Here is a 57,671-nt window from a genome sequence, read left to right on the forward strand (position 1 = left end):
TTATCAGTTGCCGTCAATAATTGACCATCAACAATTGTTTATTGATTATATATTAGCGGTTCATACGAGAATCGAACTCGTATCTCCCGAGAGACAGTCGGGAAGGATAACCATTACCCCAATGAACCTTTTTCAGTTTTACAATGATCAATTATCAGTGTTCATTATTTATTGACCATTGTTCACTAATAATTGAATAATGATCATTGAGACAAGGATGAGGATCGAACTCATAAAAAACGGAGTTGCAGTCCGCCGCCTTAACCATTCAGCCACCTTGTCCTTTTTGTACGTAAAAGAATCATCTCTTACAATGACGATTTAAATCAAGTGAGTTAGCAATCTTCCCAATATTTCCATAACTCATAGCATAAAAAAAAGCATCTCTTGTAAGGAGATGCTTTGTATCTTTCATAAGAATATATATTAATTTATATTCTCATAATCTATCTCCTTTTTATTAATGAATTGCGTACAATCTCCACAGAAAAGCAGCTCCTCTTTCGGCGAACTAAATTCTAAATAATATGCTATACTATGTTGTTTATACGATTTCATTATTTTACTATTTTAATAATTCTTTGTTTCTTTTTGACGATGCAAATATGAAATGTATTTTTTAATTACGCAAGAAAAATTTTAATTTATTTTACTGATTAACAGGTGTTTAATTTAAATACTAGACAATAAAATTCCTATCCGTTATCTCACGGATTTAGTTCCTATTTACAAAAGTCTGTCTCTCAATTGCTTTCAGTTTTTATTGTTTTATTTCTAATTAACCTCTACTAACATTTTTCTATTTTATTTAACTATCTCGATGTACGTATACCAACGAGTTATATCTTTTGAAACAATCGCCGAGATTCATTATCTGGCCATGATTTTGCGATAAAAAAAGCGTCCTAAACAATTAGGACGATCGTATTACTATCATTCATTTGATTATTTTACATACGTTAAGCTTCCTTTTTATTTTTGAGGCTCCAATCTAAAATTTTCGCAATATTCCTTGCATCATCTATCCCACGGTGGTGAGTTCCTTCTAATTCAAAATTTAGAATATGCAATGCTCCATTCATTCCTACTTTCTTAGAAAGTCCTTTTACTTCGGAAAAGAGTACTTTAACATTGATATGTTCTTGAGACATGGGATACTCAACATTCCTGATTTTACATTGCTTCTTTAGCATATTCAAGTCATAATACCCATAACTAGCCCATACATATTCCTTTGGATTGTATTCATTTCTCAATTGATTACATGCTTCTAAAAAAGAAACTCCTTCTTTATCTAAAAGCTCCTGTGTTATTGTAGTAAGTTCTGTACAAAACGGACTTACTTCAGATCGTTCTGGTTTGATTAATATTCCTTTATTTTTAGATATTTCACCAGACTCCGTATTTAACACACAAATACCAATTTCTATGATTTCATTTACTTGTCCGGATGGAATTTTCCCATCCCAACAAGTAGCTTCTAAGTCTATAATTATTATTTTATTCTTATTCATTTTTTTCTATTCAAAAAGTTTAATAAAACTATCTTTTTCAAGTACATCTAAAGAAAAATCATGAGTAGCTTCTTCTTTATTTGTTACTATTTCTGCTCCCAACATTTCAACAATCATTTTAAATGATAATGGATTTTTCCATTGTTGATATAATGCTTTTGTAGCCAAATTTGACACCTCTGAATTTCCTGAAACTCGCGCATGTCCAGCTCCAAAATTCAACAATACAAACGATTGTTTTTCTTCTCCTTTCATTGGAATACCCAAAACCTTTTGTTTCTTGCTTTCTGGTAATAACATTCCCAAAACAGTTTGATGCTGTACAGAACTACATTTTATTTCAGCAAATAACTCATTAGGATCCATCATGTAATTTTTATTGATGTTACTTCCTTTACCAATTACAATTTTATATTCACAATCTACCTTTCCTGAATATACATTGCTATTCACAAATGTTGGAGCGTTTAAACCATTCGCTGCATATAAATACTCCACTGCTCCTTTTGGTGCAGATGTGATATCACCAGAATATAATAGGCTTCCATTATTTTGCTTGTAGCTTGCATCCCAACCAACTTTTCCTCCAATGTTTAAACCAGATAAATCCAAATCGCTCGCTCCCCATTCGTTTTTCCAATAAATACCTACGGCTAATTTCTCTCCGAAAAACTTTGTTCCCGTTGGAATGTTTCCAACATTCATTTTCTCAGAAGTAGGTAACGCGTACTCAACATCCGCTGGTATGTAAATTTTAGTATCTTCCAAATTGAATTTTGTTTTCATATAGCTCAAGATAAAATCGTAATTCATCTCACTTGCATACGAAATAGCACCTGGCTTAACCCACGATTTTCCGTTTCTTACTCTATACAAAAAGGTATCTTGTCCATTTTTTCTGATATAGCAAGCACTCAACGCTTTGAATAAAGCAAAAGGAGTTGCGTTATCTAACCAATGAATATCATTTTCAGTTAATAAAGAAAATGTTACTTCATTTAATGGATTTGAAACCATTGGCTTATGAAACTTTTTCGACAGCTTACTTATTTTATTGATTGTTTTTGGTGCTCTATTTTTATAGGCTAAAAACAAAGGCTTAAATCGATTGAAAATTTCAGCTAGCTTTTCTAATCCATATTTATTGAATGCCATTGAAGGATTATACGAGCTATTTTTTATCGCTTCAATTAACTCTTCATTTTTAATAAGCAATGTTGAATCGGTTGTTCTATAAATAATGTATCGGAAAAACTCCACAACATTTTCTGGATATACATGATACAAATCTGCTATTTTAACAACAGCTTCTTTATTTCTGATGTTTTCTTTCCCCGTAAACTCATACTCCAATTCATCTACCAATATTGATAATAAATCATTTATTGTTTCTTCTTTTAAAGCAATTCCCGATTGAAGTAATGACATACATTTTTGAGTCATTTCTTCTTTGGTATATGCTTTAATAACTTTGTATATTAACTTTACTTCTGGAATATCAACAACTTCTGAAGGAATGTAAATTTCGCTTGTAAAATTACTTCCGTAAGTTGATATATAATGTTGAATTTGATCAACATACAATTCAACTCTAGAACTAGACTTAATTTTGTTCCATGATTTATGGAAGGTTTTGTTTAAGTCGTTTCCAGTTAATCGTTCTTTTTCGTAGTATGTTGTAATAGTATCTTTAGCCCATAAAGCATTCTTTTCGATAATAAATCCACCTGTTGACACATAAGGATTTTCATTTGATACCGTTTTTTTTGCTATTACCGCGTTAAACAATTTTAATGTTCTCATTTTTCATATTTTTTAATAAGTGAGGCGTATTTTTCAAATTGTATAGGAACACCTTTTACCTATTTGTTTTAAAAAAGACGAAGAGTAAAAATGACCAAACATGCCCCGGAGTCGAACCGGATTAATAGGAACTCTTTTTGTCTTTTCCTGACGGAAAGTAATTTCTGTGAATGAATTATAGGAACTTTCTTTGTCAGTATTTTTCGTGACTCAGACAGGACTCGAACCTGCAACCTCCGGACCCCGAAGTCTTTTTATAGGAACTATTGTTGCCTTTTCATAGCGAATAGTAGATATCGGCGCTCTATCCATTTGAGCTACTGAGTCTGTTTAAACCAATGGAAAGTATTTTAGTTAAAAAAAATCTTTATTGGTTTAGAAGTTCGGGCAGGAATCGAACCTGCGACACACAGTTTTTATTTTCATAGGAACTATTGTTGCTTTTTCATAGCGAATAGTGTTGTCTGTTGCTCTAACCACTGAGCTACCGAACTTTTACATTTCAATGAACTTTTTTAAGTGCCTCACCACAATCTTTGTTATGATGAGGCCTTTTTTTTCAATTACAATGCAAATATTTCACACTATTACGCAATGTTTTTGCGTAACTAAAAATATTTACTTCTTTTTTTTCTTTTTACACTTTTTTGACTTTTCTTTTTTCTTTTTCGGAATCTTCCCCTTTATACGTTCTTCCTCTTTTTCAACACAATACAAATAATCACTATTATATGTTTGTATTCTAGCCTTTTTCAGTATTGCCAGAGCTTTCTTGTACTTTTTCTTTTGCTCAAATAGATTTGCTTTAGCTACATATAAAACAGCCTTATCAGATCCTTTTACTGTTAATGCAAAATCAATTAAGCGTTTCGCTTCTTCCAAATCTTCATTACATAATAACGTATGTATGTAATGTGGATAAATTTCAATGGCATTCACATTTTCAGCCAATGCCTCTTGATAAATACTTTTCGCTTTTTCATAGTCTTTAAGTATTTCTGCTTGAATTCGTCCTGATAGTAATAAAGCCGTGCTATTCTTATCGTCATAAGACAATGCATAGTTTAATGCTTCAACTGTTTCTTCTAAATCATATGGATATGCATCCAATGCCTTGAAAATATAATTGTTTACTAATGTTGCCATTGTTCTTTTCTTTTGTTATTGAACTTACTTTTTTGGAGACCTCACAGGTTTTAAAAACCTGTGAGGTTTGGAAAAGACTGTTCTTATTTTTTAGACAGTTCTCGATACAATTTTTCTTCGTTTCTCTGTGAAAAATCACTCGAACTGACAATTCTTTTACTGTAGTCCTCTTCGTAAATCATTTTTTAATTGATTTCGTTTCGAACTATACTTTTTTGATTCTTTTTGTTTTTTAAAATCCGTTCCAATAAAAACCTTTACGGGATTCCCTCTTTCTAAAGTCAAATGATTTCCCCATTGCTGTTTATCACTTTCCTTTAGTTTTTCAGAATAACATTCATTCACTTTGGCTTTTAATCGCTCAACAGCTATTTTTCTGTTTTGATGCTGCGAACGACTATCCGACACCAGTACCTGAACTCCTGTAGGTTTATGCTTTGCTCGTATTGCAGAGCTTACTTTATTTACATGTTGCCCTCCAGGTCCAGAACTTCGAATGGCTTGGAATTCAATATCCATATAAGCAAAGGATTCACTTTGTATTCCAGATAATTCAAAACAACCAATAAACCAATTCTTTCGTTTATGATGTTTTCGGAATTGAGAAACTCCTATCCATTGGATGGTGCCTAACCAATTATTTAAATATTGATTGAGATCTTTACTTTTTAGTTGTATAAGAACCGACTGCACTGTTCCATTTTCGATACCATTCTCTTTTTGAATGATTTCATATGTTATGTTTTTACTTTGTATTTCTTTTAAAAATATCTTTAACACTTTCGCGACTACCCAAGCGCATTCGGCAGGACCTTTCGCTGCTGTTATTTGTATAATTTTTGTTTGCATGTTATCTATAAGGAATATCCTTATGGGATTTTAGACAACAATGGATTTCCGATTAAATTTTTACCATTTACTAGTAACTCAAACGCTTTTTTTACTGCCCAGCAATTACCACTGGCGTGAATATTACTCACTAAGTGAGATTTAAAATACTCAACATTATAGCTTAACCCTTTTAATGGCTTTATTAAAGAGTTTTCACTGATGCTAAAGGTCAATTATAAAAACCTAAGAGTGTTTTTGGAGCTACTAAAGTCCAATTATTGACCTCAATAGTTTCTATATTCTTCGCTTCAAAAAAATCTATAGTTACTTTATATTGTTTTCCATTGGGTAACCAATCTATTTTTTCATAACGTCTGAAATTCTCGTTGCTCGGTAAATGGTCATATCTTGTCCATACTTTCTCAAAATCATTTTCTTGTAATAATAGCATTACTTGAGCTACATTTTCAGGATGAACGAAAATATCAATGTCTTTATGATCATGAGCATGTTTGTATTCTATGTGGTTTTCTTCTGACATAAAATGCCATGCCCAACCTCCTGAGACAATAATCCATTGTTGTACTATTTTTAATATTTCTAGGCCTTTGTCTATTTTATATTGCGGCCATATTTCTCCGTATCTTTTTGTGTTGTGTTCTCTTTTCATTTTTTATGTTTTTATGTTTTTATAATGAACTTGTTTAAACTTTTTCTATTTGCTAAAAAATTGCTGTTTTCAGCCCTGTAATTGTCTTTTCTTCTTTCCGTAGCCCTGCTATGCAATTCAAAAAAGCCTTCAACAATACTTAAAACTTCTAATTTTCGCTTAAACACAAAAAACTTAAACAAGTTCAATTTCTTTTTTATTATTCTTTGTTGAGGTACTAGCTTAATTCCATTCGGTTTCTTGGTATGTAACCTGGTCCGCTACAACCACAAGAATGGTATGATATTCCTAATTCTATCAAGTCTTTAAGAAACTTCCATTTTTTCACATCAGTTTTTCTTGGTATCTCACAATCTTTGCCCACATTTGTCATAATGGATCTACAGTTTGGACAATGAGAAACTGTTTCTTTTTGGTCCTTTTCCCCACTAAAGTCAACTAACAACCTTCTCTTAAATCCCTTTTGACACTTAAAACAGACAAAGTGTGATTTGTACACATGTTCGGCATATCTACACATAACTTCACTTTTTAATTAATGGTTACTTCAATAACAGTTCTCGATACAATTTTTATACGTTTCTCTAAGAAAAATCACTCGAACTGACAACTTAGTAATCCTTTTTACCCAGTCATTTCGAAGAAGCCACGGCGACTGAGAAATCCATCTTACTCAAGGTATATTTCTCTACATCTACTATTGGTTTATAATCGTATACTGTTAAGGGGTTTAAACCCCTTGATGAACTAACGATCCATTCGAACAATTTTCGGAGTAAAGGTTCCTAATACTTCTACTAACTCTTGTTGGTTGCCCATTACTTTTTTAATGTTTTTATAAGCCATTGGTGCTTCATCTACCCCTCCACCAATAAGTGTTACTCCGTTCATTTTCAACTGATGTTTGATATCACTTTTGGTAAACTTCTCTTTACACTTTCTTCGAGAATGCTTTCTTCCTGCTCCATGCGATGCCGAAAACAAACTATCTTCATTTCCCAGTCCTCTAACAATAAAACCTGGAGCTACCATAGATCCTGGAATAATTCCTAAGGCTCCTTTTCCTGCTGGAGTTGCTCCCTTGCGATGAACAATATGTTCTTCGCCATTAATGGTTTCTTTCCAAGCGAAATTGTGATGATTCTCAATAGTCGCAATTGATTTACTTCCCAATAGTTTACCTATTCTTTTATGAATATTATCGTGACATGCCTTTGCATAATCTCCAGCCAAATTCATAGCTAACCAATATTCTTGTCCGTCGTGCGTATTTAAATCTAACCAAGCCAAATGCTGTACGTTCTTTGGAAGTGGACACTGCTTGCTAGCCAAATAACTATAGTGTTTTGCAATGTTAGCCCCCAAGCCTCTGCTCCCACTATGGGTTAATAAGCCAACATATTGTCCAACGGGCACCTTAAATTCGTTATTCTCTTCTGTTATATCAACAGTTCCAAATTCAACAAAATGATTACCTCCTCCTGAGGTTCCTAATTGATTATATGCCTTTATCTTTAATTTTTTCAACAAAGGGATGTCCTGAAATGCCGCATTTTCAAATATTTCATGATCATGTTTTTGGCGGTGTGTTTCATACATTCCAAATTTTGTATGTTCTTTTAGTATATTCTCCAGTTGATGTTGTTTACCTTTTAGATAACTCGCCTTCATTGGATAAATACTTAAACTCATCCGACAACCAATATCCAAACCTACTCCATAAGGAATTACCGCATTATCTGTGGCTAAAACACCACCAATAGGTAATCCGTATCCTGAATGTGCATCTGGCATTAAAGCCCCTGCTTTCGCTATTGGTAATTTTAATGCGTCATATAATTGAAACTTCGCTTGCTCATCAATTTCATTTTCACCATAAATACTAAATGGAGCACGAGTGTTCCTTAATTTGTGCATTTGAACCTCAACGGGTTTTATCAATCCTTCAACAACCTTTCCCCAGATAGCATTGCCTTCAAATTTTTCTGGATTCAACAATACCTCCTTTGCTTCTTCTAAAATGCGATCTTTCTTTTCTTTTTTTCTATATCTATGTATTTGCCCTAAAGCAATATTTATACTATTGTTTTGTGGAAACCCTAATTTGATTAGATCTTTTCCTTTTAACTTCTTTCCCATGATATTTCTTCTTTTATCAGTTTCTCAATTGAATAATGTTTGATTCTCTTCATTTGAGATTTTACTTTTCTTCGTGTTCTTTTTAATTCAGTTTTGTCGTAATACTTCCAATTGTAGATTTTCCTAGTAATTTCATAATATCCACTTCTTAAAAGTTTACTTTCCAAAAAGCTATCTTCACTTAATAAGTCAGGATCAATCCTTTTTGAATGTGTTACATAAGCCCTTGTAAATTTTATTCGATAAGCTCCTTTCGGAATTCTTACGTAAAATCTTAGCTTTAGTTTTTTAGCTTCATTCCTATAATAGAATGAAGTACACATAGCTTTAGCTGGCTCGCTTAGTTTATTAAATTGCTTTTTACTTATTGTTGGAAAATCTTTGTAAATCAAATACTTTGACACCCTATTTATCCATTTTCTCTCGGCTAATTCTTTTGTTCTTCCCCAATATGCTCTTTCAACTTGATTAAAAAGCTCTTCAATAGCCACACGATTTTTATAGCGTTCTATGTTTTGGGTAATTACAATTTCTTTAAACCATCCATGACGAATAGGTCTTTCCAGTTTTCGATATCCAAGATTTCTTAACTCTTTGTAAATTTCATATTGTCTTTTTAGAATACGACGCACTTCTTTAAGCCTAAAAGACTTTAAGTTTTGTGGTTTCAAAAAATACTTGTTTTACGATTTATTCCTGCTTCGGAATTTTAATCGATAACTTTTTGGAGTTACAGCAAAAAAAACCCGAAACTTTTAGGGCTTCGGATTACTTTGCATATATAATAAGTTACTATTTATAAGAAAAGTAATCACGAAGCGTCTGCTTTTTTGATCCTAGATCAGTATAACAGCTCTGTTGTTCTATATTAATTACAAACATTGGACTTCGTTATTAAAATTATTTTGTTGCGTTATTGCGATGCAAATATGTATACTTTTTTCTTAACCTGCAAATAAAAATAAATCTCAACTTACTGAAAATCAAACAAATAACTCTTTATTTATGCGATAGATTTCTACTCCGCTTTTTGCAGATCTTATAACACCTTGATTCTTCGATATGTATACTTTTCAATTACACTTGTCAATGTGGTTTTCAGGTTTTATTTTTTTTCATAAAAAAAGCGTCCAAAATTAATTTTGGACGCTTTTTGCTTTTTTATATTGTGAATTATTACCTAAAACCTACCCCACAAAAGCGCATTTGAGCGTCCTGATATGTTTGTTTTAGTATTGTCATAGGTATAATTTTACGTTGTTTTTTACTTTAATGAACGGCAAATATGGTTAATTTTCTTAAAAATTCCCAAATATTTTATAGAATATTATGGTTTGTTAGGTTCATAAAATGAATTATACAACTATAATAAATAGGAAGTAATTATATTTGCACCAAAAAAATAGCTGCATTAGTATGACAAAAGAAAATTTGTTAGAGTCGAAATTAAAAAGACTAAAAATTTCCTATTCCAGAGAGAACAATAAAATTGTAATTGGCAAACCTAAAATGGATTACCCCATATTTTTTGGGTTAATTGTGTTTCCTGCAATTTTAGGTATAGCTTTACTAGTCTTCTTGTTATCCGATTCTTCCTCTCCTTATGGAATTACCAATGGAAAAGTAATTGGTGCTTTAATTTTACTTTTTGGAACTGCTTTCTTCAATATTTCTAGAATGCGAGCAAAATCGCAATCCAATCAAAATTTAAAAATATTATTGAACAATTCAATACAAATAAAAAGCAGTACTAAAGAAGTGAGGTTAGATAGTACCAATTCGAAACGTTTTGAACCCAGAATTAAGGAAGTTCAAGATGATGTTTTAGAGGGAACTCTAGTGTTAATCGATAAATCTAATAACGAGTATCAAATTTTAGGTTTTGATTCTGAAAATGAACACTATTTAAAGGATGATCTAAAATGGTTCTTAGATTATTTCACTGATTACTTAGAACTAAATAAAAACAATTAAATCAATTTAAATTACTATGAAAACATTTTACACACTTTGTCTTCTACTACTTTCTCTTCAGGTAGTCGGACAATCGACGTCACTCAAAGCTACAGAAACAAAGCCATTTAAGGATAAAGTAAAAGCCTATGAAATTACCTCTATTTTTACTTCGGAATCAGGTGAAACCATTATTGCTAGAAATGGAAGAAAAAAATTCTTGTTTGATGTCTTTAATAATAATTCTGACAAGATATTTTCAGAAGTTATTAAAAGTAGTAGAAAGGAAAAACACGTTGGAGAATTATTCTATAATAACAAACTTAACTTTTTTACAGTTTATGCTCCTAAAAAAGATGAACGAATTCTATTTTGTCATACTATAGATTTGAACAAAAAATCTTATTCTAAAAAAACGATATTCGAAACAACTGTTGAGAAAAAACAGAGCTTATTTGGTTCAAGAAAAAATCATAATACGAGTTTTGCTTTATCTCCAAATGGTAATTTCTTTGCGATTGCTACAGATAATATTAGAAAGAATAAGAATTCCTATACTATAAGGGTTTTCAATGTAACATCTAATAACTTAGTTTATAAAACTGCTTATCAAGAAAGTAGCGACAGATCATTTACTCACAATGATCTATATATTGATGATAACGCAAATGTTTATTCTTTGGGAAAGCTTTATGTTAAGAATCATAAATCAAAAAAACATCAAAAGAAAACCAATTACCAATTCGTACTAAATAAAATTACGAAAGAAGGAAACACTGAATTATTAATTGATTTAGATACAGAACATATTAGGTCTCTAAGAATTATTCCTAATGAGAATAGCATACAACTGACTGGGTTTTATTCTGAAATAAATGAAAGCAGAATTAAAGGAGCCTGCAATTTTATGGTGAATACTACCGAGTTTAAATTAGACAATAAGAAAGCTCAAGTTTTACCAAAACAAGTTTATGACGATTTATATAATTACAGGGCAGCGAAAAGAAAAAAGAAGAAAAACAAAGAACTAAGTAATTTCGAAATAGACCATGTTTTAACTGACAGTAAAGGAAATACTTATTTAATCGCTGAAGAGTTTTACATAACGCAAGCCTATGTTCATAATGGTACTATGGGCGGTTATTGGGTAACTACTTATCATTATGATGACATTTTAATTCTAAAAAACACAAAAGATGGTAATTTAGAATGGGGAAGAAGTATTTTTAAAAGAGCTACAGCTCCTTCTTATAATGCTTTTATAAAAAATGACAAGCTTCATGTTATCCTTAATTCAGGGAAACATTTATTAAAGAAAAAAGACGGGAGAACCAAAGTATCGAGAGGTTGGTTCGAATCTACCTCACTGTACGATATTGAATATTCAGAAAATGGAGATGTTTCCTACAATAAAATACAAGATAACAGATCCAATACTTACTATTCGCCATACTTCGGGACTTACGACATCGAAAGATTCATTATGATAAGCACGAACGGTACTAAGAAAAGGTTTATGATCTTGGAGTAAATACCATTTAAGGTATTATCTATTTCCTGCGAAATTTACCTTGGTCCTACTGCGATAAAAGAAAACCAAGAATCTTCTCTAACATTCTCGCCTTCGTTGTCATGTGTTACTACAACTACTCTTGAATTAGAAAGAAATATAATGTTTACAACATTATCTTCATAGTTATTAAGAGCATTGAGATCGCCTGGCGTGAATGTTACTGATGGTACACCTGTAAAAGGATTCGAAAAATCAATTTGATATCTTGAACTCGTTAATTTTGTAACTGTAAAACCTGTTCCTTGAGCAATTGTACCGTTTGCATTTACATTGCCTCGTATCAATTTCAGATCTTCATTAATAAAACTTCCTAAACCGATGGGAAGCCATTCCGTTCCGGTGTATTTATAAAGTTTATTGTCAGTAGAATTGTAAATAAAACTTCCTTGATTGGGAGTTACAACACTATTCATCTCAGTATTGCTTAAAACGGGGATGGCCATAATTGAATTTGCTTCAATTTGAGCTATACTCAGCCATGTATAACAAAGGAAAAAACACAGGAGGAATTTTCTAATCATATAATTATTTATGTTTAGATTATCTATTAATTAAACTATGTAGTAGCTGTGTTTTGTTTGGGTGCGGCAAATATATAATAAAAAACAGTTTAATTAAAGTGCTTTTTTTATCAATTTCTTGTTAATTCTGTCTTTTTTTCAACAAATACACAAAAACTAATCATTGATCTCAAGTGGTTCTACAAAACCAATAAATTCGAGATTGGAAAGTTTCCAACGAGCACCATGTCCACTAGAAATGCGCACCTCATAAACCAATTCATGTTTATAATGATAGTAAACATTCCACCAAGTTTTATTGAAAAGTAAGTTCTTTACTACTTCTCTTGCCCTTTCTTCTTTTTGATTCGGATTTCCTTCGATTTTTCCCCAGAAAGAGTTTTCTACTCTTTCCGAATGCTTCTCACATGCTCTCAATCCTTTTGACAATTGTTTATTATAAGGCTTAAACGTCTTCTTAAAAACTTCGTCATCAATTGGAGGAATTCCTTGTTCATTTTTAACAGAAGCTGGTGTAATTCGCTGTCCAAGAACTACAAGAACGTCATTAATTGGAATGAGCTTTAGTTTCTCAAGAATTAAATCGATATCCTTTTCTTCATTGAAAAAATGAAATTTCTCAAAAATCTCCTTACGATCAACTTTTAGTTCTTCAGAAAATCTTGGTTCCCTAAATTTCTCGATTGATAAATAGTCTCGTTGATATGACTGAACATTTTGTGCTAAAATTGTTACGTGTTCTTCTTTCAACTGAAGAAAATAGTGATTCATTTCCAACGCCAAAAGTTGTTTTTGAACTTCAATCAGTTTATTAAAAATATGATTCTCTCGCATAGTTATTTCTTTTTATTAGCAAGAAACTAAGTATGAATAAGTCTTTGGAATTAAATCTTCTATTAAATTATACCATGAATTTACTCTATCCAGTATCCAAGCGTCACTGGTAAGCACTACATCCTTGCTCTCAGCAATAACTTTGTCTGGATTGTTTTCAAGTAGTATCTCCCAATTCAAACCGTTTTCTTCAGCATAGGTATTTAATAAGGTTTTCATTCTACCACTATTCGAAACAGGTTTATCAAAAACCCATACTACTTTATTAATACTATTTTCAGAACAAAAGTCTTTCACTAAGTCAATTGCCTCTAACGTTTGATTTACTTTTTTATAAGTACCATGTAATCTAGATAAATCTCTATAGGCTCCGTCCTTTCCTTGAAATAAATACGCTTCAGACAACATGCTTTCCAATAAAATCAATTGATTAAAACCGTCAATAATAAGTGCTTGATTCTTTATTTCCTGTATTGATCTTTGTCTCGATTTTCTATTTTGAATGGCAGATTCACCAGCCGACATTCCTTTGATTGCCTGTTGTTGACGTTTGTTTAATTTGTAACGATTCCCAACCAATTCACAAGATGAAGCTTCTCCGTAACCTCTTTCTAGTAAGAAAGACATGTCATAAACAGCTTCTTTAATTTTTCGCTTCATAAACGACTCTCCAAACAAGTAATCGTCTCGACCTTCTTTTCCTCTATTTTTTGGCATAAATATTAAAATCTTAAAAAATCAATCCTACTGTACAAAGCCCCCAAATTGGGATAAGACAAAAAAACAAACCCTTGGTTAAATACCCCTGTTATTGGTTTTACTACTAAGCGAGAATACCTATAATATTCTTTTATAGATCCTCCGAAATCTAATTTATAAATTATACATGCTCCTTCTTCCTTAGAATCCCAGCTGTCAGTATTTTGATCAAAAAAATACCATTCTCGATTTTTCAGAGTGAAGCCTGTAAAATAAATTTCTTTTCCTTCGATCTCTTTATTGTCAATAAAAAATAATCTTTGGGATGAAAAATCAATCAAGTTCAATTGAATAACCGAGAAGCCTTCACCTAATTCTTTATCATAATAGGCCATAAATAGAATTGTATTCTCATCCTGCTTTACAAAGGCTTTATTTTCTAAGAAGTTTACAATACTTTTATTTTCTTGTGAATTATATTTAAAAACTACCTTTCCATTATAATCAAAAACAACGATCTGTGCATCACCAAATTCTGATCCGTTGTCAAACATTGAATCCCCGTAGGACGCAATAACATATTCATTAGTAACGACAATTTCTAGGATACAATCAATAAAAAAAGAGCTTTCAATTGTTCCTCTATTATTAATAATCCAACAATTATCCATTCCAGAACCTCCATCCTTATCAATTAGTAAAAAGCGTTCTTCTGAAGTAATTTTAATAACCGGGGTTGTTATTTGATTTAAACCTTTTATTTTGATTTTTTTATTATTTCTAAATACTTTGGCTTCTTCATCAATATAAATGACATCTCCATTAGAGTTGTAATCCACACCGAGTATTTTTGAATCATGAATTATTATATCCAAATTCATCTTTTATACCAAATTATAAAATTTACTCCTTAACGCAACCAAAAGTCTATTTATGAAAACGACATCTGGTTTTTCAGGAAGTTCCGAATCCTGATATAAAACTTCAAGTTTATTTTTAATACTTTCGGCTTTATCTACCAAAAAGTCATAATCAAATTTCCCTTGTTTTATTGCCAACAGATAATCTCGATCATTTCTTCGAACCTTTATTTCACCATCTCGACCTATTTCTTCTGCCATATGTAACAACCTGATCGTATGCATCATGTTCTTAGAATCATAATTTTTTGCATGCGATATGTTATTCTGATAACGATCTTGATTTCTATTTTTAACCCATAACCAATATTCTTTATACTTTTTACAGTAAGAAGAATATCCTTCCAAATTAAAATATAGAAGTCCTATCGGTTGTTCTTCTCTAGGAATATTGCTTACAGAAACCTCATTTGCTTGTTCTCTTGCAATTCCTCTATAGCCAAGCCTTTCATTGTAAAATAAATTATAACAGTTTTTCATATTTGGAATCTTTGCTAAACCACAATACTCATTATTTAAATCATGATTTTGCAGGAAGTCTTTTAAATGAATAGACTCTTTTTCATCTCGAACCACACAAAAATCCAATACTGTCTTCCTTTCCTTTTCCATTGGATTCACAATCTTTTTATTCAATCCTCTTGCTTTTTTTATTTGTGTAAAAGCATAATTCGCAAATGTATTTTTACAGAGTTTAGATAAAAAACACCTTTGTTCTATTTCATCATACAAAGGGTGCTTATACAAAATACAATCCTCAGGAGTATTTAACATTTCTAATATGTTTGGATTATTTTTTGCACACAATTCGATAAACTTTTTGAGTTCATAGTAAACAATATCGTTCGTTTCATTATTTACCTGACCAACATATTCTAAAGAATAAAATTGATCTTTAGGTAAAATAAAGACTCCTTTTATATCAGTATCGGAAGTAGGTGTTTGTAATCCATACGCCCTACTTCCGCTAATACATTCGAAAATTATACTCCCCGATTCTTTAAGTTCCTTTATTGTCATCTTTTACAATTTTTAAAAATAATTGATTAAACAACTCTTTATTAGGTTTGATATTTTCTAAGCCCTCTTTTAATGAATTGTTCTCGATTGTAATATCCTTTACCAATTCCAATAAATCCTCATCAACGCTCACATTGCTCTTCTCCTCGCTGGAACTCTTCAGTAAAATTAGTTCGTCTAATTTTTTCTGATATTTGACTTCAATTAATGGATAAAGCTCCTTGAATTCAACTGGAGGAATTGTTCTTTTTTTAGCAATCCAGTTTGCGCACAGCGCAGTACGAATGGCATAGAAATAACTCTTGATGGTCATTTCATTTGTTCCAAGCTTTTCTTCAAAGCCCCTATTCATACTATGATAATGATAAAATCCAGAAACTGGATTAAAACTGGCATGAGCAAGTGTTTGAATTTCCTTTAAAAACTTTTCATTTGCATAATAGACCATTGGAGAAAACAACCACCCTAAAAAAGAAGCGTTTGATTTAGCTAATAATTGCAATGCTTTTTTTACATCCTAACCAGAACCATCCAAATCATCTTCTGTCATAAATTCAATGGTATCTTTTTGTTCCCACAGGTTGAGATACCAATCTTTTTTATGCTTGTAAACAAAACGTATGTCGTAATCGGAATCAGGAGAAGCAAAGCCCCAAGCTCTACTTCCTGATTCTACTGCAAATAGTATTTCAATATTTTTTTCTTTTTCTAATTGCCTTAATTTTTCTAAGATTCTATTTTTCATAATATCAATTTAAGTTACCATAATCGCTTTAACGAAACTTTACTCATATTAACTCCTATAAATTTAGAAGTCCAACAATCTGCAATTAGAACCCCTATCTCGTTATTACAATTTACACATACTTGATTCAATTTATCAAATTCACTCGGACCACAACATCCTTGAAGTCTGATTGATTCCGAATGATTTTTAAGTATTATGCTTTTTGAATTAATTAGATACTCGATTGGAATACCAAAATTATATTCAACTTTAGAAGCTTCTATAAACTTACCTTCTTGTAACAACTCTTCCTCATCAATGTAACTAAGTTCATCTATTTCCGATTTCAACAGTACTTTAGGTGTCAATAAATCATTACAATTTTTACAACATAATTTCATTTTAATTTCTATTTTTTCTTCTTTTATTTCTCCAAGGAGCATTCTTTTGCCAATCTCCCGCCATAATACATCCATAAGGCATTACCTCATCAATTACCTTTCCTAAACCAAACTCTTCCATTTGATTTCTAACAGTTTCGGCATTTTTATATGCTGAAGGTAGTTCCGTAATATCAATCTCTTTTGAAAAGAATCTTACATCTAAACCTTGTGTTTCTTCTTCGAAAATTTCTTCAAAGGTTCCTGTTTTACTTTTTCTATGTTGCGTTCTACTTACATTTCTTCCAGCTCCATGAGGAGCAAAACCTAAATTTGATGCCGTTGATTCTCCTTCAACAATCAATACTGGTTCACTCATATTCAAAGGAATTAATCTAGGTCCAGTAATATCAGGCATAAATTTAGGATTCAAAGGAGTTGCTCCTTTTGCATGATAGAATAAATCACCATCTTTAAAGACAAAATTATGTTCATTCCAGAATCTATTTTCTTTTTCAATTCCTAGCTTTTCCAAAGTTGCATCATGTAAAACCTCATGATTCAATTTTGTCCATTTCCTTATAATTTGTAATGCTTCCCAATAATTTTTTCCTTCTTCAGTATCAAATGGAATCCATGCATTTTGTTTCAATGTTTGTGGAGACAACTCTTTTCTAAATTGTTCTGCAATATGCATTCCTCTCGAATACAAATTTGCCCCAAAACCTCTACTCCCATGATGTGTAACCATCATTGTATTTCCTGTTTTCTTTGATTTCCCCACAAATAAAAAATGATTTCCATCTCCTTGGGTTCCTAAATGACTTCTCGCAGCAGAAATACATTTTTGAGTATTCAAAAAAGGATTCGCCTCAATTTCTTCCAATAAATCCATAGGAAATCTAAATTGATTCTCTCTTGAACGTCCTCCAGGTCCAAAATGTGTAATACTATGTGCTGCGTTTAAAACATCTTCAGGATTGGTATTTCCAAAGTCCGTTAACATCACCGAACAACAGATATCAGCACTATGCATTCCTGGGTGAATTGCATTTTTAGCAACTACTACCCCTCCAACTGGAATTGTACCTTCTGACCCCGTAGGACAAGAATCCGGCATAATTGCCCCTCCAACTAGTGTAGGGGTTTTCATAAGGGTTTTCATTGTTTTAACAACTTTACTCACATTATCTTCCTCCAACCCATTCTCTGCCTTTATATTTATTGAAAAATTAGCAGGGTTTTCAAGTAACTCTATTTCAGGAGTTGGACGAAATTGTTCTAGATATTGTAAAATTTGTTCTTCATTGAACTCATTTGAATTCACATACTCAATAGCTTCAGGAATCCATTTTCCTGGCTTAAATCCCATTTCGATTAGCATTTTCCCATTAATTTTCATTTTTCTAAATTTTAAATTTAAACTCTATTTTACTTTTCTTTTTATAGCATTTTTCCCACTTGGACGACATGATTTTTAACAATCACATTGCAAATGTTAGATGTAATTACGCAATGATTTTGCGTATTAAATATATTTTTTATTAATTTTATTTTTTCAGGAAAGTTTATCGCATAAAAAAAGTGCTTGACAGCACTACTTACAAGGTAAAATTTCAATTACTTTACCATATACATTTTTTGTCCATCCGTTTAGATGTCCACGATTATTGCCTATAAGCAATCCCCGTTTTTCATTTTTGCCTTTTACTAAATGAGTAAAACAATTTCCTCTAACCTTACAAAAAACAATATCACCTGTTTCACAATCTTGCCAAGTTACTGGTTTCAACTTTACAGGTTGTTTGGATTTTAATATAGGTAACATTGAGTTACCTGGTTCTTTAGAGACAATAGTTTCTCCATTTAATAGCTTTTGAATTTTCCAATTCATAATCATAGTATTTAAATTAAACATAAATTCAAAGACTATTCAATATGTATTGAGTAAAAGGTCTTATTAATGAAGCAAATATATACTTAAAATTAATATTGACCTAATCACATAAAAAAAGAGCATAATGCTCTTTTTTTACTTGGTTAGTTGAAATTTCCTCTCTCTCAAAGCTTCCTCTCGAAAAGACTCCGCTAATTTACCTCCATCAATATGATTCCATCCTGGAGGTTTAAAAATGTATTTTAATTTATCAAGAAAGGTTGGAGCCTTTACAATATCTCTCCAAAGTTCTCGCCATAAAATAGTTTGAATTTGCCAAAAGTTTTCGCCATCAATAGTATCATCCATAATGCCGTACTCCATTTTCTTGTCTGTAAATTCAGATTGAAAAGTTCCAAAGAGATGATCCCAAATAGAAAATGTTTCCCCATAGTTTCGATCGAGATATTCATGATCACTTGAATGATGAGCTCTATGCACCGAAGGAGTTATTAAAAGCCATTCGAGCCAACGCTGTTTTCCAACAAAGCTTTCATTAACATGCTCGTATACTCCATAAAATCTCCCAATGGTATGTACAATAAATACCATAAACGGATCAAATCCCAAAAGCGGTAGCCATATAAAATTAAGTGGAGTCCAAAGAATACCTAAAAAAGAACCTCTTACGGCAACGGTAAGTTTCATTTCTTTAGCCGTATGATGTACGCCATGAATGCACCAAAATAGCCGTACTCGATGTCCGAGGTAATGAAATACATAAAACATCAAATCATATAGTAAGAAACATGCTATCCATATATACCATTCATACCCTACAGTAAATAGTTTATATTCATAACACCACACCATAGTTCCGAAAATGAAGATTCTTCCTAAAAAGAAATATGGTATAGAGTCAATAATAAAGGAAAGGAGATTCACAAAACCTTCTTTATTACTTTCAAGTTTTTGGATTACTATCAAAGAAATCCATTCAATAGCAACCATGATTAGCAAAAGTATTCCCAAAGAACCTTCAAGATCTTGGTATACTTTAAGTAGTAATTCGTTCATTTTATTTTAATTAAGATTGGTTAAAAACAAAGCTAATTGTATTATTTTATTTTTCTACCCAATTTTATTATTTTCGATGTTAAAATTTGTTTAGTTTGAAACTACAGGAACGTTATCAATCATTAATGGCAAGCTATGATGCCTCAGAAAATATTATCGAAGATCTATGGAGTCCAATACATCAGTTTTACAGTAAAAAAGACAGAGCCTATCATAACTTAAATCATCTTCAGGAGCTCTTTAAATATCATGAGTTATACAAAGCACAACTAAGTTCACCTGACATAGTTTCCTTTTCTATATTTTATCATGATATCATCTATGATATTTGGAAAAAGGATAACGAAGAAAAGAGTGCTGAATTCGCTTTAAAAGAATTGCAAAAAATTCATTTACCCGATCATTTTTATAAGGAAATTAAAAATCAAATTTTAGCTACAAAAACGCATCAGGCAGAATCTTCGGATGCCAAATTTATGATTGACTTTGATCTTTCTATACTAGGTCAATCAAAAGAAATTTACGCTGGTTACACCAAAAAAATAAGAAAGGAGTATGGACTTATTCCTTCTATACTTTATAAAAAAGGAAGAAAAAAAGTTTTGGAGCATTTCTTAGCTAAAGAAAACATTTACAGCACAGTTCTTTTTAAAGATCTCTATGAAAAACAGGCTAGAGAAAATCTTGCTAATGAATTAAAAACCTTTTAACATGGCCTCAAATAAAAATGCTTTAATTCGCTATAAAACCATCGATCAATGTATACGAAATACTATGCGACGATGGACTCTTGATGATCTAATTGATGCTTGTTCTGATGCTTTGTACGAATACGAAGGAAAAGATGTATATGTAAGTAAAAGAACCGTTCAACTTGACATTCAACACATGCGAAGTGATAAACTAGGGTACAACGCTCCTATTGAAGTTTATGAACGTAAATTTTATCGCTATTCTGAGGAAAATTATAGTATTAAAAACATTCCTGTTACCGAAACTGATGTAAAAGTAATGAATGAAGCTATTGCTGTTTTAAGGCAGTTCAAAGACTTTTCACTATTCAAGGAAATGGATGGTGTTTTACAACGTTTGGAAGATTCAGTATACGCATCTCAGGATACAAAACGAGCTATTATTCATTTAGATAAAAATGAAAATTTAAAAGGTTTAGAGTTTATCGATCCTATTTATGAGGCTATCCAACAAAAAAAAGTAATTACAATTATTTACAAGTCTTTTAAAGCAAGAGAAGCTTCTGAAATGATTATTCATCCTCAACTTTTAAAAGAGTTTAACAATAGATGGTTTGTTCTTGGCTTTATAAAAGATAAAGCAATCACACTCGCTCTAGACAGAATTCAAAATATAGTTACCAAGGATGAAATTATATATAAAGATTATAATATTAATGGTGATGAATACTACAAAAACATTGTTGGAGTAAGTGTTACCAATTCAAGGCCTCAACGTATTCAGTTTTTTGTGGATAGAGAAAATACACCTTACATTATCACTAAACCCTTTCATAATTCTCAAAGATTAATTAAAAGAACAGAGAACGGTGCTATTTTTAATATTTTGGTACAACCTAACTATGAATTAGAACGTTTAATTCTTGGTTTTGGCGATTCTATAGAAGTTCAAAAACCAGAAAGATTGAGAACCAGAATTCAGCAGAAACTTAATAGAGCAATAAGACGTTACCAAACAAAAAATGATGAAATCGACGATTCTTCAGAATAATTAAGGCAACACAGTTAATTGAACATCTCCTGAAACAATATTGTTATTAATATCTACTCCTGTAAAACGACCAATCACTTCACTTGTTTGAAATAAATTATAAACTTTCATATAGATAGATACCTTTTGAATATAAAAGATTCCAACTAAGGAAAAATGAAGTTCTAAAATCTGTCCTTTATTTTCAAGTGACAAACGATCATTCTCTACAACTACATTTTCAGTTCTGCTACGGATGTTATAATGAAACTCTTCTACAAGAAAACTCAATTCATGTTTTTCATTATCGATACTGAATATTGCTTTATAGTTGTTCGGAATCTTTCCGAATATGCTTGCATATGGGCTTTTTGACGACAATCTTGAAAGTTGTTTTGGAACATGACTCAAAGCCACATAACGTTCCTTAACCAACTCCTGCGAAAACACTGGGTCAAAATAAAATGAATTAGCCTCCTCTTCCATCGCCTCTCTACTATCCTTTCGAACCATAATCATATTTCCGGCCACACTATGATCATATTTATCAAATGAAGAATAGGTTCCTATCAAAATAGGTCGCTCATTTACGTTTGACTTTCCAACATAAAAAATAAAATTAGCTCCCTCAATTTTTCCTCGCTTAGTGAAAAACTTGGCATCAAAATGTACAAAACTACTTTCTTGTTTAATATTTCCGAACAAATTATAATAAATAGGAAGTCCATTTCTATTTTGATACACAAAAATCAGTTCAAAAGTTTTCCAGTTATTGTAGATAATAATTTGACCTTTCGTCATTCTTTTATCCTCACCATAATAATAACATACATAGTAATAATCTTCATTCGAAACAGAGCTATGAAGCAATTGTAACTGTTTTTCTCTTTCGTCATGTAGCTTAATTCTTTTTTCTAGAAACTCAAATACATCCTTACAATCTAAATAATTAAAAAACAAAAACTTATACTCTCTACTTATTTTAACCACAGGTTTGCCTGTTGATACCTCTCTGGATTTATTATACAAATACTTCCCATTTACATAGCCTTTTAATAATAGTTCCAATTCACTTTTAATGCTTGGCAAATTCGAATTGTAATTCCCGAATCCATAAAGCTGAGAATCTTTATAAGTCTCCTGAACCTTATGATCTTCCTTAAACTTGTCAATAACCTGATTTAGTAATTCAGTAAATACATACTTCGTCAGTACTAAAGTTTCATTTGAGTCAGTGTTTGAGTATTTTTCCATTTGTTTCCAAAATTTAAAACTGGAATTACTAATATAACAATAAATATTCGGAATAAATTATTAGGAAAACAAAATCGTATACTTTTAGAATCGAAATCACTAAAACAAATAACGATGAAAAGATTCCTAATCCTATTAGCGTTCTTCATTCCTTTAACCATTGTTGCTCAAAATATTACCATTGCAGGAAATGTAAGCTCAGATATTGAGTCTTTACCTAGTGTTAATATTATTGAGAAAGGCACCACCAACGGAGTTGTTTCCGATTTTAATGGAAATTATACCATTACAGTGAAACAAAATGCTACCTTGGTTTTTTCCTTTTTAGGATATGAAACGAAAGAAATTGCCATTCAAGGAAAGAAAAAAATTAATGTCATACTAAAAGAAGATACTTCCTTCTTAAACGAAATAGTCGTTGAAGGATTTGCAGGCGTTGTTGGACAAGCTCGACGTAGAGCTGAATCCATTCAAAGCATTCCTGAATCTGTAGTTACCATGACTGCTACGGAAATTGAAAATGCGGGTATTACAAATCTACAATCATTCTCAGCTCAGGTTCCGAATGTTAATTTCAATACTTCTCAAAATGTAGGAGTCAACTTTGTTACTGTAAGGGGTATTCCACAAATAAGAAATGGAGAAGCTCCTATTTCATTTGTCATTGACGGAGTAACTGTACCCGATTCAAACTTACTAAATCAAGAGTTATTCGACTTAGCCATGGTGGAAGTTGTAAAAGGACCTCAAGGAGCCTTATACGGAAAAAACGCCATTGCTGGAGCAATTAACATTGTAACAAAAAAGCCTACGAATTCTTTTAGAAACAAAGTAAATATTGGATACGCTTCTGGAAACACCATTAAAGGTCAGGGTGCTTTTTCTGGTCCTATTGTAAAAGATAAAGTATACTATAGAGTATCCGGAAGCTATAAAAAATCTGACGGACTTTTCTACAACATTACCAACGAAACTGTTCCTGATTACTTTGATGATTACAGCGCCAGAGGACAACTGTATTTTAATGTAACCGACGATTTTAAAATTACACTAAGTGGACAATATAACAATATAAACGGAGGGGGATTATACTATCATATTCCAGCTAATGGAGCATCAACTGTCGATCCTAACGAAATCGACGATGTAGTTGCCACATCTGATGTTTTAGGTAAGGCTTTCCTAAAGAATTTATTCGCCTTTGCCAAGCTGGAATATGATTTTGAAAATATGAAACTTCAGTCTGTAACTTCTTACAACAAAGCAGAAAGAAACGGATCTGGTGACTTAGATCATTCAGCTGCTCCAATCTTATTACAAGATCAAGACAGCAATTCCGAAGTATTTAATCAAGAATTTAGATTAAGTTCAAAAGATACTAGTTCTAAAATCTCATGGGACTTAGGAGCATTTTATCAAAGAAATGAGCGTTATTTAAGAACTCTTGCTCAAGCAGATTTCGGGTTCTTTGCTCCACCATTTGCTCCAACAGGAACATTCAGTGATTTAGGAGTTTCCGATTTTACCAATACCTATAACACAATTGCATTATTTGGATTCTTAGACTACAAGCTTTCAGATAAAGTAACACTTTCATTCGGTCTTCGTTACGACAACGATCAAATAGAACAGGTAAATCCTGCTTTAGGTTCAGAAGATTCGAAAAACGATAGTGAAGTACAACCTAAATTCTCTATTTCATACGCTCCTTATAAAGATGTATTATTATTTGCCAATTACGGAAGAGGATATCGTGTTGGAGGGTTCAATGCTCAAAAAACAACTATTTTCGACAGAGAATATCAAGCTGAAACAAGTGATAACTATGAACTTGGTTTTAAAAGTAGCTGGTGGAATAATCGTTTTATCTTAAACATAGCAGCTTTCTATACTAGCTTGAACAATCAACAACAATACGGTTTACAGTTGGCTCCGCCAAACATTATACTAGGGAACTATAACTACAATCGTAGTAATATTAAAGGGTTTGAGGTTGACATGAAGTTAAGAGCGTCAAAATATTTAGATATTATTGCAAGTTACGGAGCTGTAGACGCTAGTATTAAGGAAGCTGGTAGCGCAGGTGATACCGATAGAACTCCTTTCAATGGTGTTAGAACACCATTTGTTCCACAAGATAGTTTTAATATTTCATTACAATCAAATGTACCTGTTTCAGAATCAGTTAGCCTAAGAGGTATTCTTAATTTAAAGGGAACAGGAGAAATTCTTTGGCACGAGGAATTACCAGATTTAAAGAGTCCTCGCTACAATTTATTAGACCTAAGATTTGGAGCTAGCTTCAATAAAAATTTAGACATTACTCTATGGGGAGCTAATATCCTCGATGAAAAATATGCTCAAGAATTCTACTCTAGTCAATCTATTGGAGGGCCAGGACAAGATCTTATATGGTTGGGAAATCCAGCTACTTATGGGGTAGAACTATCCTATAAATTTTAGATTTCCATTCAAACAAATCAAGAGTATTTATAACATTAAAACCAGGTTGAACTATTATGTGCACTACATTTTATTGAGACATGACACTGGGTTACAAAACCCCTCTACGAGGGTTTCATTTCTAATCATTTGAATTAAACATTAGTTTAGTTAGAAGGCCAAGCCACTAAACATGCTTTAGTGGCTTTTTTATCAATCACATAAAAAAAACACAATGAGAGTTGCAACAGATATTGGAGGGACTTTTACAGATCTTGTATGTCTTGAATTCGACGAAAAAACAGGAAAACCTAAGGGGGTAAAAGTGGCGAAATCAGACACTACACCATCAAATTTCGAACAAGGAATACTGGACACGATACGCAAAGGAAATATTAACCTTACCGCTGTAAATTTCTTTGCCCATGGAACGACTGTAGTTATTAACGCACTTACGGAAAAAAAAGGTGTAAAAACCGCGTTAATAACTACAAAAGGATTTAGAGATGTATTAGAAATAGCTCGATGTAACCGTCCCGATTTATTCAATTTCAACTTCGTTAAACAACCTCCGTTCGTTCCTAGGTATTTGCGATTTGAAGTGGAGGAAAGAATGACTTATAAAGGAGAAGTTGACATAAAGTTAAACACTCAAAACCTAAAAGAAATTATTCGGTTTTGTGAAAAAGAAAATGTAAAAGCTATTGCAATATGCTTGCTTCATGCTTACAAAAATCCAGCTCATGAAATACAAATATTGCAAGAGCTTAAAACTCTCAATTCGTCTATTGAACTTATAAGCTCTCATCAGGTTACAAGAGAATGGAGAGAATATGAGAGAACTAGCACTACTGTTTTGTCGGGATATGTACTACCTATTGCAAAAAGATATTTAAATAATTTAGAAGAAAAACTACATGATAAAGGATTAAAAGATGCGCCATACATAATGCAATCTAATGGTGGAATTACAACCATTAACGATGTAAAATCGAATCCTATTACAATGGTTGAATCTGGTCCTGCCAGCGGTATTTTTGGAGCTATTGCTTTAGGTAAAGTTATCAACAAAAAAGACCTCATCGTTTTAGATATTGGCGGAACAACAGCAAAATGCGCTTTAGTAGAAAATGGTCAAGTAAAAATTACCACTAACTATAAAATAGAGCATTCTCGAACGGAAGCAGGATATCCAATTCAAACTCCCGTTATTGATATTGTAGAAATTGGAAACGGAGGTGGAAGTATAGCTTGGGTTGATCAAGGTGGTAAAATGCATGTTGGTCCTAAAAGTGCTGGTGCAATGCCCGGCCCAGCTGCTTACGGAAGAGGTGGATCTAAATTAACAACTACCGATGCCAATATTATCACTGGAAGAATTCATCCAAACTACTTTCTTGGAGGAGACATGAATCCTGATTATGAAAGTATAGAAAAAGCGGCTGAAGAATTGTCACAATCATTGAACGCAACTACCTCTGAAATAGCAAAAGGAATTCTTCGAATTGCCAATGCCAATATGGTCAATGCTTTAAAACTTATTTCAGTAAATAAAGGCTATGATCCAAGAGATTTTTCTTTAATGGTAATTGGTGGTGGTGGTGCTATGCACGGTGCTGATTTGGCTAGAGAACTTCAAATTTCAGAAGTCATCGTTCCAAATAATGCTGGGGTTTTCTCTGCCTTCGGAATGTTAATGTCTGATATTAGAAGAGATTATATTCGAACCAATGTATTGACCATATCTGAAATGCAAAAGCCTCTTATTATGAACATTTTTTCGGAAATGAAAAATGAGGCTATTGAGAATTTTAAGAACGACAATTACAAATCTGAAGAAACAAAATTTACATACTATGTAGATTTAAGATATGCTGGTCAAGAACACTATGTAAAAGTATTATTAAATAACTTTAATAATGAAACTCCTTTAGAGTCCATCATTAATAATTTTCATAAAGAACATAAAAAACATTACTCATTTGAGTTAGATACCACGGTAGAATTGGTAAACTTTCATTTGGTAGCAGAAGTTGAAGTTGAAAAACCAGATTTCCCAAAGAAACAGATTTTAGGAAAAAGTATTGAAGAGGCCATATTTGATACTCGTGAGGTAGATTTTGATGATCTTGGTAAACATCAAACTTCTTTTTACCATAGAGATTCACTGGAACCCGAAATGTTAATAGAAGGTCCTGCTATCATCGCTGAAAAAGCAACTACCACCGTAGTATCTCCTTTATACAATGTATCAATTGATATTTATGGAAACATCCTATTAACCTTAAAAACAAAAATCTAATGGAAAAATTCACGTTAGAGATTATACAAGACACACTGGTTGCAGCTGGAGATGAAATGTTTCAAACATTGCAAAGAACCAGTATGAGTCCCATAATTTATGAATCTTTAGATTATGCAGTTGGAATTACTGATGCTAAAGGAGAGCTTTTAGCCCAAGGAAATGGAGTCACTGCATTTTTAGCAGCACTTGATTCTGTAGTAAAAGCAACCCTAGAAAAATTCAAGGATTCTAATAGTTTGGAAGAAGGAGATGTTATTATTGCCAATACTCCTTACGCTGGTGGAGGAACGCATTTATCAGATGTATCTGTAGTATACCCTGTTTTTTATAATAACGAGCTCGTAGCATTTACTGTAAATAAAGCGCATTGGACCGAGTTAGGAGGAACTTTCCCTGGCTCCGTATCAACGGTAGCAACAGAAATTTATCAGGAAGGATTGCATTTTCCTTTTATAAAAATAAAATCGAAAGGAATTCTTAATAAAGCAATTCTCGACGTAATCAGAGCAAACGTTCGACTTCCAGATAGCACTTTAGGTGACTTATTTGCTGGTATTGCTGCTGCCGAGGTAGGAGCTAAAAGAGTTCTTTCAATTATTGAAAAATATGGTTTTGGAACTTTCATAAAAGCCAAAGAAGACTTTTTAGATTATGGTGAACGTATGTGCATTGAAGCACTGAAAGAAATTCCAAATGGAGTTTATGAAGGTATCACAGAAATTGAAGACAATGGTTTTGGAGAGGGACCTTTTCCTATAAAAGCAAAAATAACCGTAACCGACACCGAGTTTATAGCTGATTTTAATGGTTCACACCCTCAAGTTAAGGGAGCTACAAATTTAGCGTATAGCGGTTTAGTTACGGGGTGTCGAAGCCTATTTAAAGCCATTACCACTCCAAGAATGGATGCTAATGGTGGTGCGTTTCGACCAATGAAAGTTCTATGTGATTCTGGCACCATAGTTAGTGCCGAAGCACCATCTGCCGTTTCTGTTTATTATGAAGTTTTAATTACGGCCATTGATTTGGTATGGAAAATACTAGCTCCTTTAATTCCTAACAAATTACCTGCGGGCCATTTACGATCGGTATGCGCAACGTTTATTTCAGGAATTCACCCCGACACCAATGAATTTTTCATACAAGCGGAGCCACTTGCTGGGGGTTGGGGAGCTTCTGCTACTCATGACGGTAATCGTGGTCAATTATCCTGCGGAAGCGGTGAATCGTACAACATTCCTATTGAAATCAGAGAAATGCGTTACGGTATTCAAGTAGAACAATATGCTTTTCATAACGAAGGTGGCGGGTATGGAGAATTTCAGGGAGGTAATGGTCAATACATCGATTATAAAATTACTGCTGAAGAAGCTCATGTTACTGGGGCTTTCCATGGAGAAAAAACCAAAACATGGGGAATGAATTCAGGTGAAGATGGCTCTTATAATTATTTCATGATTATTCGTAAAGATGGCACTAAAGAACGTTATAGCCTTGGAACAAACATAAAACTAGAAAAGGGTGATATTGTTAGATGCGCCACCGCAACTGGCGGAGGATATGGAGATCCGAAAAAACGATCTGTTGATCAGGTTTTATTAGACATCAAAAACGGATATATCAAAGAGGAGCAAGCTAACGAGTACTACAATATCGGTCTCGTTTAAATAAAACACTCTTACTAACAAAATCATGAATAAAATCACTCAAAAAATCATGTATTTAAATCCTATTGGATTTGATGCCTATGATTCTTTTTTCGCCAGCATGGTAAAAGAAAACAAAAATGAAAATACGGAAGTTCATATTTGCTCTTTGCCTTCCTCTGCAGGAAAAATGGATAACCTTGAATACAGAACTTATAATGCGCTTATAGCTCCTGATATTATTAGAGCGACACGAAAAGCATCACAAGAAGGATTTGACGCTTTGATTATTGGGTGCTTTTATGACACATTTCTTTTAGAAGCAAGAGAAATTTCAGGTGATATGATTGTTATAGGCCCTTGTCATTCTTCTATTGAAATAGCTTTAAAAGTTGCCAATAAATTCTCTGTGATTATTGGGCAAAAAAAATGGGAACATGAAATGCATCATACTGTGAAATCATATGGTTATGAAAATCAATTAGCTTCTTTTAGAGATGTTGATATGAATGTTAGAGAGTTTCAACAAGACCATAACATTACCGCTTCTAAATTAATGGAAGCTTCGGAAAAAGCAGTTTATGAAGATTATGCTGAATCTATAATTCTAGGATGTACACTTGAGTTTGGTTTCTATAAAAAAATTCAATCAAAACTAAATGTTCCTGTGATTGATCCATCCATTGCTGCTTTAAAACAAGCTGAGCAAATGGCTTATTTAAAAAATACTTATCAATGGAAACCGTCAAGAAAGTGGAGTTCTCAAGCTCCTCCAGAAGATGATATACTTCGATTCGAGCTATTTGATAATAAATATGAGTTTGGTAATAGAATTATAGTAAACTAATGCAGATAAAGAAAATAACATACCCTAGTCCAAGTGAACCGTATAGTAAAGAATTACTATCTGAAATAAGTAAAGGGGTTAAAACTACTTTAGGGACTGTTTTTTTAAAAAAAGGGACACGAATTCCTGATAAGGGTTTTTCAAAGCACCCTTTTAATGAAGTTTCAATAATTACTAAAGGTTGTATTGAAATGCTAAATGAAGATGAAAGTATAAAAGGTTGTTTAAGAACGGGAAGTGCTGTGTATATCAATGCACTTGAAGCACAAGCCGGGAATGTATTGGAAGACACTACATTGATATATATACTTAACGAAAACACGAATCATAAAATATGAGACATATAAATGAAAATGATATTGATGCCATTGCTTTAGGGTCTACTGTTCTAGGAACTGGCGGCGGAGGCGATCCTTACATAGGGAAATTACTGGCAAAAGAGGCGATTAAGAAAAATGGAAATGTTACTCTTATTGCTCCAAACGAATTGGCCGATGATGCTCTCGTACTTCCTATTGCTGCTTTTGGTGCTCCTATGATTTTAGTTGAAAAACTATTCTCTGGAAAAGAATTCTTAGAAGCTTTTAAAATGATGGAAAGTTACTTAGGCAAAAAAATTGATGCAGTAATGCCTGCGGAAGCAGGTGGGTTAAATGGAGTTATCCCTTTCTCTATTGCTGCTGAACACCAAATACCTTTAGTAGATGCTGATGGAATGGGACGCGCTTTTCCTAGATTGGAAATGACCACTTTTACTTTACACAATATCCCTGTGTCTCCAATTACACAAGCCGATGAAAAAGGTAACAAAAATGTATACCATACCATCAACAATACTTGGGGAGAAACTCTGGTTGGTGCAACAACTATTCAAATGGGAGGAAGCTGTGCTATTGGCTGCTATCCAATGACGGGAAAGCAAGTAAAACAAGCATCGGTACATGGTATTGTTTCTTATGCTCAAAAACTTGGAAGTACCATTATCAATGCTAAAAATGAAAGAAAAAATCCTTTAGAAGCTCTGATAAAAGAAGCGGATGCCATTCAACTTTTTTCAGGAAAAATCAGCAATGTTTCTATTAAAACAGAAGGTCGATGGAATAAAGGTATTTGCGAAATTACGGGAATAGAGAAAGACCATGGCTCTATGATGTCTTTAGAGTTTCAAAACGAGTTTTTGATCGCAAAAAAAGACAACAAACCTGTGGCTATTACCCCCGATCTTATTGTTCTTATTGATGCCGAAAATGCTCATCCAATTACGGCAGAAACCATTCAATATGGAACCAGAGTTATTGTTATTGGAATGAAAGCAGATGCTCAATGGAGAACGCCTGAAGGAATTGTTTTAGGAGGACCCCAGAAATTCGGATATGAAGAAAAGTTCGTTCCTATTGAAATTTTAAATAAAATAGATTAAGATGTATTATAAAATAGGTGTAGATGTAGGTGGAACAAATACCGATGCTGTTTTAGTTTCACATGAAAATGAAATTATCGCGAAAACGAAACAAACGACCTCGTTAGATATAAGTTCGGGAATTGAAAATGCAATTAAAAAGGTACTTTCTGAAGTAACTATTTCTAAAAAAGACATTAAATACATAATGCTTGGTACTACTCACTGCACCAATGCTTTAGTAGAAAGGAAAGAATTGAATAATATTGGAGTTATTCGACTGGCTTTGCCTGCAAGTGGTGCCATACCAACTATGGCAGATTTTCCTAATGATTTAAAGATCTTGCTGGATAAACATGTATATATGGTTCACGGAGGGTATGAATTTGATGGCCATTTAATTAGCCCATTAATTGAAAATGAAGTAAAATCATGTCTTGAAAAAATGAAAGGTGAGGTAGATTCCGTTGCTATTACCGGTATTTTCTCGAAAACAATTCCTGATCAAGAACTTCAGGTTGCGCAGTGGTCAAAAGAAATTCTTGGGAATCATGTAAAAGTTACCTGCTCTCATGAAATTGGAGGGTTAGGTTTATTAGAACGTGAAAATGCAGCCATTTTAAATGCTTCTTTACAAGGGGTTGCTTTAAAAATGGTAAATGCTTTTAAGGAAACAGTGTCAAGTTTAGGTTTAATCTCTCAATTATTCATTGGTCAAAATGATGGAACGTTATTGTCTTTAGAAGAAGTTCAAGATTATCCAGTTCTTACTATTTCTTCTGGCCCTACCAATAGTATTAGAGGAGCTGGAGCCTTATCAAAAGTAGAAAACGGAATTGTTATTGATGTTGGTGGAACAACTTCTGATGGAGGTGTATTAATTAATCATTTTCCAAGAGAAAGTACACAAGCCGCACAAATTGGAGGTGTATTGACTAATTTCCGTATGCCCGATGTTGTCGCGGTTGGTGTTGGGGGTGGAACAATAGTAAGGTTTATAAAAGACAAATGCGTTTTAGGACCTGATTCTGTTGGCTACAGGTTAAAAGAAAAAGCCATTGCCTTTAAAGGGGATACCTTAACATTATCTGATTTTTTCATTGCGCAGGAAAGATTAGCCATTGAAGGTTCGATAAGAGTCGGTGAGTTAAAGAATAAAATGGAAGAACTAACAAAGTACTCCTATCCTATTTTACTTAATAAAGTAATTGAAGCAATTCAGAATCAAATAGAAAACTTGGTAGATAAATTAAAAACGGATTCAAAAGATATTCCAGTTATAGCATGCGGGGGTGGAGCCTTTTTACTACCAAATAATATTAAAGGAGCGTCAGAAGTTATATTCCCAAAACATATGGAAGTCGCTAATGCTTTCGGAGCTTGTATTTCACAAATTAGTAGTGAGAAAGAAATTGTAATAAACAGTATCCAGAAAAACGAAAAGGAAGAGCTAGCATCTCTATTATTAGAAAGTAAAAATGACTTGATCCATAAAGGCGCTTCTAAAAACAGTATTCATATTATTGCTAAAGAATCTACTCCTTTGGCATATTTGCCAGGAGCTACTAAATTAAAGGTAAAATTATGTGGTGATTTAATTCAGTAAAAACCATTTGTGTGTTATTAGGTTATAGTGTTTACAAAAATTCAATTTACTACAAATACATAAAGCTGCAAAAAATTGCAGCTTTATTAGTAGTATAAATCTAAGTTCGGGGAGATTATTATTAATCTCCAAGTTCCAATTGATTCTTAATAAGGTTATAATAGTACCCCTTATTTGAAACCAATTTTTCATGTTTTCCTTGTTCTACAATTTCCCCCTTGTTAAGCACCAAAATATTATCGGCGTTTTTTACAGTAGAAAGTCTATGAGCGATTACCACGACCGTTCTACCCTTAAAAAATTCTTCTAAATTGTTATATATTTTTTTCTCATTTTCGGCATCTAAAGCACTCGTTGCTTCATCAAGAAAAATAAAGCTCGGGTTTTTATAAACCGCTCTTGCTATTAGAATTCGTTGTTTCTGTCCCCCACTCAACTGTAATCCTGAATTACCAATTTTAGTATTATACCTCATCGGTAGCTGATCAATAAATTCAGAAGCACAAGAAATTTCACAGGCTTTCTCCAATCGATCATAATCAATATTTTCTTCAGAGAATGTAATGTTCTCAGCTACTGATCCACTAAAAATATTTCCATCTTGTAATACTATTCCACATTGTTTTCTCCATGTTGCTGGAATAATATCATTCATATCAATAGTATCCATAGAGATTGCATTCGCATTTACCGAATAAAACGATAATAACAGTTTCAGTAATGTTGTTTTTCCGCTACCACTTGCTCCAACGATAGCAGTTACCGTGTTCTTTTTGATATCGAAGCTAATATCATTAAGAATCGTTGGGCTAAACTTTCCTGGATATTTAAATGATAGATCCTTAATATGTATATCAGAAATACTTTTCTTTGAAAGGTCTATGTTTTTATCTTCATTTTCTTGTTTTGTTGTGTAGATATCATTGATCCTGTCATTAGATAATTTAGCATCTTGAGTATCCTTAACAAAACTTATAATATTGTTCATAGGCCCTGTTAGTTGTCCAATTACATAAGAGATACTTATGAGAACTCCTAAAGTAATTTGACTTTCAATAATAAAATAGGCACATACACCAATAGCAACAATTTCTTTTATTTTGGTTAAAACATTAACACCTATTAATTGATAGGTGTTTAAATATAAAGAGCGTAGTTCAATATCATTTAACCTTTTTTGAATGTCTGTAATTTTATTAACTACATTTTTTTGAGCATTATTCACCTTGATTTCAGGCATATTCATAATAAACTCATAAATATGATTGCTGTTTTCAGATTGCTTTAAAAACATGGCATATTCTAGAACAGCTCTCTTTTTTAGAAATAGAAACACCCAAATAAAAGATGCAACGCTCAAAACGAAATAGGACGCAAAAACAACAGTATTATAATACAGTAAAATGCTTCCGAATATGAGTATATTTAAGGTACTGATGATTAATTCAGGCCCTTTCCATGTCATATATGTTTGTATTTTATTTTGATCGTTAATTCGTTGTAAGGTTTCTGTATTGAGTCTCGTATCAAAATAACTAACAGGTAATTTTATCAATTTAAATAACAGGTTTTCTTTTAAGTTAACACTTAAAGAAAAATTGAATTTTGTTAAAATTAACCTGCTAAAAAAGTCTGAAATAAAATAGGATATAAACAAAACAACTTGCGACAATAGAAAGAAATAAACCATATTCATATTGTTCGACATTACTCCTTCATCAATGATCTTTTGAAAAATAAAAGGAATTGACCAATTTGCAATAAGGCTAATAACTAGCAAGATAATTGCTATCCCATACTTTACTTTGTTTTTAACTAAAAACGACTTTACGTAAGTAATTATCGGACTGTCTAATGGTTTTATTATAGTATTTCCTTTATTTTCAATGACAACGTCATCAAATTTTTCAGTTGGTTGTAAAACTATTGCAATTCCTTTATCATTTGCTCCTTTCCATTCATTTTCGAAAGATTCCTTATCAACCTTAACTTTTCCATACGCGGGATCTGCTAAATGAAAAGTAGTTTCTCCATTGCTTTGTTTAGCTTTATCATAAACTAAAAAGTGATCTTGCTTCCAATATAATATTACAGGAAACGGTATTGTTGTCAATTCTTCGGATGTTACCTTTATAACACTGGCTGAAAACCCCATTTTTTCCGATGCATCAATAATATCATTGATGGAAACACCGTTTCTTGTAAATTCGAAATACCCTTTTATATGGTTTAAATTTGCCTTTTTTCCAAAATAATTAACCATCATACACATACAAGCTGCAGCGCAATCAGTACTGGTTAACTGATAGAAAAAAGGAAGATTTTTACTTCTATTATACGGCCTCTTTAATAATGTCTGTAATTTTAGCATAAATAACTTTGTCTTTTTGAGTTTCATCAAATGCATATACGCAATATCCTTCCTCATTTTCAAGGTTTTCCATAGCATGCTGACTACAACCTCCATTACATAATGGCATAATCCTGCAGCTTAAACATGGTTTATTGTGAAGCTTTGATTTCATTCTCTTTTCAACATAGCCATCATCCCATATTAACTCACCTTCACTATCAATAAATCCATTTCGGCTCTCCTTATTAAAGTCTCTCGCTGTACATTTATATAAATCTCCATTATAATTAATTACAGCACTATTTCTTTTATCGGCATAACAAGAATTCAACACATTATTTGCAGAGAAGGTACCTGTAACGTTAAAACCTTTACTCTTTATAATTTCCATGTTCTGATTTAAAATAATGTCAATATCATCTACAGCGTCATCTTGCCAAACTCTATGGTAATCGACAATTAAATTCTTCTTAATATATTTTAAATCGACGTCAGAAAAATCATCGATAATTTTAAAAGTATCTCTTAAGTTCTTGCTTGTATAATTAATTCTTAATCGAACGTGAAATCCATTCCTAATAAGCAATTTAATATTGTTCACAATTTCGAAATAAGACCCTTTGGTTTTCGAAACAAAACGTACTTTATCATGTTCTTCTCTGTAACCGTCTAATGTTATTTGTAAATTACATGATAAATTTTTACCATGAAAATAATCAACAAAGTCCTGGTTTATCAAATATCCGTTCGATGTAAAATTGATTCCGAATTCTTTATCGTAGTTAGCACCTTCTTCAGCTAAATGATCAATAATAGGAATTACATTTTTTTTGAAGTATAGTAATGGTTCTCCTCCAAAAAAACCAACATGAAAATACTTTATGCTTTCATCTTGAAGCTTCTTAGTAATAAACTTATTCACTTTTATTACCATAGTACTCTTCAATCTTGAAGCTTTGATATGATCTTCATAACAATACCAACATTTAAAATTACAATTCATTGTTGGATTAATGGTCAGCTGAAACATTGCTTCTTGCTCATCAACTTTTGTTGCCACCTCTCTTACCTTTTCAACTTCATTAACATCATTTTCAATTAAAAATTTGTTCTCATTCAAATACTTATAAAATGAAGGATGAATAGTTTCAAGTTCATCAATGCCCTCGTTTTTTCCAGCAATAAGAAGCTCTTTTAAATCATTTTCTAAAAAAATAACTTTGTCTTCAAATGCATTGTATAATGCAAACTGATCATTGTAAGGGATTATAGAATTAAATTGACTGTATTTCATAATTTACTAGTTTATAAAGTGATGTTATTTTTCGAAACACCTTTTCTGTGTTGTAAAAAACAACCATCATAATAGTTGAAAATAAAGACCATAGTTCTCCTTATTAAAGAAACCTGATTAGATTCCTAAAACAATTGGTTGTTAAAAAAATTGATCTTTTTGATTTTTATAATAGAAACACTGTAAACAGAAATAGGGTATAATACTATTTACGAATAAAACTTTCGCATACAAATAGTTTCTTTTTATATTCTTCTACGTTAAAAAAAGAAATCGTAGCGAGGCTATGCTCTATTTTTTTGCCTTGAATAATGAAAAAATAATTCAATTCGCTTATACGAAACTTTCACACTCAAATAGTATAAGAACAATTACAATTGCTAGCGTTTTTGTTTAAAATTGATTAATATTGCCCCTCATTTCTCAAGTTGCTTTAATAGCACCTTTTGAAAGTTTCTAATCTTTTCAAAGTTTAAAATCAAATTATTTTTGATAATAAAATTTTGATATTTCTAAGGAGGTATGCCTTTATCATATCTCCTTGTTTATTTTTTAATTAATATTCTGACCGCATCCTGCAACTGCGTTGCATCCAACATTCGTAAAGCAACCACATTTCTCCGTTCGATTATGGTCAAGTTCTACATTATTCATTCCTCCTGTAGAAGAAAGTAGTGCCATTGAAAACCCTCCTTGTAATTTATCATTTGAAATTTCTAAACTCTCAAATTTTGCCAAATCAAATTGCTTATTTTTCATAATTAAAATTTTAAAGGTTAAACATATGGAGATATGCATTTATCATACCTCCATAATAAAACTGCACAGAAACTTTAACTAGGCAGAAATAGTATCGGCGCTACCACCACATCCTGCAACTAAGTTACATCCAGTATTGGTACTACCACAGTTTTTTGCAAGGTTAAGATCAACTCTTATATTACTTACTCCTCCTGTAGAAGAAAGTGCTGTTGAAAACCCTCCTTGTAATGTATCGTTTGAAGTTTCTAAACTCTCAAATTTTGCTAAGTCAAATTGCTTATTTTTCATAATTAAAATTTTAAATAGTTATTTAATTGTATGGAGATACGCCTTTATCATATCTCCATATTTTATTTTATCACTTATCTATTAAGCAATAGTTTTATCTTTACTTCCACCACATCCTGCAACTAAGTTACATCCAGAGTTAGTAGAACCACAATTTCTTGCTAAGTTAATATCAAGCTCAATATTGCTAATTCCTCCAGTAGAAGAAAGTGCTGGAGAGAATCCCCCTTTTAAAGTATCGTTTGATGTTTCTAAACTCTCAAATTTCGCTAAATCAAATTGTTTTTTCATGATTGATATTTTTAAAAAAATTAATAATTAAAGAAGTATACTTCTTTTCTTTTGTTGCAACTTAAAGACTTCAAACCGTTTACATGCGCACTATAAACACTTGTAGTCTATTTTTTTTATAGTTAAATTCTATTTTTTTCGTCTTTATTCCCCACATTTCGATTCGTTTTTCTAACCTTACTACTACCAAAATTATAGTTCAGTGAAAACTTTAAATACTGTGTATCATAATAACCTCGATAAATGGCATCAGTATTATTTCTAGTACTTAAATTGTTGAAATTGTATTCTCTGAAAATATTATTTGCAGCAAGCGACACTTGTAACTTATCACTAATATTATATTTTGCAAATGCGTTAAGAAAATACTGTTCATAGTTATAAATAAGCTCATTAGATGTATTTGGAAATCGATAGGTAAAATCAAATCCAACCACCCATTTCTTTTCTTTTCCTAACATAAAATGGTTAGTTGTTTTTAGGACTGCTCCTATACCAGTGATTGACCTTGGGGTGATTGGATAGATTTTAGATGTTGACTCATTATAATACAGTTGTAATGTGTTAGAACTTTGCCACCATTTTTTCTTGTTGTATAAATAGTTTGCCCAAATTCCAATATCATAATTATCAAAATAGTTTAACCTTGTAATTGACTGTGTTAAATTACTATTGTCCAATACAGCTACTTGTCCAGAGTTGTTTTCTACATATGAAAAATATACAGCGGTACTTAATGCACTCTTGTAAATATGACTTAATATTACTTGAGATGAGATTGCTGGTAACAAATTTGGGTTTCCTTCTGAATAAGAAAATGGACTCGTATAAATTCTGAATGGATTTAACGCATTAAATACTGGCCTATGAATTCTTTTAGAATAATCTAATGAGAAATTATGATGCTGACTTGGTTTATAGTTAATGTATAATGTTGGAAAAAAGTTAACGTAATCATTTCTTACTTCACTATTCAGAATTTTTTCTTGAGCTAAGGTTTGTGTGCGTTCCATTCTTACCCCCGTTTGAAAGCTCCATTCCGTAAGCCCAAACGTATTGCTAAAAGATGTATATAAAGCCTGAATATCTTCTTTATAACTGAACTTTGTCTGCTGATCAAAATCCACAACTCCCGTTATTAACACATCGTTATTCGTTTTAGAGAAAGTAACTTTTCCTCCGAAATTTAACATCCCTTTTTTTAATGCATAATCTACATCTACCTTCGAAGAGAAATTCGAAATATTCTGATTTGACCTATTCCCTATTCTGGTTTCTTCATCTAAAATATTACCTCCAGTTTGATTGGGTGTAGAAACAACATTACTATTCTGACTTAACTCATAGTCGAAATAATCGAAATCAATATTTATAGTTTTTTTAGGCGTAACATTAACAACAGAGTGAAAGTTAAAACTATTAAAATCCTTATCCCCATCTTCTTGTCCTGAGGTTTCTATTTGTAATATTCCAGTATTTAATCCTGATTCAGGCACAGAAATATTTCCAGTATTTGATGAATTGGGCGTATTAAAACTTCCTGTATATTGTGCTCCAAAAAGCCAATTGGAATTTACTCGATATTCAGATGACAAGTTCGCTGTCCACAGGTCAGTTTCATATTTGTAGTTTGTCTCCTGATTCCACTGATTATCCGGATAATAAATAATATTACTTTCCTCTCCTCTAGTTTCTCCATTTCTCTTGGTCAAATTAGCTGTTAAAAACAACTTCTTTTTGTTATAGTTAAAAGATCCGCTATATGCCGAAACACTATGATAACCTTGTCTATATGAAGCCGAAATATTACTATTCCAGAATTCAATATCTTTCTTTTTTAAAATCACATTAATCAAAGCAATATTCCCATTAGCTTCATACTTCGCAGGAGGTGTATTAATTATTTCAATACTATCAATGTCTGACGATTTCATTGACCTTAAAAAACTCATTAAAGCGTCTCCTCGCAATTTAGAATCTCTTCCATTTATTAATACAATAACTCCTTCTTTTCCAAAAACTTGTATCCCGTCATCCTGAGCAATTACACTCGGTGTGAAATTTAATAGCTCTGTTACATTTCCATTAGCCTTACCAATTAAACTATTTTTCACATCAAAAATTACTCGGTCAGTTGCTCTTTTAAAAACCTTTGTGTTTGAGGCTACATTAATTTCTTTAAGCTTCTCGCTGTTTTCCTTTAGCACTACTTTTTCCAAGATAGTCTTGTCCTTTAACTCAACTTTTCTTTCCCATTTTTCATAACCCAAAAAACTAACAACAAACACATAAGCACCCTTTTCGGCAATAATTTCATATTTTCCTTTTTCGTTTGATACTGTACCCTTAATAATTTTTCCGTTTCTTTGTAAAATAATATCGGCGAACTCAATCGGTTGATTTTTATGATCAACCACCTCCCCCACATAAGTGACTTGAGAATACGTAAAAGTTGTTAAAAGTATACAGATGTAGAAAAACAATTTTTTCATTTTTCAGGGTTTGTTTATTGTTATTTTGTTTTGTGTTTTTGTTTAACCAAACTGAACAATTATCTTCCAGTTCGTTTACAACAAAGTAAAAGGATCATTCAGAAACTCACAAAGTAAGGTAGTCTACATTCAGAAATAACGACCCTCAATACATGAATCAAGACACCTAAAAAACTGACTCATAGACACTAAAATCAATTCAACTGATTTATAAACTAATTGAACAACTTTAGCTATTCCGAGTAAAGAATGAATAAAAATGGATATCAAATATTTGATGACTTTGTATTGCGGACGCCCTTATTCCCTATAAACACCTATAGTAAGCTAACCAATACATCAACGATTAACGGGGATGAATTAAAATCATTTATTTCTGCAAATGAATTTCTTGAAGCTATTTATTTTGCTTCACCTAATTTATTAGAACTAATAATAAAGTACTCTGCTGGATTAATTTCTGATCCCAAGAAAAATGAGAAACTTACACACACAATTCTAAAATATGTAAGCAGATCATGTAGTCGGTGCACTCCTTTTGGTCTTTTCGCTTCTTGTGGTATTGGAAAGTTTTCAAATGAAACAGATATTTTACTAAAAGATCATCAAACGTTTAAACGTTCCACAAAATTAGATGCATCGTATATTGATAAGATATGCCAGGCTTTACTTTCTGACCACCAAATTAAACAATTGCTAAAATTTTACCCTAACAGCAGTTTGTATGAATTTGATGAAAAATACCGATACATTTTCTATACTCTTGAAAATAGAAAACGCTCTTATCATCTCGATGGAGCTTATAAAACAGATTATTTAGAGGCTCTAATTGATCGTGCAGAGCATGGTAAAACCATTACAGAACTTGTTGAACTGCTAACTTCAGATGGCTTTTCTCAGGAAGAATCAGTAAAATATATAGACTCTTTAATTGAAAACCAACTCTTAGTCTCTGATCTAGAAATCAATACGACTGGAAAAGAAAGTTTGGATGAAATTATTGACATTTTAGATGGTATTCTTTCCACTGAAAACACATCTTTTACTAAAGTAAAGAAAATAAAGGAGCAGTTGCAAAGAATTGATAAGTCGTTTGTCAACGGTATAGAACCCTACAAATTCTTAAAAAAGAAAGAAATTGTTTTTAAAACAGCTCACAATAACGGCGTTCTTCTTCAAACAGATAGTTTTTCTCTAACGTCTTCAAATACTTTGAGCTTTAAAATTAAAAAGCAGATAAAAGGTGTAATGTCACTATTAAATAGAATGAGCCTTCCTTTTGAAACCGAAAGGTTAGCCGTTTTTAAGAAAAGGTTTAAAGATAGATATGAAAATCGAGAAGTACCTCTTTATTTGGCTTTGGACTCTGAACTAGGAATAGGATATGGCTCAAAAAAGAATAACTTTAGCGTAATTGTTGATGATATCCCATTGGTTGATTCTCAAAAACGATATCAGAATTTTGTTTGGACTGATGTGGATGCTATTCTCCTTCAAAAAACGCTAAAAGCGATAGATACGAATACCAAAATCTTCGAGCTAACATTAGATGATTTCAAAGACTTTGATGAAAACTGGTCGGACCTACCCGATACCATGTCTTCAATTATTGAAGTTATAACTATAGCAGGTGAAACTAAAATTGTTCTTGATTATTTGGGAGGAGCTTCCGGCGCAAATTTAATTGCCCGATTTGGGCATTTAGATCATAAGATTCACAATCATATAGAAAATATATTCGACATTGAAAACAAGATGAATCCCGATAAGTTAATTGCTGAAATCGTTCATCTTCCACAATCTAAGGCAGGAAATATAACCTACCGCCCTGTAAAAAGAGAATATGAAATACCTTATTTAGGAAAATCTACAGTCTCAAAAGAGAAACAAATTGATATTAAAGACATCATGATATCAATTAAAAAAGGGCAAATCATACTTCGATCGAAACGTTTACATAGAGAAATAATACCCAAACTAACAAATGCTCATTTACCTAATGACCGTTCTTTACCTATTTACCGATTTTTATGTGATATTCAAACAGAAGGAAAAAGAGGAGGTATTGGTTTTGCTTGGCACAATTTATTTGATAATTTTTCTTTTCTACCAAGAGTAATTCATAAAAATGTAATTCTTTCTAAAGCACAATGGCGGATTGATTACGCAGAAATTGAAGCTTTTTATAATTTAAACAAAGAAGAGTTACTAGATACTTTTGTGAACTGGTGCGATGAAAAGAATATTCCTGAGTATGTTCAAGTTGTAGAAAGAGATAATACACTTTTAATAAATACTAAAAATATAAATTGTGTAGAAATGCTTTTAGATACGGTAAAAAACAAAAGTACTTTTATTCTTGAAGAGTTTTTATTCACAGAAGATAAAACGGTTACACGAAACGAGACTTCTTTTTGTAATGAATTTGTTATCAGCTTATTTAATAATCAAAAATTAAAATACCATGGAAGTGATAACTAATAATAAGTACGTACAGAGGAACTTCATGATTGGTGATTCATGGATATATTACAAAATATATTGTGGAGCATATACGGCTGATGATATTTTAGTAAAAGCTATCCACCCTATAGTTTCGGACCTTCTCAAAAACAATATAATTGAGAAATGGTTTTTTATTAGATATAATGATCCTGAAAATCATATTAGAATTCGGATTTTGTTACGAACCCCTGATCAACTTAATTCTGTTATTCAGAAAGTAAAAACCTATTTAGCGCCTTTTATAAACAGTCAAGAGATATGGGATGTTCAATTACACACTTATAAAAGAGAACTTGAAAGATATGGAACAAATACAATGTCTATCTCTGAGTCGTTATTTTTTTATGACAGTGAAATAATAATCAATGGTATCGCTAATATTCCAAATGAAACCGAATACTTTCTATTTATTATAAAAATTGTTTTTGACCATTTAAGCCTCTTCAATTACGAGGATCAGGAAAAAATGAATTTTATTAGCTCGATGAGAAATGGGTATCGCAAAGAATTCAACACAAACAAAACAACAACCAAGAGTTTAGATGCCAAGTATCGTTCATTAAAAGAAAAAATTCATAAAATCTTAGGGTTCAACAACTCTGATCTGTCTTATACAACAAAGAATAATGAATTAAATTACAAAAACATAAAAACGACATTGGTTTCGTATAAAAAAGAAGGAAATCTGCTGGTTGACTCAAATGAGTTATTAGCAAGTTATATCCATATGACCATTAATAGAAGTTTTAAATCAAAACAAAGGTTGTATGAGTTAATGATATATGATATATTATACCGAGTTTATAAAACTAAAATTGCACTAAAATGAATTTAAAAAGAGGGATTTACTTTTTATTTTGCGCAATGACATCTATTTACTGTATTGCACAAACCGACATTAACAATTTGACATTGAGATCATATGATGAACTTATGGAGTTGTATGAAAATGAAAATGACCAAAACAAATCTGAAGTTTACGCTAATGCTTTTCTTAAAAAAGCTCAAAACGAAGCAGACACTACAAAAATACTCACAGGGTTTCATTTAAAATCATTAATTGCAAAAAACGAAAAACGCCTTCAGTTTTTAGATAGTATAATTTCACTTACAAAGTATTATCAAGATAAGACCTATCCTGCTTCTGCTTATATTTCAAAAGGAAATTTTTTTTACAAAAAAAGAGATTTCAAAAAATCACTAGATCTTTACTTAAAAGCTAAATCTTCAGCAGAAAAAACGGATAACCCTTTTCTTGTTTTCAGTAGTAATTATTCTATTGGAAGATTAAGAAACCGAACAAACGACTCTATCGAAGCATTAAATATACACCGGGAAAATTTCGACTTTGTGAAAAAAAACTTAGATAAATTTTCTAAAATAACCTATTTAAGATCTGCACATGCCTTGGCTAATGCTTATAATAACGCTAAAGTTTTAGATTCAGCCAAATACTTAAATACCTTGGGTATAAAAGAGGCATTAACAATAAAAAACCCTAGATACGTTAACCTGTTTTATTTAAACGAAGGAACCACTCAATATTATCTAGACAATTACGGAGTAGCAATAGAAAATTTAAAAAAATCTAAAGCCTACTATGATAGTATAAATCATAAACCCAACTTATCTGAAAGTCTTTATTTTTTGGGAAAAAGCCAATTGAAAATAAATAAAAACGAAGAGGCCGTGAGTAATTTTAAGAAAATTGATACAATTTTCCAGAAAACAAACGACTTATTACCCAGAATAAGAGATTCTTATCAATTATTAATTGAGCACTATAAAAAGTCTAAGGACTTGAACCAACAATTACATTATCTAAACAGGCTCATTAAACTAGACAGCATTATTACAAGTAATGAAATATACATCAGTAAGCATCTTGTAAGAAAATACGATATTCCTAAAATAGTAGCTGAAAAAGAGGCTGTTATTGAGGCCTTGGAAAGTAATAATGTTTTTAGTAAAAAAATAATTATAGCCACTATCGTTATTCTTTTGATCACTCTTGTACTTCTATACATCCAATCATATAAAAAGAAAGTATATAAAGAACGTTTCGAAGCTATTATTAAGGATAGAAAACCTAATAGCAAGAAAGCCGAAGTAATTCCAACAAAAGATAATCTTGAAGAAAAAGTTATTAAGAAAAAAGAACTGAACATCCCTCAGGATATTATTGATCGTATTTTGGAATCATTAAATAACTTCGAAGAAGAAAATCAATTTCTCGACTCTCAAGTAAACATTCAAGAAATGGCAAAAAAATTCAAAACAAACACGAACTATTTGTCAAAAATTATCAATCATTATAAAAAACAAAATTTTGCGACTTACATAAATTTTCTTAGAACGGATTATATTATTCTAGAATTGCAAACGAATAGAACTCTTCGAAATTATACAATTTCAGCTTTAGCTCGGGAAATCGGATTCAAATCTTCCGAGTCATTTTCCAAATCTTTTTACAAAAGAACTGGAATTTACCCCTCGTACTTTATCAGTAATCTTGAGAAAAAAAACATACAAAAACCTGAAATACAAGAACTTTAAGCTCTTAATTCATGAATTAAGACTAAAAACAGGTACTTATTCATGAATTAAGACCGACACAGCTCTTTCTTGGGTAACTATCTCATTTTCTGTATGTAAATTTACTACAGAAACTTTAACTAATAAAAAAACTATTAATTATGAGAAAATTAAAATTAGACAATTTCAGAGTAACGACTTTAACTAATTTACACTCTATTAGAGGTGGAAATATGGGAGGTGATATTGAAACTGGAGATCTTGAATGTGTTAATATGTCTACCAAATTTATTGAAAAAGGAAATGGGGCTAAAAGCATAAGTCAATAATATAAAGCTTACAATAAAAACTTTTATCTTTATTCATTCAAAAGAAAAATTGCAATATTAAATTAATATTGCAATTTTTTGTTTAATTTTTCCCTTTTAGATTTAAATCGTTTATGACAATTACCAAAATCTTTCCACTATATATTTTTTGTTTTGTGTTATTTCTTTCATGCAACAAACCTCAAAAGAGTTACATATTCAGTCAAAAAACTCCAATTCCTACTAGAAATCTTGATGAAACAACCCGCAAGGACTGGAGTTATAAAGACATTATTAATGATTCTATTCCTGGAATTAGTTTAAGCAGAGCTTACAAAGAGATCTTAAAAACGAAAAAAGGGGAAAATATTATCATTGCTGTTATTGATCAATCAGTCGATATTAATCATACCGATTTGCAAGAATATATTTGGACGAATGAAAATGAAATTCCAAACAATAATATTGATGATGATCAGAATGGCTATATCGATGATATCAACGGGTGGAATTATAACGGAAGTGCAACTGTGCAAAATAAAAGGTATTCACACTATGATTATACGAGAACAGTAAAAGCCTATCAACACTTATTTGAATCAGATACAACTATTACCGAAAGTAATGCCTTAAAACACCAAGCTTATATAAGAGCTAAAGAACTACTTACTAAGAATCTAAAATCAGTGCCTAAAGACATTCAATACGCCAATAACGTATATACGTGGAAAAATATGGCAAAAACAAAACTATCGAAATATTTAGATACTATCTCGGATAATAGTAAAACCCTAAAAAAGCTCGACAGTTTAAAGAAACAGTATCCAAACGATTCTACTTTACTACAAAACATTAATATTTTTTCTGGGTTCGTTACGAACGGATACACTGATGGTCATATAGAAGGTCTCAAACTTAAATCGAATAACCTACTTAACAAGCAACTAAACATTGACTTTAACGAGAGAGAAATCACTAATGATACCCCTAACGATATTAATAATAGCCATTACGGAAACAATATTGTTAATTCAGATTTAAATTTATTTTCTCATGGAACTATAGTGAGCGGAGTTATCCTTAGAAAAACAGAAAATTTAAAGGTTATGCCTTTAACCATTGTAGGGTATGGATCTACTCATGACAAGGATATTGCTTTAGCTATTAGATATGCCGTAGATAACGGTGCTAAAGTAATTAATATGAGTTTTGGTAAAAGCTTTTCTCTCTATAAAAACATGGTTGACGACGCCATAAAATATGCAGAAAAACACAATGTGGTAATCATAACCTCAGCTGGAAATAATAATCATGATATGGATCGTAACTCTAAGTTTAACTATCCTGATGACAGAGATTCAGATAAGAAAGAATTTGTATCTAATTTTATAAAAGTGGGAGGAACTTCGCGAAACACAAATAGTAAGTTAAAGTATACTATGAGTAATTATGGTTCTGAAAACGTAGATCTTTTTGCTCCTGCAAAAGATATTTACACTAGTGTACCGAATAATGAATATAAATATGATTCAGGAACTTCTCTAGCGGCAGCCATTACATCGAAAGTGGCAGGAATACTTTATTCTTATTATCCAAAATTAACATCAAAAGAAGTGAAGCTAATTTTAATGGAATCAGGAGTTTCATATTCGTTTAAAGTAAACCATCCTTCAAGAAAAAAAAACGAACAACAAGTTACATTCAGCCAACTTTCTAAATCAGGAAAAATATTAAATGCTTATAATGCGTTAATAATGGCAGATAGTATAAGCAACGCGAATCATTAATTAGATACGTTTTTAAATGAACCGAACGGTTTATACTATTTGCTTGCGAAAGTTTTATTCGCAAATAGTATTGTATTGAACTCACCTTGGGCTTTTTCTAATTCCTAGAAAACAGACTAAATTAGTTCAATTAAAAAAGAGGATAGCTTTTGATAAACAATCCTCTTTAGCCTTTTTCTTTCAGTTTTTTAATGTCAAATCTTAAAATTTGATATTGATTGCAATTTTCCCACTTATTTTTTACCAAGCATTAATAACTCGTTGCAAACAACTTCGGTAACATAGCGCTTATTCCCTTGGTTGTCTTCAAATGATCTCGATGTCAATTTCCCTTCAATCATTACCTCACTACCTTTCTGCAAGAATTGCTCTATGATTTCAGCTGTTTTATTCCAAGCCACTATATAGTGCCATTGTGTATCCGTTATCTTTTCTCCTGATGAGTTTTTGTAAGTTTCATTTGTTGCTAATGAAAATTTAGCTAGCTTTTTACCACTCTCAAGAGCAATAATTTCCGGTGTTGTTCCTAAGTTTCCAATCAACTGTACTTTGTTTTTAAGTGCATTCATAATTATTAATTTTTCGTTAAACAGTTAAGATGTTGTCATTTAAATATTTTTGACGAGGCAAAGATGTAACATGATTAAAATTAAAATCGGTTATTAAATGTTTGTTTTCGTTTGTAATTGAATGTAATCGTTTAATAATATTTTAATACATTTGTTTTCAAACAGTTAATCATGGAAATACATTTAGAAACCGAAAACCTTATTTTAAGAAAATTTCAAGAAAATGATGTTTCTCATATTTTTGAGTTAGACTCCAATGCTGAAGTTCACAAATATCTCGGCAACAAACCCATTTCAACTTACAAGCAAGCAGAAGATATTATTACTTTTTTCCTAGAACAATATGAACAACGAAAAATTGGTAGATTTGCCGCATTTGAAAAATCTTCTGGTGATTTTATCGGTTGGTCGGGGTTAAAACTAAATTCTGGCGAAAAAGAAGAATTAAACGGATTTACAGAGTTTATCGATATTGGATACCGTTTAATTCCGAAATTTTGGGGAAAAGGTTATGCTACTGAATCTGCCGTTAAATGCTTGGACTTTGGTTTCCGAAACATGAATTACGATATCATTTATGGTGCCGCCGAAAGGGGTAATATCGGCTCCAACAAAATACTTCAAAAAATAGGATTAAAGTTTGTCAATGATTTTGCTTTTGAGGATAAAAAAGCAAAATGGTATGAACTAAGTAAATTGGACTATGGAAAATAGAAAATGTTTGGAATGTGATGAAAAGGTTGTCGGTCGTATCGATAAAAAGTTCTGTTCTGACTATTGTCGCAATTCATATAATAACAAAGTAGATAAAGAAAGTAAAAACTTAATTAGAAACACAAATAATCGGCTACGAAAAAACTATAAAATATTATCAGCACTTAATACGTTAGGGAAAACGAAAACAACTAGGAGAAAGCTTTTTGATAAAGGTTTTGACTTTAAATTTATCACAGCAATATACACCACAAAAACAGGCAACACCTATTATTATGTGTATGATCAAGGATATTTAGAACTAGAAAATGAATGGTTTTTATTGGTTAAGCAAGAGTAATACAATTTAAAAATGAATTACAGATTATTTCTATTTCCAGGTATTTCCTTTAAGTCTTATTGCTGCTTTTAGTACATCCTTTTGACTTATCTGTCCAACTAATTTCCCATTTTCTACGATTGGAAACCTTCTTCGTTTAGATTCTAAAAATTTATTGGCGGCATCAAAAATATTCATATTACCATCTATCGTTTCAACCTCTCTTACCATAGCTTTTCCTACGGTGTTGTTTTTATCAATTGGTAAATTGTAATATCTACTTTCAGAAACCTGTTTCATACAATCTCCTTCCGAAATAATACCAATAAGTTCATTCTTTTCATTAACAACTGGACCTCCTGAAATCCTATTATTAATCAATGTTTCTATTACTTCTTCTATCGGTTGTTCTTCTTTAAAAGAAACCACTTTTTTCGTCATATAATCAGACACCAAAATCAGTTCCGAATTATTCTTTTGAACTGCCGTTCTTTTCCCTTGAAAGTTAATAATCCCCATGTTAAATCGTTTTTAATTAAGCTATTAAAGATACTGATTTTTAATGAGTTATAAATAACTTAATTTTTACAGTATATTTTAATACTTTTATGTAGCAAAAATCCACTTAATGAAAAAATCAAATAATCTCCCTGCAATCTTCATTATCATTATATCCATTTTTTTAAGTTTCCATGACAGTTCTCCAGATATTGCTTATGAAAAAAAATTAAAAAAAGAGACAAATTTTTCTGTAGACAATGCTTTATTTCATCTAAAAAACATTTCTCAAAAACCTCACTTTACTGGAAGTAATGAGCATAAGGAAGTTCAAAAATATATTATTACCGCGCTAGAAAAACTAGGTTTAAAACCAGAAATACAGCGTCAAGTTGCGTTTAATAAAAAATGGAAAGCGGGCACTACAGCAGAAAATATTGTTGCTCGGATTAAGGGTGCTTCTGGGAATAATGCCTTATTACTTCTAACTCATTATGATTCAAACCCTCATTCTTCTCTTGGAGCCAGTGATGCGGGCTCTGGAGTGGTTACTATATTAGAAAGTCTTAGAGCATTCTTAACCAACAATGAACAACCTATTAATGATATTGTTATTGTATTTTCCGATGCAGAAGAAGTTGGGCTTTTGGGAGCACAAGCTTTCGTAGATCATCATCCGTGGGCCAAAGACGTAAAACTCGTTTTAAACCTTGAAGCTAGGGGCAGTGGAGGTCCTAGTATTATGCTAATGGAAACCAACGGTAAAAACAAAAGACTCGTTGAAGAGTTTATAAAGTCGAAATCTACCTTTCCTGTATCAAGTTCATTGTTTTACAGCATTTATAAAATATTACCTAATGATACAGACTTAACGGTTTTTAGAGAAGATGGAAATATCAATGGATTTAACTTCGCTTTTATTGATGATCATTTCGACTATCATACAGAACAGGATTCTTATGAACGAATGGATAGAAATTCATTAATTCATCAAGCTGATTATATGATGACTTCTCTAAATCACTTTGCAAATTCGGATATTACAACCCTAAATAGTGAAGAAGATTTAGTTTTTGTAAATTTTCCACTACTAAAAATCATCTCATACCCTTTCAATTGGATTTTACCGATGCTCATTTTTTCTGTTGTACTCTTTTTAGTAGTATACTTTGCGGGTGCTCGAAATCAAAAAATCACTATTGTTGGTAGCTTAACAGGCTTTGTTCCTTTTACAATTTCTTTATTTGTAACTGGAGGAGTTAGTTTTATGCTTTGGAAAATCATTCTTTTAATTCATCCTGGTTATACCGATATACTTCATGGGTTTACGTACAATGGTTATTTATACATAGCTGCATTTTCTTCTCTAACAATTTGGATATTGTTCAAAATATATAGCTATTACAAATCAATAAAACCAACCGATCTTTTTATCGCTCCGATTGTATTTGGAATATTATTAAATCTTGTAATCTTTAAGTATCTACCTGGAGCTGCATTCCTAATTATTCCAGTTCTACTAGCCATTTTCGTTTTATACATCATTGTTTTAATGAATCTGAAGAGAACCTCTGGTCTTATTTTGTTTGCTATTATTTCAATTCCGTCTGTTTATATTTTGATTCCACTTATTAAATTATTCCCTGTTGGATTAGGGTTAAAGATTTTATTCGTTTCATCAATTTTTATCACATTCCTATTCGGGTGGTTGATTCCAATTTTACTTAAAGAGCAGAAGAAAAGTTATTGGCAAATTATAGCGGGGCTAGCTACGATTGCTCTATTTACTATGACAACCTTTTCTAGCGGATTTAATGTTGACAATAAGAAACCAAACAGTTTAGTTTTTATAGAAAACACCGACACCAAATCTTCCTATTGGGCGACTTACAATAACACCATTGATAGTTATACAAAACAAATTTTTAACGAGAATTATACTGAAGGAAACCTTCCAGAAACATCTGGTAAAAGCAAATACAATACTCCTTTTAAGTATCACAAACTCGCTAAATACCAAAATTTACCTAATTCTAAAATCTCAGTAATTTTAGATACTATCATTGAAAATAACAGAGAGATTAATTTTACTATTATACCACAAAGGAAAATTAACAAATATGAAATTTACACTTCTAATCCTTTAGAAATTAAAGGAATTTGTTTAAACGGTGAATCTTACGATTATGAAACTCCTCTAAAAATAAAACAAGGTAGCGTTTTAACATATCAAATGGCTAATTTTGATACTGAAGTTAGTGTGCTATTGAAACTTCCAAAAGATTCGAAGTTGGAACTAACTTTAAATGAAATATCTTATGACTTATTAACCAATCCTGCATTTAATTTAGAATCTAGAAATGAAACAATGATGCCAATGCCATTTGTTACCAATGATGCCATTATTACTTCTAAAGAGCTTAAATTCTAATAATGAAGAATACAACGATTATCAGAAATACGATAATCGTTGCTTTTTTTGAAAGATCTTATTTCTTATTTAATTTGAACCATTGTTATACTGAATAATATCTTCATCATTATCGTTATTCGTATTTGTTTGTCCTCCTGAATCTGATTTTACTGTTACTTTTAGAGGTCGCTGTCCTCTAGAGTTTCCAGGAGAAATAAATACAGCTTTTATTCCAATTTTAGAAAGTGTATTCCCAGGAAATATACCTCCATTTCCGATAAACCTGAATTTATGCAGTCCTCCTTCTAAAATATAACTCCAATCTGAATTGTCAACTGCCATTCCGTTTAAAGTAGTTAAACCACTTTCAAAAGTGAAGTTAAAATTAGAACTATCTGATATTCTCACTTCAACAGGGTTAATTCCATTAGCATCTTGAAAATTTGATTCAGCAACAGCTACCACAAAATCAATATCCTCACTATTTCCATTAACTACGGTTTTTCTTGTAAACAATGTAGGTGAATAGTCTGGTGGAAGAAACTTCCTTACCATAATACGTACAGTTGCTCGATCACAGGCCTGAGATGTCCCATTGTCACATGTTTCGTATACAAATGAATCTTGTCCCCAAAAACCAGTATTTGGCTTATATACAAACGTACCATTCGCATTTAATGTTAGTGTTCCATTACCTACATTCGATACTGGCGTTTCATTAATCACTTGAGTATTCCCCTCTGGATCAAAATCATTGTCCAATACATTTCCATTAACCGCATTTGCAACCACATCCGACATCGTATAATATGCATCATCATTGGCAATCGTAGTATTTCCAGTATTTGGTAATATTTGTATTTCTACTGTGGCTGTATCGCATAAAGGTGTTGGAGATGCAGTATCACAAATCTGATAGATAAAACTATCTTCTCCAATAAAACCAGTATTCGGAGTATATGTATAACTTCCGTCAGTATTTAATGACAATGTTCCATTGCTTACATTTGTGATAGGCGTTGTATTTATGGTAATAATATCACCATCCGGATCGTAATCATTAGTAATTACGTTTCCAGTTAAATTAACATTTACTAAAGTCACACCGGTATCAGTATTCGCAATTGGTGCTTCATTTTGTGAGCTTACATCTGGTAATACTTCAATAAAAACAATGGCCGTGCTACATTCTTGAATTACATTATCATCGCATACCTCATAAGTAAAACTATCCTGACCTGAAAATCCTGGGTTTGGTTGATACGTAAATGCTCCATTTGAACTTAGATTAACCGTTCCATTTGTAGGGTTACCAACTGGTATTGCATTGACTGTTTGAATATCTCCTTGAATATCAAAATCATTCGTTAAAACATTGCTCTGAACTGCTTGACCTTTGTTCGTATTAATAAAATCATTAATAGCATTTGTACTATTGAAACACACTGAAACACAAAAATCCTTATCTGTTACTTTAGGAACGTCACCAGTAGTATACGAAGCCGCAACAACCTTCCCCGAATTATCTATAGTACTTGCTATTACAGTAAGTGGTTCTGTGGCATTGGCTGGATTATAATAGGTGTTTCCAATCCCATCCACTACAGGATCGTCATAAGCTTCGTTGGCATCACTACAGCCATCTGCATCGCTATCCGCATTTAAATAATCAGAGGTTCCCGAAGTAGTTTCTCTTGGGATTGTTCCAATATTATCTCCATTTGTTGTTTCAATGTTATCTGATAAACCATCTCCATCGGTGTCAGCTCCTGAGCTAGGATTATCCATATTATCCACCCTCCCGTCATTATTAGTATCTAAACTATCTGTTCCGGCTTCAGTAATATCGTAAATACCATCATTATCGCTATCTACATCTATTCGATTTGGAATTCCATCATTATCGAAATCACATTCTAACAAAAGATCATGAAAAATAGTTCTGTTAGTACTCGTTGAAGTATCAGCGGTTTCATTTACACCAAATACAAAATTACCTGAACTAAACGTTGAATGGTATAAGCCTACCCAATAATCAGGGTCAGATGAAGAAACCATATTATTAGGAGTTACCGTTCGATACGTTGTATAACTTAAACTTGGGTTGAAATCTTGCGTAGTTGGTTTTAATTGAGATCCTGGACCAACTTGGACAGTTTGAGAAGATTCATACCCGTGAACATCCACAAAACCTCCATTAGTAGAACCATCAATATCTCTTAAAACCGAAACGACATTGGCTAAAGTAGCGGGAGTTGTTGTTCCTGATTCAACCACTGTTAATTTGTATTCCACAAATGGATGTTCTTTATAATCGGACTCGGCAATTCTTAAACCTCCTACAGATGTTCTTTCTAATCTACCTGTTGGAATGTTTTCGTTTATTATTTCCACTAAAACGTCATAATTTACTCCATTACTTGAAAGTGCATTAACCTTTCTCAAAACATCTCCAGTATGGAGGTCAGAAGCATTTCCAGATTCAACAACTAATGCTTCTGAAATCACTCTTGTGGGCAATGTTGAACATTCTGTTACATCAGTTATTCCATCGTTGTCATCATCTAAATCACATAAATTCCCAATCCCATCACCATCAGAATCCACAAAAGCTGGGTTTCCAGGTGCACACGAATCACAAATGACAGAAACTTGACCGTCATCATAAGAGGTCCCTCCTGTAAAATTTAAACTATTAGGGACACCATATGTTGAACTTGAACTGTCTGTATTTACATTACCTGATAAGCTACCGTCTCCATTTAAATCATCATAATTATATGAGTTCCCATTACTTTCTAAAGCATCAGGGCAGCCATCTGCATCACTATCTACGTCTAAATGATTTGCAATACCATCATTATCTGTATCACAAAAATCAGTACTATATGCGAAACTATCTAAACCATGAGGATCATAAGATATTGATCGTATGAAACCACTGGTTACATCATGTCTAATAACTACCTGACGCACTTGACCTAGCGTGACAAAACCAATAGCTGTTTCAATATTATGCCCAACCATAACGGTTCCTTTTGAATTACCATCGGCGTCAAATATATTAATCATACCTGTACCATCATCTCCAACAACTCCTCCCTCTAAATAGGCTATTAATTTCCCATCAGCGTATACTTGGTATTTTAAAACAGGATTATTATCGGTAAACGTATCAAAAGCGTCAATAATATCTAAACTAAATGCTGTAACTGGTGTTGTAAAATCGATTTCTATACTGTAATAATCACCAACTACAGGCCCCATTTCTGGTTCAATATATGCACCATCACCAGAACCTCCTGAAATAAAATTATCTGCGGTTGTATCCCGAAATTCTGCTCTCCCATTTACTGGATGATTTGATACGTATTTCATAGTACCATTAGCGAAAGTTACTGAACTTAGAATAGCTGTACCATCACCAGAATGACTTGCTGTAAAATCATTGTTACCATTAAGTACTATTAAATTCTTTCCTTGATTATAAGCTCCTCGCTCAAAACCAGATTTTTTATAACCCGATCCATCAGTATTACCACCAATAGTATATACATCAAAGCCTCTTAAAGCCCAAGTTATATTGCCCGAACTAGGTGCCGTTGCACCAGAAATAGCAGGACATAACTCATCAACATCTAAGATTCCATCGTTATCATCATCCAAATCACAGTCATCTGCAATGCCATCACCATCAGAATCTGTTCCCAAAGAACATGGGTCTGAAACAGTCACTGTTCTAGTACATGTCCTTGAACTACTATTAATGCACCCTGATGGAGAGCTTGTATTTGCTCTAGTAAATGAAACTGTATAAGTTCCTGCGTTTGTAAAATGAATATTTTCTGTACTTGTTCCATTTCCATTCGCTACACTTACTCCCGAACTAGGCGATATGCTCCAGGTTGTGCTATTTGAAGGTGTTCCTCCACTCACTGAGTATTGAGTCGCTTGACCTGGATCTACTGTTGACGCTCCAGACACATTACAAGCACTCACAGCAGTACAGTTTTGCGGTCTTGTATATGGAATACTCATACTATTTCTATCGATTAATATATCATGCTCATACGTTCCTCCTGATTGGTGCCTTAACCTTACTAAGGTAGAAGTACTGTTAGCTGTAAAAGAACGTGTATATGTTGTAAATGAATGATTCCATGGTGTTGATGGCAGGTTAATATTTTCATTATGAACGTTTCCAATACTTAAATTCAGAGTAAGAGAATGTGGAGATTGATAACCATTTGTCATATGATTATGCGCTCTAAAACTAATTGTGTAACGATTTCCAACAATCGTAGAAATTCTTTGTTCTACATATCCGTTATTAACATATCCGTTATTTAAATTGATTGCTGAATGATCTGACCAATTTACATATTGAGCTCCATTGTGATAACTCCATCCATTTGAATTTAATAGATTTTGAAGAGTATGGTCGTACGAACGTACTTTCAAAGTATGCGAAATATTTCCAACCTCTAAATTCCAATCACCATCCTTTCCTGTTAAATCATCAGAAGCCGCTACTTTAATTCTTAACTCTCTTATTAATATGTTAACAGCCTGTTTTCCTTTCTCCCCTTTTCCAAACTCACAACCATATATATTTAACTGATCAATAGTATTTAATTCTATATTGTTTCGAATCCATATTACAATCTCATTCGCTTTCAGCCATCTGTCACGTATATACAATTGCCCTGGTTTTCCATGCGAAAACAAATGAAAAATAGCATTTGATTTCCCTATTGTTCTTTTTAACAATTCTGGCTGTTTTACGTCTTTATCAAAATAAGCGCGCCCATCAACATTGCTTGCATGTGTTTTTTGAGACGAAATAACAATAATTAATACAAAAATAAAACTTCTCGCCTTTAAAGAAACTTTTTCCCTATAATTAAGCACAAATGAGTTGTTGAGGTCTTTAACGTCTAAAAACATTGATGTCTTTAGCTTTAGTCGATTCAAATAATCTTCAATTTCCTCTTTAAAAAAGTATTGCTCTATCGTTTCTTTAAGAGCACGTTTAATCCGGTATAAAAAATCCCCCTCCATTTTTTATCATAGTTTTAGCTTCAACAATGTTTTTGCATAGTTTAGACTGATTCACTTTTTAGTTAATCAATGCTACCTATATGATAGAAATAAACTTTTCTTACGTTTATTTCAACCTCTGGGGGTATACCTAATAAGTCGGAGCAAATGTACATTAAAAAAACAATCAGACAAAAAACATTAAGTTTAAAATACTGTTTCACAATATTTTAAATTTATCGCAATAATTCTTATTCTTTACCTTACCCTCCTGAACAAAAAAACTACCTTACTCTTTACTGTAAGGTAGTTTTTATTTATTGTTATTGCTTACTCATACCCGCCACGAGAAAGGATTCTCGCGGTAGCCTTAATCTTTATCGCTCATTCGTGAGGGAACGAGGGCGCTAATACGTGAATTTAACGCTAAAAAAGCTTACTCCTAAAAAACAAAAAACCACCTCACAAAAAAATGTAAGGTAGCTTTTATATTTATTGTTTGTTTGCTTACTCGTAAACGCCACTAGTTACAAACTAGCGGTAACCCTTATTTTGACATACTAGCGCCATCAGGGGGAAGGGCAACTTTCTTCTTATAA

The 57,671-nt window shown here is 32.1% G+C and carries 45 protein-coding genes, 4 tRNA genes and 1 pseudogene; 19 read left to right on the plus strand and 31 right to left on the minus strand.

From position 1 onward, the window contains the following. Positions 1–56 precede the first annotated feature (56 nt). The 11 genes from BLW23_RS23195 to BLW23_RS10815 form a co-directional block, all read right to left on the minus strand. A tRNA-Asp gene (locus BLW23_RS23195) sits at positions 57–128 on the minus strand. Positions 129–209: 81 nt separating this feature from the next. After that, a tRNA-Cys gene (locus BLW23_RS10775) sits at positions 210–282 on the minus strand. 677 nt (positions 283–959) lie between these two features. Beyond that, positions 960–1,514, minus strand: a complete 555-nt coding sequence (locus BLW23_RS10780) for a 3'-5' exonuclease (RefSeq protein WP_093669689.1) — start codon at positions 1,512–1,514, stop codon at positions 960–962. Between the two features lie 6 nt (positions 1,515–1,520). After that, entirely contained in the window at positions 1,521–3,317 is a 1,797-nt protein-coding gene (locus BLW23_RS10785; RefSeq protein WP_093669691.1) for a hypothetical protein, read from the minus strand. Positions 3,318–3,523: 206 nt separating this feature from the next. After that, positions 3,524–3,644: transfer RNA gene (locus BLW23_RS23200), tRNA-OTHER, on the minus strand. 52 nt (positions 3,645–3,696) lie between these two features. Then, positions 3,697–3,811: transfer RNA gene (locus BLW23_RS23205), tRNA-OTHER, on the minus strand. A gap of 124 nt (positions 3,812–3,935) precedes the next feature. Further along, entirely contained in the window at positions 3,936–4,463 is a 528-nt protein-coding gene (locus tag BLW23_RS10790) for a tetratricopeptide repeat protein (protein ID WP_093669693.1), read from the minus strand. Positions 4,464–4,619: 156 nt separating this feature from the next. Continuing rightward, positions 4,620–5,312: a peptide chain release factor H gene (gene prfH / locus BLW23_RS10795; protein WP_093669695.1), complete on the minus strand. Its 693-nt coding sequence runs from the start codon at positions 5,310–5,312 to the stop codon at positions 4,620–4,622. Between the two features lie 211 nt (positions 5,313–5,523). After that, positions 5,524–5,964, minus strand: a complete 441-nt coding sequence (locus BLW23_RS10800; RefSeq protein WP_255362781.1) for a hypothetical protein — start codon at positions 5,962–5,964, stop codon at positions 5,524–5,526. 747 nt (positions 5,965–6,711) lie between these two features. Further along, entirely contained in the window at positions 6,712–8,103 is a 1,392-nt protein-coding gene (locus tag BLW23_RS10810; protein WP_093669699.1) for an RtcB family protein, read from the minus strand. After that, on the minus strand, positions 8,088–8,774 hold the full coding sequence (locus BLW23_RS10815; protein ID WP_143032146.1) for a hypothetical protein: 687 nt from the start codon (positions 8,772–8,774) through the stop codon (positions 8,088–8,090). Before BLW23_RS10815 ends, BLW23_RS10810 begins: the two co-directional genes overlap by 16 nt. A 745-nt stretch (positions 8,775–9,519) precedes the next feature. Here BLW23_RS10815 and BLW23_RS10820 point away from each other — a divergent pair. Next, positions 9,520–10,077, plus strand: a complete 558-nt coding sequence (locus BLW23_RS10820; protein WP_093669703.1) for a hypothetical protein — start codon at positions 9,520–9,522, stop codon at positions 10,075–10,077. 16 nt (positions 10,078–10,093) lie between these two features. Continuing rightward, positions 10,094–11,587, plus strand: coding sequence for a hypothetical protein (locus BLW23_RS10825; RefSeq protein ID WP_093669705.1), 1,494 nt, complete (start codon positions 10,094–10,096; stop codon positions 11,585–11,587). Between the two features lie 35 nt (positions 11,588–11,622). On the opposite strand, the gene BLW23_RS10830 is transcribed toward BLW23_RS10825, so the two are convergent. The 10 genes and pseudogenes from BLW23_RS10830 to BLW23_RS10880 all read right to left on the minus strand — a co-directional run bounded on the left by BLW23_RS10830 (position 11,623) and on the right by BLW23_RS10880 (position 19,683). Continuing rightward, a complete protein-coding gene (locus BLW23_RS10830; protein ID WP_143032147.1) occupies positions 11,623–12,150 on the minus strand; it encodes a hypothetical protein in 528 nt (175 codons plus the stop codon). 156 nt (positions 12,151–12,306) lie between these two features. Next, complete coding sequence (locus BLW23_RS10835; protein WP_093669709.1) at positions 12,307–12,984, minus strand: hypothetical protein; 678 nt, start codon at positions 12,982–12,984, stop codon at positions 12,307–12,309. Positions 12,985–12,999: 15 nt separating this feature from the next. Then, entirely contained in the window at positions 13,000–13,701 is a 702-nt protein-coding gene (locus tag BLW23_RS10840; protein WP_093669711.1) for a DUF434 domain-containing protein, read from the minus strand. Between the two features lie 5 nt (positions 13,702–13,706). Continuing rightward, positions 13,707–14,564 carry a hypothetical protein gene (locus tag BLW23_RS10845; RefSeq protein WP_093669712.1) on the minus strand — a complete coding sequence of 286 codons (858 nt, stop codon included), beginning with the start codon at positions 14,562–14,564 and terminating at the stop codon, positions 13,707–13,709. A gap of 3 nt (positions 14,565–14,567) precedes the next feature. After that, a complete protein-coding gene (locus BLW23_RS10850; RefSeq protein WP_093669714.1) occupies positions 14,568–15,623 on the minus strand; it encodes a nucleotidyltransferase domain-containing protein in 1,056 nt (351 codons plus the stop codon). Next, a pseudogene (locus BLW23_RS10855) lies at positions 15,604–16,368 on the minus strand (DNA polymerase beta superfamily protein). Before BLW23_RS10855 ends, BLW23_RS10850 begins: the two are co-directional and overlap by 20 nt. Positions 16,369–16,382: 14 nt before the next feature. Beyond that, positions 16,383–16,793, minus strand: coding sequence for a hypothetical protein (locus BLW23_RS10865; RefSeq protein ID WP_093669720.1), 411 nt, complete (start codon positions 16,791–16,793; stop codon positions 16,383–16,385). Further along, a complete protein-coding gene (locus tag BLW23_RS10870) occupies positions 16,753–18,132 on the minus strand; it encodes an RtcB family protein (RefSeq protein ID WP_093669722.1) in 1,380 nt (459 codons plus the stop codon). Before BLW23_RS10870 ends, BLW23_RS10865 begins: the two co-directional genes overlap by 41 nt. Before the next feature lie 195 nt (positions 18,133–18,327). Next, positions 18,328–18,624, minus strand: coding sequence for a hypothetical protein (locus tag BLW23_RS10875; protein WP_218134046.1), 297 nt, complete (start codon positions 18,622–18,624; stop codon positions 18,328–18,330). Positions 18,625–18,762: 138 nt separating this feature from the next. Beyond that, positions 18,763–19,683, minus strand: a complete 921-nt coding sequence (locus BLW23_RS10880; protein ID WP_093669724.1) for a sterol desaturase family protein — start codon at positions 19,681–19,683, stop codon at positions 18,763–18,765. A 95-nt stretch (positions 19,684–19,778) separates the two neighbouring features. On the opposite strand from BLW23_RS10880, the gene BLW23_RS10885 reads away from it, so the two are divergent. Both BLW23_RS10885 and BLW23_RS10890 read left to right on the plus strand, forming a co-directional pair. After that, entirely contained in the window at positions 19,779–20,393 is a 615-nt protein-coding gene (locus BLW23_RS10885) for an HD domain-containing protein (RefSeq protein WP_143032148.1), read from the plus strand. A gap of 1 nt (position 20,394) precedes the next feature. Then, complete coding sequence (locus BLW23_RS10890) at positions 20,395–21,426, plus strand: helix-turn-helix transcriptional regulator (RefSeq protein WP_093669728.1); 1,032 nt, start codon at positions 20,395–20,397, stop codon at positions 21,424–21,426. On the opposite strand, the gene BLW23_RS10895 is transcribed toward BLW23_RS10890, so the two are convergent. Further along, positions 21,427–22,659 carry a hypothetical protein gene (locus BLW23_RS10895; RefSeq protein WP_093669730.1) on the minus strand — a complete coding sequence of 411 codons (1,233 nt, stop codon included), beginning with the start codon at positions 22,657–22,659 and terminating at the stop codon, positions 21,427–21,429. A gap of 114 nt (positions 22,660–22,773) precedes the next feature. On the opposite strand from BLW23_RS10895, the gene BLW23_RS10900 reads away from it, so the two are divergent. The 7 genes from BLW23_RS10900 (at position 22,774) to BLW23_RS10930 (ending at position 32,904) form a co-directional block, all read left to right on the plus strand. Beyond that, positions 22,774–25,122, plus strand: a complete 2,349-nt coding sequence (locus tag BLW23_RS10900) for a TonB-dependent receptor (RefSeq protein WP_143032149.1) — start codon at positions 22,774–22,776, stop codon at positions 25,120–25,122. A gap of 214 nt (positions 25,123–25,336) precedes the next feature. Continuing rightward, entirely contained in the window at positions 25,337–27,403 is a 2,067-nt protein-coding gene (locus tag BLW23_RS10905; protein WP_093669734.1) for a hydantoinase/oxoprolinase family protein, read from the plus strand. Next, positions 27,403–29,073: a hydantoinase B/oxoprolinase family protein gene (locus BLW23_RS10910; protein WP_093669736.1), complete on the plus strand. Its 1,671-nt coding sequence runs from the start codon at positions 27,403–27,405 to the stop codon at positions 29,071–29,073. Before BLW23_RS10905 ends, BLW23_RS10910 begins: the two co-directional genes overlap by 1 nt. Before the next feature lie 25 nt (positions 29,074–29,098). Further along, positions 29,099–29,899: an aspartate/glutamate racemase family protein gene (locus BLW23_RS10915; RefSeq protein ID WP_218134047.1), complete on the plus strand. Its 801-nt coding sequence runs from the start codon at positions 29,099–29,101 to the stop codon at positions 29,897–29,899. Next, positions 29,899–30,237 carry a hypothetical protein gene (locus BLW23_RS10920; protein WP_093669740.1) on the plus strand — a complete coding sequence of 113 codons (339 nt, stop codon included), beginning with the start codon at positions 29,899–29,901 and terminating at the stop codon, positions 30,235–30,237. Before BLW23_RS10915 ends, BLW23_RS10920 begins: the two co-directional genes overlap by 1 nt. Continuing rightward, entirely contained in the window at positions 30,234–31,319 is a 1,086-nt protein-coding gene (locus BLW23_RS10925; RefSeq protein WP_093669742.1) for a DUF917 domain-containing protein, read from the plus strand. The genes BLW23_RS10920 and BLW23_RS10925 overlap by 4 nt, the downstream gene beginning before the upstream one ends. A 1-nt stretch (position 31,320) precedes the next feature. Beyond that, positions 31,321–32,904, plus strand: a complete 1,584-nt coding sequence (locus BLW23_RS10930; protein ID WP_093669744.1) for a hydantoinase/oxoprolinase family protein — start codon at positions 31,321–31,323, stop codon at positions 32,902–32,904. Positions 32,905–33,025: 121 nt separating this feature from the next. Here BLW23_RS10930 and BLW23_RS10935 read toward each other — a convergent pair whose 3' ends face one another. The 6 genes from BLW23_RS10935 to BLW23_RS10960 form a co-directional block, all read right to left on the minus strand. Further along, the gene (locus BLW23_RS10935; protein ID WP_176829797.1) at positions 33,026–35,275 is read right to left on the minus strand and encodes a peptidase domain-containing ABC transporter; all 2,250 of its coding nucleotides are present in this window, start codon (positions 35,273–35,275) and stop codon (positions 33,026–33,028) included. Next, positions 35,238–36,551, minus strand: coding sequence for a radical SAM/SPASM domain-containing protein (locus BLW23_RS10940; RefSeq protein ID WP_093669748.1), 1,314 nt, complete (start codon positions 36,549–36,551; stop codon positions 35,238–35,240). The genes BLW23_RS10935 and BLW23_RS10940 overlap by 38 nt, the downstream gene beginning before the upstream one ends. Before the next feature lie 552 nt (positions 36,552–37,103). After that, positions 37,104–37,310, minus strand: coding sequence for a hypothetical protein (locus BLW23_RS10945; RefSeq protein ID WP_093669750.1), 207 nt, complete (start codon positions 37,308–37,310; stop codon positions 37,104–37,106). A gap of 78 nt (positions 37,311–37,388) precedes the next feature. Beyond that, on the minus strand, positions 37,389–37,601 hold the full coding sequence (locus BLW23_RS10950) for a hypothetical protein (RefSeq protein ID WP_093669752.1): 213 nt from the start codon (positions 37,599–37,601) through the stop codon (positions 37,389–37,391). Between the two features lie 81 nt (positions 37,602–37,682). Next, positions 37,683–37,892 carry a hypothetical protein gene (locus tag BLW23_RS10955; RefSeq protein WP_093669754.1) on the minus strand — a complete coding sequence of 70 codons (210 nt, stop codon included), beginning with the start codon at positions 37,890–37,892 and terminating at the stop codon, positions 37,683–37,685. A gap of 122 nt (positions 37,893–38,014) precedes the next feature. Further along, complete coding sequence (locus tag BLW23_RS10960) at positions 38,015–40,384, minus strand: TonB-dependent receptor (RefSeq protein ID WP_093669756.1); 2,370 nt, start codon at positions 40,382–40,384, stop codon at positions 38,015–38,017. 249 nt (positions 40,385–40,633) lie between these two features. Here BLW23_RS10960 and BLW23_RS10965 point away from each other — a divergent pair, with 249 nt between their 5' ends. The 5 genes from BLW23_RS10965 (at position 40,634) to BLW23_RS10980 (ending at position 47,519) form a co-directional block, all read left to right on the plus strand. Continuing rightward, a complete protein-coding gene (locus BLW23_RS10965; RefSeq protein ID WP_093669758.1) occupies positions 40,634–42,865 on the plus strand; it encodes a lantibiotic dehydratase family protein in 2,232 nt (743 codons plus the stop codon). Then, entirely contained in the window at positions 42,849–43,718 is an 870-nt protein-coding gene (locus BLW23_RS10970; RefSeq protein WP_093669760.1) for a thiopeptide-type bacteriocin biosynthesis protein, read from the plus strand. Before BLW23_RS10965 ends, BLW23_RS10970 begins: the two co-directional genes overlap by 17 nt. Next, positions 43,715–45,445, plus strand: coding sequence for a helix-turn-helix domain-containing protein (locus tag BLW23_RS10975; protein WP_093669762.1), 1,731 nt, complete (start codon positions 43,715–43,717; stop codon positions 45,443–45,445). Before BLW23_RS10970 ends, BLW23_RS10975 begins: the two co-directional genes overlap by 4 nt. 140 nt (positions 45,446–45,585) lie before the next feature. After that, entirely contained in the window at positions 45,586–45,753 is a 168-nt protein-coding gene (locus tag BLW23_RS23210) for a hypothetical protein (protein WP_176829798.1), read from the plus strand. A gap of 113 nt (positions 45,754–45,866) precedes the next feature. Next, a complete protein-coding gene (locus BLW23_RS10980) occupies positions 45,867–47,519 on the plus strand; it encodes a S8 family serine peptidase (RefSeq protein ID WP_093669764.1) in 1,653 nt (550 codons plus the stop codon). A gap of 233 nt (positions 47,520–47,752) precedes the next feature. Here the strand turns inward: BLW23_RS10980 and BLW23_RS10985 are convergent, their stop codons facing one another. Beyond that, complete coding sequence (locus BLW23_RS10985; protein WP_093669766.1) at positions 47,753–48,088, minus strand: single-stranded DNA-binding protein; 336 nt, start codon at positions 48,086–48,088, stop codon at positions 47,753–47,755. A 171-nt stretch (positions 48,089–48,259) separates the two neighbouring features. Between BLW23_RS10985 and BLW23_RS10990 the strand changes: the two genes are divergently transcribed. Both BLW23_RS10990 and BLW23_RS10995 read left to right on the plus strand, forming a co-directional pair. Beyond that, a complete protein-coding gene (locus BLW23_RS10990) occupies positions 48,260–48,802 on the plus strand; it encodes a GNAT family N-acetyltransferase (RefSeq protein ID WP_093669768.1) in 543 nt (180 codons plus the stop codon). Next, complete coding sequence (locus BLW23_RS10995; protein ID WP_093669770.1) at positions 48,792–49,142, plus strand: hypothetical protein; 351 nt, start codon at positions 48,792–48,794, stop codon at positions 49,140–49,142. The genes BLW23_RS10990 and BLW23_RS10995 overlap by 11 nt, the downstream gene beginning before the upstream one ends. Before the next feature lie 30 nt (positions 49,143–49,172). Here the strand turns inward: BLW23_RS10995 and BLW23_RS11000 are convergent, their stop codons facing one another. Then, complete coding sequence (locus BLW23_RS11000; protein WP_093669772.1) at positions 49,173–49,640, minus strand: CBS domain-containing protein; 468 nt, start codon at positions 49,638–49,640, stop codon at positions 49,173–49,175. Positions 49,641–49,749: 109 nt separating this feature from the next. On the opposite strand from BLW23_RS11000, the gene BLW23_RS11005 reads away from it, so the two are divergent. Further along, complete coding sequence (locus tag BLW23_RS11005) at positions 49,750–52,050, plus strand: M28 family peptidase (protein WP_093669774.1); 2,301 nt, start codon at positions 49,750–49,752, stop codon at positions 52,048–52,050. Positions 52,051–52,119: 69 nt separating this feature from the next. On the opposite strand, the gene BLW23_RS11010 is transcribed toward BLW23_RS11005, so the two are convergent. Continuing rightward, positions 52,120–57,093: an Ig-like domain-containing protein gene (locus tag BLW23_RS11010; RefSeq protein WP_093669776.1), complete on the minus strand. Its 4,974-nt coding sequence runs from the start codon at positions 57,091–57,093 to the stop codon at positions 52,120–52,122. Positions 57,094–57,671 lie beyond the last annotated feature (578 nt).

Origin of the sequence: Tenacibaculum sp. MAR_2009_124, from assembly GCF_900105455.1 — a bacterium.
In the GTDB taxonomy this organism is placed as follows: Bacteria; Bacteroidota; Bacteroidia; order Flavobacteriales; family Flavobacteriaceae; genus Polaribacter.

Bases quoted from the DNA above. Each gene is read 5' to 3' on its own strand.
- BLW23_RS10845 (WP_093669712.1), bottom strand. From the start codon at position 14,564: ATGAATTTGGATATAATAATTCATGATTCAAAAATACTCGGTGTGGAT.
- BLW23_RS10955 (WP_093669754.1), bottom strand. From the start codon at position 37,892: ATGAAAAAACAATTTGATTTAGCGAAATTTGAGAGTTTAGAAACATCA.
- BLW23_RS10920 (WP_093669740.1), top strand. From the start codon at position 29,899: ATGCAGATAAAGAAAATAACATACCCTAGTCCAAGTGAACCGTATAGT.
- BLW23_RS10875 (WP_218134046.1), bottom strand. From the start codon at position 18,624: ATGAATTGGAAAATTCAAAAGCTATTAAATGGAGAAACTATTGTCTCT.
- BLW23_RS10990 (WP_093669768.1), top strand. From the start codon at position 48,260: ATGGAAATACATTTAGAAACCGAAAACCTTATTTTAAGAAAATTTCAA.
- BLW23_RS10900 (WP_143032149.1), top strand. From the start codon at position 22,774: ATGAAAAGATTCCTAATCCTATTAGCGTTCTTCATTCCTTTAACCATT.
- BLW23_RS11005 (WP_093669774.1), top strand. From the start codon at position 49,750: ATGAAAAAATCAAATAATCTCCCTGCAATCTTCATTATCATTATATCC.
- BLW23_RS10905 (WP_093669734.1), top strand. From the start codon at position 25,337: ATGAGAGTTGCAACAGATATTGGAGGGACTTTTACAGATCTTGTATGT.
- BLW23_RS10975 (WP_093669762.1), top strand. From the start codon at position 43,715: ATGAATTTAAAAAGAGGGATTTACTTTTTATTTTGCGCAATGACATCT.
- BLW23_RS10890 (WP_093669728.1), top strand. From the start codon at position 20,395: ATGGCCTCAAATAAAAATGCTTTAATTCGCTATAAAACCATCGATCAA.
- BLW23_RS10830 (WP_143032147.1), bottom strand. From the start codon at position 12,150: ATGATTAGAAAATTCCTCCTGTGTTTTTTCCTTTGTTATACATGGCTG.
- BLW23_RS10995 (WP_093669770.1), top strand. From the start codon at position 48,792: ATGGAAAATAGAAAATGTTTGGAATGTGATGAAAAGGTTGTCGGTCGT.
- BLW23_RS10980 (WP_093669764.1), top strand. From the start codon at position 45,867: ATGACAATTACCAAAATCTTTCCACTATATATTTTTTGTTTTGTGTTA.
- BLW23_RS10965 (WP_093669758.1), top strand. From the start codon at position 40,634: ATGAATAAAAATGGATATCAAATATTTGATGACTTTGTATTGCGGACG.
- BLW23_RS10880 (WP_093669724.1), bottom strand. From the start codon at position 19,683: ATGAACGAATTACTACTTAAAGTATACCAAGATCTTGAAGGTTCTTTG.
- BLW23_RS10910 (WP_093669736.1), top strand. From the start codon at position 27,403: ATGGAAAAATTCACGTTAGAGATTATACAAGACACACTGGTTGCAGCT.
- BLW23_RS10945 (WP_093669750.1), bottom strand. From the start codon at position 37,310: ATGAAAAATAAGCAATTTGATTTGGCAAAATTTGAGAGTTTAGAAATT.
- BLW23_RS10800 (WP_255362781.1), bottom strand. From the start codon at position 5,964: ATGAAAAGAGAACACAACACAAAAAGATACGGAGAAATATGGCCGCAA.
- BLW23_RS10985 (WP_093669766.1), bottom strand. From the start codon at position 48,088: ATGAATGCACTTAAAAACAAAGTACAGTTGATTGGAAACTTAGGAACA.
- BLW23_RS10825 (WP_093669705.1), top strand. From the start codon at position 10,094: ATGAAAACATTTTACACACTTTGTCTTCTACTACTTTCTCTTCAGGTA.
- BLW23_RS10785 (WP_093669691.1), bottom strand. From the start codon at position 3,317: ATGAGAACATTAAAATTGTTTAACGCGGTAATAGCAAAAAAAACGGTA.
- BLW23_RS10940 (WP_093669748.1), bottom strand. From the start codon at position 36,551: ATGAAATACAGTCAATTTAATTCTATAATCCCTTACAATGATCAGTTT.
- BLW23_RS10930 (WP_093669744.1), top strand. From the start codon at position 31,321: ATGTATTATAAAATAGGTGTAGATGTAGGTGGAACAAATACCGATGCT.
- BLW23_RS10780 (WP_093669689.1), bottom strand. From the start codon at position 1,514: ATGAATAAGAATAAAATAATAATTATAGACTTAGAAGCTACTTGTTGG.
- BLW23_RS11010 (WP_093669776.1), bottom strand. From the start codon at position 57,093: ATGGAGGGGGATTTTTTATACCGGATTAAACGTGCTCTTAAAGAAACG.
- BLW23_RS10820 (WP_093669703.1), top strand. From the start codon at position 9,520: ATGACAAAAGAAAATTTGTTAGAGTCGAAATTAAAAAGACTAAAAATT.
- BLW23_RS10970 (WP_093669760.1), top strand. From the start codon at position 42,849: ATGGAAGTGATAACTAATAATAAGTACGTACAGAGGAACTTCATGATT.
- BLW23_RS10790 (WP_093669693.1), bottom strand. From the start codon at position 4,463: ATGGCAACATTAGTAAACAATTATATTTTCAAGGCATTGGATGCATAT.
- BLW23_RS10865 (WP_093669720.1), bottom strand. From the start codon at position 16,793: ATGCTCCTTGGAGAAATAAAAGAAGAAAAAATAGAAATTAAAATGAAA.
- BLW23_RS10835 (WP_093669709.1), bottom strand. From the start codon at position 12,984: ATGCGAGAGAATCATATTTTTAATAAACTGATTGAAGTTCAAAAACAA.
- BLW23_RS11000 (WP_093669772.1), bottom strand. From the start codon at position 49,640: ATGGGGATTATTAACTTTCAAGGGAAAAGAACGGCAGTTCAAAAGAAT.
- BLW23_RS10935 (WP_176829797.1), bottom strand. From the start codon at position 35,275: ATGCTAAAATTACAGACATTATTAAAGAGGCCGTATAATAGAAGTAAA.
- BLW23_RS10915 (WP_218134047.1), top strand. From the start codon at position 29,099: ATGAATAAAATCACTCAAAAAATCATGTATTTAAATCCTATTGGATTT.
- BLW23_RS10950 (WP_093669752.1), bottom strand. From the start codon at position 37,601: ATGAAAAATAAGCAATTTGACTTAGCAAAATTTGAGAGTTTAGAAACT.
- BLW23_RS10810 (WP_093669699.1), bottom strand. From the start codon at position 8,103: ATGGGAAAGAAGTTAAAAGGAAAAGATCTAATCAAATTAGGGTTTCCA.
- BLW23_RS10850 (WP_093669714.1), bottom strand. From the start codon at position 15,623: ATGACAATAAAGGAACTTAAAGAATCGGGGAGTATAATTTTCGAATGT.
- BLW23_RS10895 (WP_093669730.1), bottom strand. From the start codon at position 22,659: ATGGAAAAATACTCAAACACTGACTCAAATGAAACTTTAGTACTGACG.
- BLW23_RS10925 (WP_093669742.1), top strand. From the start codon at position 30,234: ATGAGACATATAAATGAAAATGATATTGATGCCATTGCTTTAGGGTCT.
- BLW23_RS10960 (WP_093669756.1), bottom strand. From the start codon at position 40,384: ATGAAAAAATTGTTTTTCTACATCTGTATACTTTTAACAACTTTTACG.
- BLW23_RS10840 (WP_093669711.1), bottom strand. From the start codon at position 13,701: ATGCCAAAAAATAGAGGAAAAGAAGGTCGAGACGATTACTTGTTTGGA.
- BLW23_RS10870 (WP_093669722.1), bottom strand. From the start codon at position 18,132: ATGAAAATTAATGGGAAAATGCTAATCGAAATGGGATTTAAGCCAGGA.
- prfH (WP_093669695.1), bottom strand. From the start codon at position 5,312: ATGCAAACAAAAATTATACAAATAACAGCAGCGAAAGGTCCTGCCGAA.
- BLW23_RS23210 (WP_176829798.1), top strand. From the start codon at position 45,586: ATGAGAAAATTAAAATTAGACAATTTCAGAGTAACGACTTTAACTAAT.